Source organism: Coleofasciculus sp. (assembly GCF_046565525.1).
Taxonomy (GTDB): domain Bacteria; phylum Cyanobacteriota; class Cyanobacteriia; order Cyanobacteriales; family Coleofasciculaceae; genus Coleofasciculus.
Map to the genome: position 1 here is coordinate 1 of NZ_JBKHUP010000031.1, position 57,671 is coordinate 57,671.

Annotated in this window: 43 protein-coding genes (1 of these 43 running past the window's edge); 31 read left to right on the forward strand and 12 right to left on the reverse strand. The window is 45.9% G+C overall.

Going from position 1 to position 57,671, the window contains the following annotated elements:
* The 3 genes from ACLGGO_RS13095 to ACLGGO_RS13105 all read left to right on the forward strand — a co-directional run.
* The coding region (locus ACLGGO_RS13095; protein WP_446419639.1) for an IS630 family transposase at positions 1–762 on the forward strand (762 nt) is incomplete at its 5' end.
* A gap of 4 nt (positions 763–766) precedes the next feature.
* The gene (locus ACLGGO_RS13100) at positions 767–2,506 is read left to right on the forward strand and encodes a thioesterase domain-containing protein (RefSeq protein WP_446419640.1); all 1,740 of its coding nucleotides are present in this window, start codon (positions 767–769) and stop codon (positions 2,504–2,506) included.
* Between the two features lie 133 nt (positions 2,507–2,639).
* Positions 2,640–3,839 carry an ABC transporter transmembrane domain-containing protein gene (locus tag ACLGGO_RS13105; RefSeq protein ID WP_446419641.1) on the forward strand — a complete coding sequence of 400 codons (1,200 nt, stop codon included), beginning with the start codon at positions 2,640–2,642 and terminating at the stop codon, positions 3,837–3,839.
* Between the two features lie 218 nt (positions 3,840–4,057).
* On the opposite strand, the gene ACLGGO_RS13110 is transcribed toward ACLGGO_RS13105, so the two are convergent.
* On the reverse strand, positions 4,058–7,606 hold the full coding sequence (locus ACLGGO_RS13110; RefSeq protein WP_446419642.1) for a DUF3987 domain-containing protein: 3,549 nt from the start codon (positions 7,604–7,606) through the stop codon (positions 4,058–4,060).
* Between the two features lie 27 nt (positions 7,607–7,633).
* On the opposite strand from ACLGGO_RS13110, the gene ACLGGO_RS13115 reads away from it, so the two are divergent.
* The 4 genes from ACLGGO_RS13115 to ACLGGO_RS13130 all read left to right on the forward strand — a co-directional run bounded on the left by ACLGGO_RS13115 (position 7,634) and on the right by ACLGGO_RS13130 (position 10,780).
* Positions 7,634–7,780, forward strand: a complete 147-nt coding sequence (locus ACLGGO_RS13115; protein ID WP_446419643.1) for a hypothetical protein — start codon at positions 7,634–7,636, stop codon at positions 7,778–7,780.
* A 396-nt stretch (positions 7,781–8,176) separates the two neighbouring features.
* A complete protein-coding gene (locus ACLGGO_RS13120) occupies positions 8,177–9,007 on the forward strand; it encodes an RNA-guided endonuclease InsQ/TnpB family protein (protein ID WP_446419644.1) in 831 nt (276 codons plus the stop codon).
* Entirely contained in the window at positions 9,004–9,177 is a 174-nt protein-coding gene (locus ACLGGO_RS13125; RefSeq protein WP_446419645.1) for a zinc ribbon domain-containing protein, read from the forward strand. Before ACLGGO_RS13120 ends, ACLGGO_RS13125 begins: the two co-directional genes overlap by 4 nt.
* A 598-nt stretch (positions 9,178–9,775) precedes the next feature.
* The gene (locus ACLGGO_RS13130; protein ID WP_446419646.1) at positions 9,776–10,780 is read left to right on the forward strand and encodes a group II intron reverse transcriptase; all 1,005 of its coding nucleotides are present in this window, start codon (positions 9,776–9,778) and stop codon (positions 10,778–10,780) included.
* Positions 10,781–11,090: 310 nt separating this feature from the next.
* Here ACLGGO_RS13130 and ACLGGO_RS13135 read toward each other — a convergent pair whose 3' ends face one another.
* The gene (locus tag ACLGGO_RS13135; RefSeq protein ID WP_446419647.1) at positions 11,091–12,689 is read right to left on the reverse strand and encodes a helix-turn-helix domain-containing protein; all 1,599 of its coding nucleotides are present in this window, start codon (positions 12,687–12,689) and stop codon (positions 11,091–11,093) included.
* Positions 12,690–12,695: 6 nt separating this feature from the next.
* The gene (locus ACLGGO_RS13140) at positions 12,696–13,763 is read right to left on the reverse strand and encodes a ParB/RepB/Spo0J family partition protein (protein ID WP_446419648.1); all 1,068 of its coding nucleotides are present in this window, start codon (positions 13,761–13,763) and stop codon (positions 12,696–12,698) included.
* A gap of 141 nt (positions 13,764–13,904) precedes the next feature.
* Here ACLGGO_RS13140 and ACLGGO_RS13145 point away from each other — a divergent pair, with 141 nt between their 5' ends.
* Entirely contained in the window at positions 13,905–14,249 is a 345-nt protein-coding gene (locus tag ACLGGO_RS13145) for a helix-turn-helix domain-containing protein (protein ID WP_446419649.1), read from the forward strand.
* Positions 14,250–14,546: 297 nt separating this feature from the next.
* Here ACLGGO_RS13145 and ACLGGO_RS13150 read toward each other — a convergent pair whose 3' ends face one another.
* The gene (locus tag ACLGGO_RS13150; protein ID WP_446419650.1) at positions 14,547–15,488 is read right to left on the reverse strand and encodes an endonuclease/exonuclease/phosphatase family protein; all 942 of its coding nucleotides are present in this window, start codon (positions 15,486–15,488) and stop codon (positions 14,547–14,549) included.
* A gap of 251 nt (positions 15,489–15,739) precedes the next feature.
* Complete coding sequence (locus ACLGGO_RS13155) at positions 15,740–21,661, reverse strand: hypothetical protein (protein WP_446419651.1); 5,922 nt, start codon at positions 21,659–21,661, stop codon at positions 15,740–15,742.
* 178 nt (positions 21,662–21,839) lie between these two features.
* Between ACLGGO_RS13155 and ACLGGO_RS13160 the strand changes: the two genes are divergently transcribed.
* From ACLGGO_RS13160 to ACLGGO_RS13250, 19 genes are all read left to right on the forward strand, one after another.
* Positions 21,840–22,202, forward strand: a complete 363-nt coding sequence (locus tag ACLGGO_RS13160) for a phosphoribosyl-ATP pyrophosphatase (RefSeq protein WP_446419652.1) — start codon at positions 21,840–21,842, stop codon at positions 22,200–22,202.
* Between the two features lie 183 nt (positions 22,203–22,385).
* A complete protein-coding gene (locus ACLGGO_RS13165) occupies positions 22,386–23,480 on the forward strand; it encodes a ParB/RepB/Spo0J family partition protein (protein ID WP_446419653.1) in 1,095 nt (364 codons plus the stop codon).
* 75 nt (positions 23,481–23,555) lie between these two features.
* Positions 23,556–24,212: an IS607 family transposase gene (locus ACLGGO_RS13170; protein ID WP_446419654.1), complete on the forward strand. Its 657-nt coding sequence runs from the start codon at positions 23,556–23,558 to the stop codon at positions 24,210–24,212.
* Entirely contained in the window at positions 24,196–24,777 is a 582-nt protein-coding gene (locus tag ACLGGO_RS13175) for a helix-turn-helix domain-containing protein (RefSeq protein WP_446419655.1), read from the forward strand. The genes ACLGGO_RS13170 and ACLGGO_RS13175 overlap by 17 nt, the downstream gene beginning before the upstream one ends.
* Before the next feature lie 4 nt (positions 24,778–24,781).
* Positions 24,782–24,991, forward strand: a complete 210-nt coding sequence (locus ACLGGO_RS13180; RefSeq protein WP_446419656.1) for a hypothetical protein — start codon at positions 24,782–24,784, stop codon at positions 24,989–24,991.
* A 228-nt stretch (positions 24,992–25,219) separates the two neighbouring features.
* The gene (locus ACLGGO_RS13185; RefSeq protein WP_446419657.1) at positions 25,220–25,858 is read left to right on the forward strand and encodes a hypothetical protein; all 639 of its coding nucleotides are present in this window, start codon (positions 25,220–25,222) and stop codon (positions 25,856–25,858) included.
* 9 nt (positions 25,859–25,867) lie between these two features.
* Positions 25,868–26,185, forward strand: coding sequence for a hypothetical protein (locus tag ACLGGO_RS13190; RefSeq protein WP_446365176.1), 318 nt, complete (start codon positions 25,868–25,870; stop codon positions 26,183–26,185).
* Positions 26,185–29,004 carry a hypothetical protein gene (locus tag ACLGGO_RS13195; RefSeq protein ID WP_446419658.1) on the forward strand — a complete coding sequence of 940 codons (2,820 nt, stop codon included), beginning with the start codon at positions 26,185–26,187 and terminating at the stop codon, positions 29,002–29,004. Before ACLGGO_RS13190 ends, ACLGGO_RS13195 begins: the two co-directional genes overlap by 1 nt.
* Before the next feature lie 10 nt (positions 29,005–29,014).
* Positions 29,015–29,800 (forward strand): hypothetical protein, encoded by a 786-nt coding sequence (locus tag ACLGGO_RS13200; protein WP_446419659.1) that lies wholly within the window; start codon positions 29,015–29,017, stop codon positions 29,798–29,800.
* 8 nt (positions 29,801–29,808) lie between these two features.
* A complete protein-coding gene (locus ACLGGO_RS13205) occupies positions 29,809–30,930 on the forward strand; it encodes a hypothetical protein (protein ID WP_446415870.1) in 1,122 nt (373 codons plus the stop codon).
* Positions 30,931–31,002: 72 nt separating this feature from the next.
* Complete coding sequence (locus ACLGGO_RS13210; protein ID WP_446419660.1) at positions 31,003–31,812, forward strand: hypothetical protein; 810 nt, start codon at positions 31,003–31,005, stop codon at positions 31,810–31,812.
* A complete protein-coding gene (locus ACLGGO_RS13215; RefSeq protein WP_446415871.1) occupies positions 31,809–33,374 on the forward strand; it encodes a TrbI/VirB10 family protein in 1,566 nt (521 codons plus the stop codon). The genes ACLGGO_RS13210 and ACLGGO_RS13215 overlap by 4 nt, the downstream gene beginning before the upstream one ends.
* A gap of 14 nt (positions 33,375–33,388) precedes the next feature.
* Positions 33,389–34,129, forward strand: coding sequence for a hypothetical protein (locus ACLGGO_RS13220; protein ID WP_446419661.1), 741 nt, complete (start codon positions 33,389–33,391; stop codon positions 34,127–34,129).
* 284 nt (positions 34,130–34,413) lie between these two features.
* Positions 34,414–36,342: a hypothetical protein gene (locus ACLGGO_RS13225; protein WP_446419662.1), complete on the forward strand. Its 1,929-nt coding sequence runs from the start codon at positions 34,414–34,416 to the stop codon at positions 36,340–36,342.
* A gap of 152 nt (positions 36,343–36,494) precedes the next feature.
* Complete coding sequence (locus ACLGGO_RS13230; RefSeq protein WP_446419663.1) at positions 36,495–37,064, forward strand: hypothetical protein; 570 nt, start codon at positions 36,495–36,497, stop codon at positions 37,062–37,064.
* Positions 37,061–38,839 (forward strand): type IV secretory system conjugative DNA transfer family protein, encoded by a 1,779-nt coding sequence (locus ACLGGO_RS13235; RefSeq protein ID WP_446419664.1) that lies wholly within the window; start codon positions 37,061–37,063, stop codon positions 38,837–38,839. Before ACLGGO_RS13230 ends, ACLGGO_RS13235 begins: the two co-directional genes overlap by 4 nt.
* Positions 38,840–38,866: 27 nt before the next feature.
* Positions 38,867–40,282 carry a hypothetical protein gene (locus ACLGGO_RS13240; RefSeq protein WP_446419665.1) on the forward strand — a complete coding sequence of 472 codons (1,416 nt, stop codon included), beginning with the start codon at positions 38,867–38,869 and terminating at the stop codon, positions 40,280–40,282.
* Positions 40,283–40,321: 39 nt separating this feature from the next.
* The gene (topA, locus tag ACLGGO_RS13245) at positions 40,322–42,565 is read left to right on the forward strand and encodes a type I DNA topoisomerase (RefSeq protein ID WP_446419666.1); all 2,244 of its coding nucleotides are present in this window, start codon (positions 40,322–40,324) and stop codon (positions 42,563–42,565) included.
* Between the two features lie 69 nt (positions 42,566–42,634).
* The gene (locus ACLGGO_RS13250; RefSeq protein WP_446419667.1) at positions 42,635–44,305 is read left to right on the forward strand and encodes an AAA family ATPase; all 1,671 of its coding nucleotides are present in this window, start codon (positions 42,635–42,637) and stop codon (positions 44,303–44,305) included.
* A 184-nt stretch (positions 44,306–44,489) separates the two neighbouring features.
* Here the strand turns inward: ACLGGO_RS13250 and ACLGGO_RS13255 are convergent, their stop codons facing one another.
* Positions 44,490–45,641 carry an Rpn family recombination-promoting nuclease/putative transposase gene (locus ACLGGO_RS13255; RefSeq protein ID WP_446419668.1) on the reverse strand — a complete coding sequence of 384 codons (1,152 nt, stop codon included), beginning with the start codon at positions 45,639–45,641 and terminating at the stop codon, positions 44,490–44,492.
* A 118-nt stretch (positions 45,642–45,759) separates the two neighbouring features.
* Between ACLGGO_RS13255 and ACLGGO_RS13260 the strand changes: the two genes are divergently transcribed.
* The 4 genes from ACLGGO_RS13260 to ACLGGO_RS13275 all read left to right on the forward strand — a co-directional run bounded on the left by ACLGGO_RS13260 (position 45,760) and on the right by ACLGGO_RS13275 (position 50,774).
* The gene (locus ACLGGO_RS13260; RefSeq protein ID WP_446419669.1) at positions 45,760–48,741 is read left to right on the forward strand and encodes a CHAT domain-containing protein; all 2,982 of its coding nucleotides are present in this window, start codon (positions 45,760–45,762) and stop codon (positions 48,739–48,741) included.
* Positions 48,742–48,822: 81 nt separating this feature from the next.
* Positions 48,823–49,452, forward strand: a complete 630-nt coding sequence (locus ACLGGO_RS13265; protein ID WP_446419670.1) for a hypothetical protein — start codon at positions 48,823–48,825, stop codon at positions 49,450–49,452.
* 76 nt (positions 49,453–49,528) lie between these two features.
* Positions 49,529–50,113: a hypothetical protein gene (locus tag ACLGGO_RS13270; RefSeq protein WP_446419671.1), complete on the forward strand. Its 585-nt coding sequence runs from the start codon at positions 49,529–49,531 to the stop codon at positions 50,111–50,113.
* Positions 50,114–50,195: 82 nt separating this feature from the next.
* Positions 50,196–50,774 (forward strand): hypothetical protein, encoded by a 579-nt coding sequence (locus ACLGGO_RS13275; RefSeq protein ID WP_446419672.1) that lies wholly within the window; start codon positions 50,196–50,198, stop codon positions 50,772–50,774.
* Between the two features lie 5 nt (positions 50,775–50,779).
* Here ACLGGO_RS13275 and ACLGGO_RS13280 read toward each other — a convergent pair whose 3' ends face one another.
* From ACLGGO_RS13280 to ACLGGO_RS13305, 6 genes are all read right to left on the reverse strand, one after another.
* Positions 50,780–51,577, reverse strand: coding sequence for a DUF928 domain-containing protein (locus ACLGGO_RS13280; protein WP_446419673.1), 798 nt, complete (start codon positions 51,575–51,577; stop codon positions 50,780–50,782).
* Complete coding sequence (locus tag ACLGGO_RS13285; RefSeq protein WP_446419674.1) at positions 51,574–53,001, reverse strand: CHASE2 domain-containing protein; 1,428 nt, start codon at positions 52,999–53,001, stop codon at positions 51,574–51,576. The genes ACLGGO_RS13280 and ACLGGO_RS13285 overlap by 4 nt, the downstream gene beginning before the upstream one ends.
* A 142-nt stretch (positions 53,002–53,143) precedes the next feature.
* Entirely contained in the window at positions 53,144–54,676 is a 1,533-nt protein-coding gene (locus tag ACLGGO_RS13290; protein WP_446419675.1) for a hypothetical protein, read from the reverse strand.
* Between the two features lie 71 nt (positions 54,677–54,747).
* Positions 54,748–55,866, reverse strand: a complete 1,119-nt coding sequence (locus ACLGGO_RS13295; protein WP_446419676.1) for a VWA domain-containing protein — start codon at positions 55,864–55,866, stop codon at positions 54,748–54,750.
* Entirely contained in the window at positions 55,859–56,818 is a 960-nt protein-coding gene (locus tag ACLGGO_RS13300) for an AAA family ATPase (protein WP_446419677.1), read from the reverse strand. Before ACLGGO_RS13300 ends, ACLGGO_RS13295 begins: the two co-directional genes overlap by 8 nt.
* Positions 56,811–57,671: the 3' portion of a hypothetical protein gene (locus ACLGGO_RS13305; RefSeq protein WP_446419678.1), read on the reverse strand. The gene runs 270 nt beyond the window's last position; only the last 861 of its 1,131 coding nucleotides appear in the window; its start codon lies beyond the right edge, outside the window; it ends in the stop codon at positions 56,811–56,813. Before ACLGGO_RS13305 ends, ACLGGO_RS13300 begins: the two co-directional genes overlap by 8 nt.

The following is a 57,671-nucleotide window of genomic DNA, read 5'->3' on the forward strand; positions in this document are numbered from 1 at the left end:
TATTTAGAAGAAAAAACAGGAATTCAGTTAAGTGGCTCACAGGTTCGGAGGATATTAGAGAGAAAAAAGTACGCTTACCTTTGGACAAAGTATAGCTTGGAAGCGAAGAGAAACTCTCAAAAAAGAGAAGCATTTAAAGAAAAGATAGAGGCATATATAAAAATAGAGAAAGAGAGTCCAGAGCGTCTTCAGGTATGGTTTTGGGATGAAAGTGGATTTAGTTTAAGGGTAATTAGAAGAAAAGATTGGTGTAAAAAAGGAAAGCGAAAACGAGTTAGAGGAGACCGAAGAAAGGGAAGAGTCAATGTCATGGGGTGTATGCGTCATTCAGATAAGAAGAGATTTGTCGAATTTCTAGATACAAGCAATTCAGACAACTTTTACAAGGTCTTAAAAAGCTTCTATGAAGAGGCAATTAATGAATGGATAGAAGCGGGAAACAAAAGAGAAGACTTTGCCGAAAAGGGAGCCAAAATCGTTATTATATTAGACAACGCCAGCTTTCACAAAAAAGAAGAGTATATTAATAAAATTGAAGCTGAAATGCCAAATATTTATCTTGAATATTTACCTGAATATAGTCCAGATTATAACTTAATTGAATTAGTCTGGCATTCGGCTAAAGAATATATTGCTAATCGGCTGTTTGAATCCATTGAAGAGTTAGAATCTTTGTTAAATCAACTTTTAAATGAAGACAAGCTAGTTATTAACTGGGGGCGCAAACTGAAAAATAAGGGTAATGCTCTTATCACAGTTTAAATGCATGACAGCTTACTCACCACCTTGGCAAACGCTAGTCGCAATTCAACCCAACGGTGTCAAACAGCCTTTCTTCGGTGTCCATACCAATGATGGCAGCGTTCTCTTCTACCGCCATTTAATACCTCATCTGAATCCAGAGCAGCCTTTTTACGGACTACAAGCCCCAGTACAGGATGGAAAACAAATTCCATTCACTCAGATTGAAAACACGGCGGCTCACTACATTAAAGAGATTAAGACTCTCCAACCCTCTGGTCCTTATTTGCTGGGAGGTTTCTGCATTGGCGGTGTAATTGCCTTTGAGATGGCTCAACAACTCGTCGCCCAAGGAGAACAGGTGGCTCTGCTTGCCTTATTTGATTCCTTTGCTCCCTTCCCCTTATCACTCCGTTCTCGGATTTCTCTTCACTTTGGCTACTTTTTACGCCTCGAACCTCAAGAAAAACTGACCTACCTGCTGACGCGACTGGGGCGACGGATGAAACGGCTTGCCAAAACTATCCAGAAATTCTACCCAAGTATCAATAGTCAGAAAGCAAGTCCCTACACACCACAAGTCTACCCAGGTCGAGTTACCCTCTTCCGAGCCAGCAAGCAGTTACCCATAACGTACCATCTACCTGACTTAGGCTGGGGCAAACTAGCTCGTGAAGGGGTAGAGGTTCATAATATTCCTGGCGCTCACACAGATATAGTCCTCAAAGAACCATCTGTAAGCATCTTGGCTGAGGAATTGCAGGCTTGCATCGATAAAGCTACTACCGAAAACAAGTCAGAAAGCCATAGTTTAGAACCCAAAAATTCAACGACGAAGATTTCTCGTCAAGCCAGTCTTCTGAAACAAGAAGAATGGTCTCCATCTTGGTCTTCATTGGTACCGATTCAACCCAGTGGTTCTAAACCACCTTTGTTCTGGTGTCATGCAGGTGGTGGAGGTGTCCTCCACTACCGCGAATTGGCACATCATTTTGGTTGGGAGCAACCTGTTTATGGATTACAAGCACAAGGGTTGGATGGAAAACAAACCCCTCTCACCCGAATTGAAGATATGGTAGCTCATTACATCAAAGAGATACAAACCCTCCAGCCTTCTGGTCCCTATTTTCTGGGAGGCTTTTGCTTTGGGGGTATTTTAGCGTTTGAAATGGCTCAGCAGCTCATCGCGCAAGGTCAGCCAGTGGCTCTGCTTGCCTTAATTGAAACTCCCTGTCGTCAACTCCAGTCCCCACCAATTGGCTTAAGAATCAAGCTTCATCTCAAAAATTTTATCGACTCTGAACCGAGACAGAAACTGTCCTACATTCAACAGCAGGTGAAAGGGAAAAGCAAGTGGCTGGGGAACAGGTTCAAGAAGTGGAAAAATAGAACTTGGCTCAGGAGTATTTCTACTTTTTACCGCAGCTGGGGACATTCACTGCCTTATAACCTCCGTACTGAGGTTTTAGAAGAAGCCAACAAACAGGCGATGAAAGGCTATATACCACAAGTCTATCCTGGTAAAATTACCCTCTTTTTGTCCGAGAAGGTTGCTTCAAACCTTTCCCATAAGTCTAGATTAGGCTGGGACTCCCTGGCTGCGGGTGGACTGGAAATCCACCAAGTTCCTGGTCAGCATAGTACTATCGGCGCTGAAAGTATGGTACAAGAACCTCATGTAAGGACTCTAGCCGAAAAATTAAAGACTTGTATTGATAAGGCTATTGCGGAGGTCGTGCAGGAACAAACCGATTTGGGAAGTTGACCAGCACTCAGGAGTACTCATATCACTACCATCGTTCTGGCATTGTAGCAACAGTAGACTTGCCAGAATCCTAGCGGTAAGTCTGCGGTTCAGAGTAAACATGGAACTTTGATACACCCCGACGATTTTTGCTATGCACTCACCAGTTGGCTATGTTGGGCAGAAATTAAGAATCAAAAATCAGCTTGTCTGGCAACTGGGACGCGCCTTGCATCTAGTCTGGCAAAGCGGACCCGGTTGGACTATCGCCAGCGCGACGCTCATTGTAGTGCAGGGTATGCTGCCATTACTGTCGCTCTATCTGATGAAGCTAGTGATAGATGCGGTAACCATTGGCTCTCAAGCCACCGACAAAACAGTAGCCTTCTTCCAGGTAGCGTTTCTGATTAGCCTTTCAGGAGCAGTGGCACTAGGAAGTACCTTGTGCCGTTCAATAGCAAGGCTTGTCAACGAAACTCAGACTCAGGTGGTAACTGACTATATCTACGATATTCTACATGCTAAGTCCATAGAAGTCGATCTGGACTATTACGAAAATTCCCAGTATTACGATACGCTGCACCGCGCCCAAGAACAAGCCTTCTTCCGACCCACCTACATTATCAGTGGTTTAGTGCAGGTCGCTCAAAGCGCAATCTCCCTGCTAGCAATTGCCGCCCTGCTGTTAAAGCTTCATTGGGGCATTGTTATCATTCTGTTGGTCACAGCCCTTCCTAGAGTCGGAGTACGTTTAAAATATGCTGAAAAGATGTATCGTTGGCAGCGTCAACGCACGTTAGCAGAACGGCAAGCCAAATACTTCAACTGGATACTCACCGGGGACACACATGCCAAAGAAATACGCTTGTTTGATTTAGGTTCTCTCTTCAGGCAGCGGTTTCACAATGTGCGCCAGCAACTTCGCCGCGAAAGGTTGGCAATTGCCACCAGGCGTTCCATTTCCGAGTTAGCCACTCACTCTAGCGCCACCCTGGCTCTGTTTTGTTCGTTTGCCTTCATCGCTTACCAGACGGTACAAGGTAAGCTCACACTGGGCGAACTGGTGATGTATTACCAGGCATTTCTGCGCGACTCACAGCTTATCGTCCTAGACGAACCCACCAGTGCTATGGACCCTCTGGCTGAATACGAGGTTTTCCAAAAATTCCGCCAACTGCTCAAAAATCAGGCTGCCATCCTAATCAGCCATCGGTTATCAACCGCCAAAATGGCTGACTGCATTTACGTGTTGGAGAATGGGAGAATAGTCGAAAGCGGCACCCACGAAGCGCTGATTCAGCTAAACGGCATCTATGCACATTTGTTTGAAACTCAAGCCCAAAATTACCGTTGAAAAACAACAATCAAGAATCAAGAATCAAGACCTAATCGGGATAGAGGATAGCGATCGCTCTTTCCTAAAACCCCAAACGTTGCGCCGCCTGCCGCTTCGCTGCAGGCGAAGCGGCAGTCATACTTCTCACTGGACTTTAGACTAAATTTAGGGGTTTTCAAGAAACCTCTTCAAAAGCAATGAGGACTTGAAACCCAGAAGCCAAGCAAAACTTTTTGTCAAAGTTTTAACAGTTCGCACAGTGGAACTAAGTCCTTGATAATGTCAAGTTTAACAAAACCGTCTCCATGGATTTCTGTGACAATAAAAGGACTCATGTTCTCAAGGTATCCTGGACATTCGAGCCACTGCACTTGATCACCCACCTGGATCTGACCTGGCTGAATCCCTTGAAATTCACTCAGAAACTGAGCTGGAGAAACCCTTTCCCCATTGCTTTGGATCATTGGTTCACTCTGAAGAATGATTTTCCTGATTTGTTTGCGCTCAGATGCCGTGAGCATTTTGTAGGCAAGTTGTACATTCTGTGTCTCATGGTTAGCCTTGCACTCTTGCAACTGGGTCACAGTTTGACAAGCGAGTAGCAGTGATTTCAGGCTAGCCAAGGTTGACGAGTTTTCAGCTTCTATCGTTATGTCCTCGGTTTCGGGATTAACCCCTACGGCGGTGGGAACGCTTGTCTCCCACTCACCCTTTGAGCCAGGAACCTGTTCAACGGCTGGTGAGGGAGTTGATACGTTAACAGCACTCAGAACCTCTAACTCTTCTAGGGTTGAGGAAAAACTGTTGCTGTGCTGTTGCTGCTGTTGAGAGGGAGAACAATCTTCTCTAGATTCCATTTCCCCACTGCCTTTCTCATCAACACCGACAGCACTACCAACTGTCAATAGCAGTGATTGACTATCCGTCGTACTTTCAGCCAATTTATCACCACCAGCTCCATTACCAACAGCTTCCGCTCCATCATCAACAGTTTCGGTTAAAACCAATTTCAGTCGGTTCCCTTTCCCCACCAGCTTGCCATAACCTAGCCGAGCCAGTTCAATTAAATCTTGGCGAATTTTCCCAGGGCTAGTTTTACGCAACCAATTGAAGGACGCTTGAAGTTTGCGAGCCGTCAGTTCCCCAAATTGATAAAGTTTGCTCAATATGGCACTCAAGCGTGGGGTTAATTCCCCTTCGCTGGCAGCGGCACCTTCTGAGTGGATGAGGATAACTTGAGATAAATAAAACTCAACAAGCTGACAGGCAGCAACAACTCGCTCTAAAGGAATATATAAGCTCGGTTGCGTTTTTCCCGCCTCTAATTCCCACAGAATATGCAGGTTTAGAGCCAGTCGAGCTGCGTAACCTTCCATTTTCGCGATCGCGGCTCGCATTCCTGGTTTTGGATGGGCAATGCGACGTTTCTCCAGGCTAAAGTGATACTTGCGGAAGTAAGCTTGAGCATTCGCGGCGAAGCGATACTGTGCCGGGGCAATAGTACGCGCTTTGCAGTAAAGGTTTTCCAGGAAGGCTAAGTGAAATTCAGTATCGTTTTCTGGTAATTCTAGGGCTTTGAGGGGAATAAGACACCACAAAAACCGCCCCCATTCTCCTTGATCATCATCAAAGTTACCCATAAGCTTTTGCAGCTTTACGTTTTGAATGGCGCCCAAAATGCTCATCGAGTCGTATTTCAGGAAAATTCGTTCACCATTTTTCAGATTTTTCTTAAGTCCGCGTCCGTTCCAACCGGAGAGTACCGACTCTTTATCTTCCCCTCGTCCATGCTTGTACGCTCCGTAGGAGGCAAACAAGCCGCTGAGTTCATCCTTGAACCAGAGTAAAGCAGTATCGGGTTGTTGTGCTTTAACCGCGTCAACGGCTTCGATGGTAGTTTTATCTAAGTAAAATTCCTTTAGGGGTGAGGGGGGAGTGGGTTCAGCGTCTTTCCACTCTGCCTCAGACATAGAACCTTTTTTTCCTAGCCACTTCTCCTGTGTTTGTTTGTACTTGGCTGTTTCCGTTTTTGCGCGTTGGTCTTCCTGGTATTGGAGTTCCTTAAGGGCATCTAATAGGGCATTAAGTAACGGTGACTTACGCTGTCCTGATTCAGTCGCTAGTCCCGCATAGATAATGGGGGGTTCGACAAATTTCAGTCGTTGGCTGACAATAATCCGAGTCGCTGGGTGTAGGCAAGACGCAAAAATTGGCAGGAATGCGGTGAGAACTGCCGCTGTAGGCGCTTCCATCTCCTGAGCAATCTGAGTCATCGGCTTGGCGTAGGAGAGGGGTAGGTACTTGGAAAGCGTCAGGGTGCGAGACTTGAAACCCTCCAGTTCCTTGATCTGTTCCATCCGTTCACTGCGGCTGGTTTCTTTGTCTAGATCCGTTTCAAGTTGAGCAGCTAACTCCCGAATAGATGACAAGGGCCATTCATAGGCATTCGAGAGTTCACCCAATGCTTCCAGTAACTCTGAGGGGGGTAAGTCTAGCTTGAGAATTTCATGAATTTGGTGGCGTAGGGTGAATGGCGCCAGTGATGGTTCACCGCTGTCCTCTTTTTGTTTGGTCAGAGAATCATTCGACGGATTTTGCTGGCGATTATCACTACCCTTGCGATTTCCTTGGCGAGTGCCATTGTCCCACTCGGCTTGAATGGCATCCTTGATATGAGCCGGACACTTAGCCAAGAAAGTGGCTTTATCGAGTCGAGCAATTTTTTTCCAGCAACTTTCATCGTTCCCCATGTACAGAGCAGCCGGATGGCATTGATATGGGTCTATAGTCTTGAGTATTCGTTCAATCCGGTTATTATCAATACCTAAGTGTCCTCCCGCATAATGAGCTAACTCTTCCGTATTGCCGCTAATAGAAATACCATTTTGATGCGCCCAATTTTGCCAACCATACCATTCTTTGATGCATAATGTCAGTGCTTCTGAGCGATCGCCTGTGGGATTAGCACCGCTGAGAATGTCCCTACTGGTACGGTTTCCTAAGCTTTCTAAGGGAATGCTGCCGGGACTAACGGGGAAGGGTATGGGGTTTAAGGTTGGGGGTTGTGCTTTGGCACAGCGTTTGGTGGACGTGGGGTAGATACCAATACTGTCGAGACTCTCGACTAACATCGGCTGTCCCCGGTTGATGCATTGGTAAGGTTTGCCTGATGGACCAATGGTGGGCGCTAGCACTGTAAAACGCCCTTCACTGATGGCTTCGCCAACGTGTGAACCCCCAGGCGTAAGGGCAAAGTTGGTAAAGTTGGGTTTTTGTTTAACCTGGAGGGCGATGCGCCACCCCCCTGAGTGGGTGCGCTCAATCAATGTTTGCTGTAAAGAGTGACGCTCGATCAGCCCTGAAACCGCAGTGTCGCATTCCGATGGGCTGGAAAATTGTTTAACGTCAAAGTCAAGCCAGACTGTGTTATTCCAGCCGCCTAATGTGCCAATCCCATTGGCGGGATTAGTAAACCATAACTCATAGTCCCGGTCGTGGGGGAGTCGTTTTTGATACTGTCGATGGTTGACAAGGTGAGGGGAGTCATTTTTGTCTAAATAGGAGGGATTTTTCCCTGTGAACAGGGGTATGGGTTCTAAATTGGTTGTCAGGGGACAGTGAGACCACACGCCCTTTTCCGGCTTTTCTTTAATCACTCTGGGATACTTTCTGCCGTCTTGTACCGGAGCAACGGGTAGGACTGGGTAGTTTTGAGCTTTAAGCCAGTTAATCGCTTCCAGGCGTTCTGAGCTGCTGGGGGCTGGGTTGGGTTCTGTTTGATGCATTCCGATTTTCCTGCTATTCAATCGCCATTGCCAAACACCACTGCGTTTGCCCTAGGGGGCTGTGTCAGTCGTGTGGACGTTTTTTGTCACCTAAGTGACTTTAGCAGCCGCCAAAAACGGGGATTTGAACAACAGCCGGATCAGAATGATCCGAAGGATCAGATTAATCACTAAAAATCAAACCCTTGCTGTGACTGGGTTTGAGACGACAAAAAATTTTTTTTGGTCAAGGTGCGGGATATTTTTGGTCAAGGTGCGGGATATTTTTGTCAAGGTGCGGGATATTTTTGATTAATCAGCTCCAACTCAGTGGACGTAAGGCTTTGAGAGATTTAGGTATAGAAAGTGGAATTTTTTATTAATTTTTGATTAATCAGCTCCAACTCAGTGGACGTAAGGCTTTGAGGATAAAAAGCGGAATGGTGAATTCTAACGACCTGTGATTAATCACCGTTACTCACCCTATGGTTTAGCTGACCCGGCGATTCATCCCACGCTCTAATCTTTGATTGAGCGTGGGATGAATCGCCAGTATTAGAAATTTATTTCTATCTGATTATTTGGTTTGCAATGGTTATAATTGAACTTAAGGAGGTGATGGAATTGAAGCGAAGCAAAGACAGGTTTAAACTGAATTACCAGTATCGAATTGTACCGGAAAAACAACAGGTTTATCAGCTAAACAACTGGCTGTATAAACTATGCCGCATACATAATCTGATGCTAGAGGAACGGTTTAACTGGTGGGAGTGTAATCGACACCCAGTCAATGCTTGCCCAGTTTTTGTCACCCATCTGCCAGAACTTAAAGATCAGCCAACCTATTACTCACAGAAACGGGCTACCCATTGGTCAAGAGAAGCTTGTAAGCACCTGTACGATGGAGTTCATTCCCAGGTAATACAGGAGGCGACTAAGCGGGTAGAGGACACATTTAACCGCTTTGTCGCAGGTGATTCAAACGGGAAGCGAAGCGGAAAACCTCGGTTTAAGTCGGTGCGGCGATACCGAACATTTTCGATTCCCCAATTAAAACCAGATTGTCTCACCGTTACTCCTAATCCTCATCGGCGCAAAAATGGTGGCACACGGCGCGACATTGCCTATATCAACCTACCCAAAATCGGTCAGGTAAAACTCATTTACCACCGCCCAATCCCAGAAGGGTTCACCATTAAAGCGGCACTGGTGTCACGTCGCGCCGATGGCTGGTATATTTGCTTAACCTTAGAGGATAAAACCGTTCCGATGCTGAAACCACCAAAGATAGAAGTAACCCAAGAGAATTCCCTTGGGTTAGATGTAGGACTAGAGAAGTTCTGGACGGCATCAGATGGTGAAGTAGAGCCAATTCAGCAACACTACCGTAAGTCTGAGTTAAAGCTGGTAAGTCAGTGGTGAAAGTTAAACCCCATGATACGAGCCAGATATGCTCTTGTTGCAATCGCTTTGATGAAAAGGATTTATCTGTCCGAATCCATGAATGTCTATGCGGATTGGTCTTGGATCGGGAGTGCGATTCGTTCAGTCTAAACCTGGCAACAAGGGGACGACTGGCTTCTGTTGAGTAACCTTAAGGGTAGAGTTCGCACTTTAATCCTCAACAGATGACAACTTAATAGCCATGTAGGTGAGGGGAAGTATCCTAGAACCTCCAAGTCCTACTCCCAAGGTGCATGGGTAAAAGCATACCCCCTGCGGTAGCGATTGGTCATCAATCCGTAAAGCGGGGATAAAAGGTCAAAAGCACACCTAATCTCAAGGTCAAGGCAGACTGAGCAAGTCCGTATGGATAGCGAAAGCGAAGGTACATCTGAACCGTCTTCACCAGGGACTAGCGAAAGGAGATTGATACGCTAGGAGAACCAAAATGGTCAAATACTAAGGGAATCAACGGGATTCTCGCCTAGTTGATAAGCACTTCCTGAACACAGGCGGAAAGTACCATCCTAATCGAACAAATCAATGGCTATTAGGAACGAAGTAACCTAGATATTTACTCTTAAGGAGGTCGATGCCTTAAGTAGTCAACCAAGACGCAAACTCTGAGCAATCAGGTGATATCTGGGAGAGATTGAGTCAGAAGCAAACGCCTTGTTGTAATCACAATGGATAGGCTGACGGACTCACTTCGGAACGGAAGATAAGGCTGTAAGTAGTAGTAAAGTCATGAACAGGGCAAAATACCTTCTCCGATATGCTGACGATTTCGTTATTTTACACGAATCCGAAGAAGCTATACACCAGTGTCAACAGGTCATAGCTGAATGGCTAAAAGAGATGGGTCTAGAATTAAAATCAAGTAAAACCCGAATAGCCCACAGTCTTAACCCGTATCAGGGAGAGGAGAAAGGCTTTAACTTCCTGGGATTCCGTATTGACCAATATAAAGCAGGTAAATGTCGGTCAGGGAAAGACACTAAAGGAAATCGGCTTGGATTCAAAACCCAAATCTCACCATCTAAGGAATCAATCAAGAGGCACTACGCCAAGATAGCTGAAGTAATAGAAAAATACAGAGGGCAATCACAAGCTTTACTAATAAAGAAGCTGAACCCTATCATCATCGGATGGTGCAATTACTTTAAAACCTATCAATGCAGTAAAGCCTTCTCGAAAATCAATTCCTTAGTTTTCTGGAAGCTCTGGAAATGGGGGAAACATAGACACCGGAATAAAGGGGACAAATGGCTTCGACAGAAGTATTGGCATACCCTAGGTGGTGACAAATGGGTATTCTCGACAAGAGAAAACAATAATCCTCTCCATCTCGTCAAGCATACCGCGATATCATCCAATTTAGGATATATCAAAGTAAAAGGCGATGCCTCCCCCTTTGATGGAAATCTAACCTATTGGAGTACCCGTATGGGTAAACATCCCGAAATGCCCAAGAGATTAGCTAGGCTACTCAAAAGGCAAAAAGGGAAATGCAATCATTGTGGACTACAATTTCTGGATGGGGGAATCATCGAAGTAGACCATATCATCCCGAAGTCAAACGGCGGAAAGGATGAATACAAAAATTGGCAACTACTCCATCGACATTGCCACGATAGTAAGACTGCCTCTGATGGCAGTTCTGGCGACCAATCGGGTTGTAATAGTATCCAGCCCAAACCACTATCATTGAACCACTATCAGTGGATAAACGATATGTTGGTGGTGACGTAGATATGACAAATCCCGTCCCGATGAGGAGCGGTATGAAGGGAAACTTTCACGTACCGTTTTGGAGAGCAGTGGAGGGGGCAACCTCTTCACTGACTTTAATTTGGAATGCAGCGATTAACATCAAGAGAGTGGGGCTGGGCATGTTCCCCACTATAAAACGCCGGAAGCGTAGTCGTAAGACTGCGACAAAGGAAGCCTACACTGTACCCTACGGGTACAGTGTAGGAGGATGTCACTCCGTGCATCGACAAAAAAAATCGCGGTAGCACCGCGATGAACCAAAAACCTGAACTTGCCGATATGCAGCCTCTTAAGTTAGCCCGAACACCTTTTTCAGTTTCACTTCAAAAGCCGGACTGATTGGTTGACCTCCCCTATCCACACCTTTTTCAATCAAAACAACCATGGATTGACTAATTCCTGCTGAGGCAGCTAACTTGCGGGTACTCCATCCTTTAGCTGTTCTGAACTCTCTAACCTGTTTTCCTGTAAGGGTTGAAGTCTTCTTTGCCGGAGCGGGTTTAGTTGTCGATTTCTTGAGTGCCTTTTTCCGGATTGGCTGGCTTCGACGCTCAATTTGTTCCAGTTTCTCAGCAATTTCTGGGGGGAGGTGTACCAAAAGTCTGGCATTCAGAAGCTGTTCAAAACTATTGCGCGATCGCTTAGTAATATCCGACAGATGGGTTCCTTTACCAAAGAGGGCATCTTTAGCCCAGAAGGATGCTGCGGCTTCGGGATCATTGGGGATTTGTGAAAGTGGGTTTTCCTCCTGCAAGAAGGGCCAGTACTGTGGGGGGTAAGTTTCCGGGTCAGGTATAAGCCCCCATTCTTTCTTTCTGAGAATCTTCAGTACGGTTTCCCAGCGCCTGACTAGCTTTTTGCGGTCTTTGGCAGTACCTTTGGCTTGTTCTACTAATGAAGTCCCAAAGGCAATTTTCATCAGCAATTCCACGGTCAGTGAGCTGTTGTGATTGACCCTAAGTTTGAACAACAGCCAGGTCATTAATCGTACTCCCCCCTCGTGGTGATGCCAGAGGCTCATCAGGTCATGCAAAAATCCCTGAGAGAGGAGTCCGTACTCATAGTAGCCCGATTTGTGCAAGCGTTTTTCTGAGTTGAGGAAGTATTGCGCCCAGTGTCCACAGCGGATGTTGAGGGTGAATCCCACGAGAGTCTCTTCCCCAATCGGTTGTCCTTGGTCATCGCGCAGACAATTTTGGAAGTGTAGTATTGGCTCAGCAATTTCCCACAGCCATGTGCGGCTGACACCAAATGACCCAACCGCGCCCTTCTCTGGCCAAGAAATATAGACCAGCAGATGGCACGGCTGTTTAGCTAACTCTAGCATCAGCGTTAACTTCTGCTGTTTGTTGAGCTTGTGGTTTTTATCCAGTCCCAGGTAGCGCTCTAGTTGGGTATTGCTTAAAACAAACGACTGTTCCCAAGGACGTTCCAACTGGGTGGCGTGGGCGGCATAAATCAGGTGTAGGCAGGCAGCACGGATGTCAAATTCCTCGATTAATGCTAGGGCGACTTCTCCTTCCAGCACGGTGGGATTTGGAGTATGTAAGTCATTGGTTAGCCAAAAGGTTACATACCCTTTGCCTTTCTCGATAGGGCTTTTGTAGTACAGTGATCCTTGTTCCGAATCAGCCCAATTAAGATTCTGTCCTTGCGTCAGGATGTTGCTCCCCTCCCAGATGAGTCGGTTTGATGCCATCTGCTCAGTTTTACCACTGGCGAACAAGTCAGGACTGGTTGGCGGTCTAGTAAAGGTGCGGTAGCGCCCTTTGCGACTCTGTTGATTTTTAACCGGAGTCTTTGATAGTTCTAGCCCGCTAATTTCAAGCTGGGTTGCCCCTGGTAGATTTTGGCTTGTCCCTTGATTATGACTTCTGTTCCCTTGCATTATCCTCTATGTACTCCTGCTTGGGCTGATAAGATTGGTTACACAGGCGGCTAACAGTAGTTGGTGGTTTGCCCAGTCCACTACACTCATTCCGGCGTGGCGTGCGGCGTCCTCAAAGAGTGGTCGCAATTGCGGATCGAATGAAAGCGTCAGAATGTAGTTTTTGGGTTGAGGATTTTGATTTTCTTTGCCTTGGGTCGGATTCCAGCGATCCGACCACAATTTACACTCTGTTCCTCGCGTGTTCGCATCTTTGGTCAGTAAGCTCAGAGTTCCTAAGCGATTGCACCAGAAGCTGTGGTTTTCAATTGATTCCCCTCGATGTTGGCAATTCCAACAACTCCGTTGAATCGAAGCGGTATCGCTGCCATTGTGACTGGTATTTGACGGTATAGTGAGTGAAGCAAGGAGCTGATGAGCCGCATGGATGCTTTTGGAGTTCAATGCTTGGCGGAGTGTTGCTGCTGCTTCTAAGTTGCCTTGACTGGTTTGGTGGTCTATCGCTTTGACCACTTTGGCGGCTTTTTCGTAAGTGCGCCCCGATCCTAGACCTACCCGCTCAGCTAACCGATCAACGGTGCGTCCTTTTCCTTGAGACGCTGTGCGAAAATTTTCGCACAGCGTCTGGTCTGTGTTTCTTCCCAGTTTTTGATTGGTCAACCGTGCCGCCTGTTGCTGTCTCTCTCTGGCTTTTTGCGTTTCAATCTCTTTCCAGGCTTGTGCTTCCCGGACTTTCTGTTCGACCGTTTTTACACGGTTGGCATTCTCTAGGAGCAGCGCTTCTAACTCAGCCGTTTTGTCCATAAACTCCCGATATTCCACGGGGATGGCTTCCCACTGTAGCAGGCGAACCGCTTTCCAACGTCGGTGACCGCTGATGATGACATGGTTGGTCGTTACAACCAGTGGCTTAACCCATCCCGATTGGCGAATCAGTTCCACTAGGTCGCTCACGGCCTCATCCCCATAAATCTCGGCATTACACGGATGTGGAGAAAGGGTACTAGGAGCAACTTGACTGACTATTGGTTGCATTGATTGATGGCTATAAATTTCACTATGATTTATACTCATTTCAAATATAGGCAAATTTGATGGTTTGCACAATCAATTTGCTTATTGAAGCAATCAATTCCACTTTTCCATTGGCTGAATCAGTGCTAATCTGTTAATAGATGTGATTTCTTGTTTAGAAGAGCTATACTTGGGCAAGTTATGGACTCTAAGGCTAAAAGGCTGGCTGCTTTAGTTTTGGAACTGCGAGGTGGTTTGAGTCAGCGGCAGTTTGCGAAGAAGCTTGGAGTGTCATTTTCGGCTGTCCAATCTTGGGAAGTTGGCACGTCATGGCCTGGAACGCAAAATCTTACTCGCATTGCTCAGTTGAAAGGTTGGAGCTTTGACGAGCTGCAACACTATCTGGAGGGAGAAACACTGTCACCACGCTTAAGTGTTAACCAGCTACTGGCTGAAGTTCGTTCTCTTCCCTTTGAATCGGCGGTTCAAGTAGCCAGGGTAGCGTTGGAAACGATGGCGATAAAGGGAGAAGCGAAAGCGAGTTAATTTTAGCGGGTAAAGGTATATTTGGTGGTGAGAGTGTCAAATCAAGAAAATCCAAGTTGCTTTTTTGGGCTATTCCGCGTTTAAGATCAGTAGCCAACCGATAAAATTGATCTGTTATTCTTACCCAAAAAAACCAACCCAGTCGAGTAAGACTGGGTTTATTGTCAGCCGAAGTGTTCTCCGTGACGTCCTCCTACACCGACTCTACGGGTACGGTTGTCGGCTTCCTTTGTCGCCGTTTTAGAACGACGCTTCCGGCGGATCTAAAGGAAATAAGGCGAATAAGAGTGTGAACTTTTAACTTCTTTCTTCCACCAACGTTTTAAGCTTCAATAGTTCACGCTCAATCTGTTCAATTTGTTTCAGTAATACCTGTTGTTGATTGGGTGGAGTTGGTTGTACAGATTCTCCTAGCTCAAACGTTGCCAATATTGGACGATGATCACTGGTGGTTTGATCATCGGGACAATAGGCATCTGACGGGTCGCCATAGAGGATGACAGAAGATGCAGACCAGTTTTTTGCTTCACCTGCCACAAAGACGAAATCGAGAACACTGTCATATCGATTGGAACATATGGTTGCTACCAACTTCTCAGGCTTAACCCAGGTGAAAACGTCATCGGCTGTAATTAAGTCCCAGCCTTCATCGTGGACGCCAGATACCACATCCCAATCGAAATTGTAGTCCCCGGCAGCAATAATCGGTAGTTGTTGAGAACGTCCCCACTCATTGAGAAGTTGTGCTTGTTGATGACGAGAAGTTTCTGAAGTTCGGTAAAGGTGATTGACCACAAATAGAAACTCTTCGCCCGCAGGCTTAAATCGAAATTGAGCGACCAGGGGCGCTCTCACTCGACCTCCTATATTGATATCATCGAGTTCATAATGCTTGACTTCTTCTAACAGATTGCTGTTGTAGGCAATAGCCAAGCGATCGCCTCCGCCTGTACTGCCGAGAATGGTTTTAAAATCAGCATTTTCTCCTTCTTCTGTCCCCTGTTCGAGATCCGGAAGCCAGCTTGCGTTCTGAACTTCAGAGAATCCCCAGATGTCAATGTCTTCCAAGGGTGCGATGTGTTTACGAGCAATAACTGATGGCACAGCATCCCCTGATTCGACATTGAATGAAGCCACCTTTAACTCACTGGCATTGGCACAGAGATTGCCTCCCAACAGAAAAATACTGCTAGCCAAAAAGATGGTCAAGAAAATTTTGACCGAAGTAAGCTGTTTCATGAAACCTCCAGCATTCGTCTTTAGGTGAGATCGTTAAAGCAATCTATTAATATTCACACCAAAACAGTTTACTCCGTAGAAAACACTCAAAATAATAAAGGTTTCCTTGTTCGATCTAGCGATCAGGTGGATAATGAGACTCAGAGTTCAGTAGTCAGACAAAAGTTAACTTTTATCTGACTACTTATCATCACGTTTAAGTGTTACCCAACTCATTAACTTGCTAATCAGTACATTTGACCATTAAAACGTCAGTCTAGACCGACCTGTTTACCCTGGGCGTGTCGTTCCAAATGCTGAATTTGAGGAATAATCGATTGAAAGAACTCAACATCACAATGACGTAACCGACAGGCTTGAGTAGCTTGCCAGTTGCCAAGAGAGAGCTTGGCGACCATTACCGGAGTAGTATCCTTAACAGGTGTTAAAGTCAGAGTTTGTTGAGTGGGGTTCCACTCAGCGGTGTATTTGCTACCGTTGTGGTGGTGAGTGCCAGCTAAATCTAAGGTTTTGGCGACAACAGCGGCAACCAATTCCGTGCGCTGCTGTTGAATGGCTTGGGCGATTGAGGCGTTTGGCTGTGTCGGCTGAGTTTGAGTTGCCACCTCGGGAAAGGGGACAATCTTGCCATCGACATAATCTCCCAGCGGCTCCATATATAGCCCCCAGACACCCTCTTTTCCCTTAAAACTATCCAACTCTTTTACGCTGTGCTTCTCAAAGGATGCCCATTGCTCCCGGTACTGGGGGTCAGCTATCATCTGTTGAGTAATGGGGTACTGCTTACCGACTCGGAACGCCACTTGTTTTTTCCCAGCTACAGCCAGCGCAATATCCCCCTGCTTGAATCCGTAGGCGGCATAAGGAGAGTAAGTGCGAGTCGTGTGACAGCGTCCGTAACCCCGCATGGCATCGATAGTCGTGCTGACGGGTAACGGGTTGGCTTCCCCATGCAGCTTGAGAGGATAGACCATTTTCACGGGTTTGCCAGAGAGTTGTACAGGTTGAGAACCATTCCCAGACTCAGAGGAATGCTCTGGTGAAACCGTTTGAGTCCGCTCTGGCGAACCTTTGAGGTAATTATCCGCTGTCGATTCCAGCTTGTACCCGCGCTCTTTTAAGTAACTCTGTACCAACTGGTCAGTGCCTTTGGCATTACCGACAACAAAGGAACTACCCGCCGCGATCGCTTGCTCCAACAGGGGCTTATAGTAAGTAGTAAAGGTGGCTTCAATCTGTTGATTGGTAACACCCCGCCACGGTCCGGAACCACTGACCATAATGATATCGCTTTGGCAATAGACGCCCGTGTTTGCCCGTTCTCCCCAAGCTCGCTCGTAGTTACGAGTAGACGATGGGACTTCTGGTGGCGCCGCCGACTTGCCGATAAACTGAGTCGCCACCGCAGCCATTGCCACGTCTTTTTTTGTATGAGCAGCAACGGCTGGGTTGATGGGTTGGAGGTCAGCCAGAGGATTTGCTGACATAGGGGTAGAGGTATCTGGATGCAGGAGTGAATCGGGCGGAAACTCTCTCTCCGGCTCCCCTACTCTCCCATTCCCCTGCATAGAAGCTTCGCCTTTGTCCCTCTGTGCGTCAGTTATCTCAGGCAAACCCTGCTCGATTTGTTCGAGGCGCTGATAGTAGGAACCCTTAAGAGAATCGGCATCCAGAGGTTCCCCAAACTTAGCCGTTAGTCCCTGCTGAACCGCTTCTGGCAGGTTCCCCTCAACCATCCTGACTACCTCATAACCCAATTGAGCCTCCGCTTCAATATCTAAGGGGTCAGTGGCTGGGGCAAACTCCACTCCATTATGATCAAGCCATGCTTTCACCTGAGCTATTTTGCTGGAATCGACGGATAATCTGAGTGTTGGCTTTTCCTCAAACTGTCCTGGAGCTATTTCCCATTCATAATTTTCCCGGGCAAGCAGCGTCGGGAGTTGCCGCTGATACCCCCCATTAATACCTCTTCCCTTCTGCCTTTTATCCTCTGCCCTCTGCCGTTCTTGGTCAAGTTTTTCTGGAGGTAATTTGGCAATTTGCTCTAGACGCTGGTGGTAGGGACTGACGTCCAGCATACTGGTAAAGTATGCAAAAAGAACTTCCCCACATTGCTGTTCCATGACCTGACGAACCTGGGGAGGTACGTCACCCTCGACCATCCGAAAGACAGCATAGCCTCGCTCGGTTTCCGGCTCAATACTCGGGTCATTCAGATTAACTCTACTATGAGGTACGCCTTGAGTATCTAGCCATTTGGCAGTCGAATCAGCTACATTTTGGTCAACCGCCAGCCCCAAAGTAGGCAGCAGCTTAATTTCACCACTCGGCATCTCCCATTCCCAATCAAGCTTGTGGAGGATGCTGGGTTGTCTTTTCAGGTTAGCAATCAGGGAAGAAGCCGTTTGGTATTGGACACTCTTCTGGTTGTCTTGGTACTGTTGGGTAGCGCGGCGCTGCTTGATCCACTCACCCCTACCGGGGTATTCTAAAGTATCCGGCTGAATTTTGACTGAAGCAATAGTGACATTGCTGGTAATCTGTGCCTCAAACCTTGTTCCGGATTGGAAAAGACCAGCCCTTGTCAAGGCTTCTTTAGATTCTTTTTGGTTGGGGGTAAATAGTCCCGCCACTTTCTGTTCGCCGTTAATATCAATCTTAACTGCCATGCCGGGTTTGGCTTGCTTGAATCCAATGGTAATAGTGGCTTGTTCCTCGTTGAAGCGGTGGTCTTTAAAAGCACCATTTTGAACTTGGCGATTAGCGCGGATGGTATTGCCATGAGGGGTCGTGGCTAGGGTGTGTGTACCATTATTGCGCCCGTAGGTATTCAGGGTGACATCCAGCGTTTGTCCTTCCCGCAGTCGATTGGCATGTTTGAGCATTTCCACTGACCCAGCATCTAATTCGCCAATAACTTTGCCATCCAGTTTGAGAACGGGTACTGGTGGGGGTTGGTACTGTTCTAAAGTGACGTGATAGGTTTCCCCATTGAACGGATGGGAAGCCAATTCGCAATCGTTAACTTTACCAAACTTTATCGGTTGAGTAATTTGGGGGTGATTAATGTGCAAATTAGCCGTAGCCACCAAGTCAGCACGAATAGTGGCTTTGGCTTGAGTATCAATAGGCAACTGTCCACCTTTGGTGTCAATGATACCAAATTCCTTGTACTCCCCCTGTTCTGGGTCAAGGACAAAAAACAACCGTTTGTTGTAGCGAGGGTCGTCTGGTGGTAGGTCGTCTCGCACTTTAATTTCTATACTGACATCCTGTCCTCTTTTCCAGACTTCATCTCTGAGTTGATTGCTTTCTCGGTTAATACCCGTCGCTGTCAGTTCAGTAAATTGTAGGGTATCGAGTTGTCCGATGATTTCTTCAGAGAAAGCGGCAAAAGCAAAGTTCGAGATTTTATAGTTTAACGTTTGGTTGGGGTTGGGTTTTATCGTTTTACCCCGCGCATCTCTTTCGAGACTTTCTGGCGAGGTACAAATATGCCAAGTGGCAGCCGCCACGGCAAACCTCTGGTCTTCTGGAATGCTGTCCCTAAAAGACTGGGCGTAATCCTTGGCTTTTTGAAATAGCAACTTGCATTGCTTTTGGGTCATCGGAGCTGCCAGTTTGACTTGGGCATTGTTGGTGCTGATTCCTGCCTTTAATCCGAGTTCGGTTCTGGATACTTCGCAAACAGTTCCCAGTCGTTTGTAGATAGGCTTTCCGTTTTCACCCACCTCGCCTTGGACTTGAGCGAGGGCAATGAGTTTATGCGGTATCCTAGAGCTGGGGCGTTCGTTCTCCACTAGCTTTAGGTTCATCGTGTCTGTTTTCCCTAAATCAGGATGGTCTAATTTGATGACATTGGTAATTTCCAGCTCTGCACCTTTTTGAGTGGTTACTTTGAGAACGGGTCCTTGCTCAATTTTGCGTTTCTTGTCCTGTTTAGTGGCTTCGTTAAATAATTGGTCAAATTGGGCTTTTGCAAACGTGGCTTGGTTTTTTTGTCCCGGTGTGAACGCTTCGGGAAATAAATCGCGAAACTGTTCAGTCGGGCGCGATTCCAACTGGGATTGTTCAAAGAAGGTGTTGGCTTGTCGCACCATGAGTTCTACCGGAGAGTACCCCTCGGCTTTGATTCCTGATTTTATGTAAACACTAGGGGATTTCTTGTCCCTAATATAGTCGGGTACTCGGTGCAGCAGTCTTTGGTTTTCTTTAATAACCGATATATCCGGCGCTCTATTGCTTTTGAAAATATCTACGGCTAACTGGTTTTGATATCCCGCCTCCCCAATCATGTCGTGGTAGATACTGCGATTAATTTTAAGCGCTTGGTCTAGGTTTTCAGTTGTTAGAGGAGCTTGGGCAATTTGAGCCACTTGAATAATTCTATCTCTATACTCGGATTTGATGGATTGGGGTTTTATCGGGTCAGTTTCTTGTTGGACTAAGTTTTGGTAGTGACTTCCGACTTGCCGAACATAATCAGCTTTTTGCTGTGGGGTTCCATTGGTTGTGAGTAGGTCAATTTCTGACTCTAATGCTTCTAAGGCTGTGGCATGATTATTGATGATACCTACAGAAATGCCATCTGACATGAATAGGGCAATTTCCTCAAAAGGGGGTTGGCTACCATCGGGTCTGTGGAAGGAGGCTTTCTTTTCTTTTTTAACAGGAGCATAGGCGTTTTCGGGTTGGTTTCTTCTGTGAGCTTCGGCAGTGAATGTAGGGTATTTACTGGCTAATTCTACGCCAATGCAGTCACCGTCGTAGTCTCTGCCTTGCCGTTCGGATTCGGTTTCTAGGGGAACGACTTCTGTAGGTTCTACGCCCTGTGCTTTCAGGGCATCAATTCTCGCTTGGATGCGTTTCTGGTCTTCATCATTGACCACAATTACGCCTTTGAGTGGTTTGCCATTGGGAGCGTAAGCATCCTCGACTATTTTATTGGTTGAGATGCACATTCCATTGGAATTGAGCAGGGGAGAGCGGAAGTTGAGAATTTCTTCTCCTTCAGGAAAATAGGTCACACAGATTTCTTTGTGCTTTAAGTCTTTAGAGGGAATAATCATTCCCCGCTCAAACTCAATTGTTTTTCCTATGGCAATATTCCGCCATTCTTTTTGTACGAATCTTTTGAGTTCATCTGTGACTTTTTGAGTTTCCAGTAATTGACCATCGCCTTCTAAGTCAGTTTTAATGAGGCGATACATCATCTGGTCTTTGGCAGAATCGGTTTCAATTTCTCCGGATTCTATTTGCTCCTCTTCTAGTTCTGAGGGTTGGTTTTCGAGTAGTGCTTTACGTTTTTCGTATTTGGAGCAGTAATATTCAGCGAGTTTTCGGGGGTCGTCTTGGATGTCTCTTAGCTTTTCGGCTTGGTCTTCTAAGATGGTTAGGAAATCCCGAATGCCTTCTGGAAAGGAAGCGTGAACTTGGGAAGCGGCGATAGTTCCTTGTTGCGATCGCTCTTTTTCTCCAATCCAAACCGTTACCGTATGCAATCCTGGCTGGATGGGATTGTTGTCCTTGTCTCCTCCCTTGAAGCTGGAGGTAGGCAGAATTAGGTCGATGGGAGGCGTGTTAACCTTTTGGTAAGGCAGTTGAGTTAGGTCTTTGGGGGCTAGCGTTCCTTTGGCAAATCGATACTCTGAGGGGATGGCTAACCTGTGCTGAATAACGTGTTCGACAGTTGAACTCAACTGTTGGGAGAGTTCGGGAGAAATCTTGCCATGACAGTCCCCGACCTGTCGCCATGCAACGGCGTCAGGCAGTATTTCTCCATTTTCCCCTGTCTCGTCATTCACCACCAAAATATTCAGTTCTTTGGTGAGAGCATTTTTGCAGCTACCCAGGAAAATGCTGCCATAAGCTCCCCGGTCTTTGCGGTCAGGACAGAGCTGGTCTATGGTTTCCAAGCACTCAGCAGGTCCATATAGCAGACGGCTTTTTGAACTCAGGAGTAATACATGACCGTCTGGATGGTTGTAGAGGTCTTCAGTTTTAGATTTCTCGTCGATGTGACCAAAACTAAATTCTACTCCTGGAAAGTAGGTTTCCAGGAGGGTGTTGTCTAGGGTTTCGGTGAGGATGCTGTCTGGGTTGTCTAGGTTGCCATCCGTGTGAATCCATTGATTAAGGCGGGTATCAAAGTGTTTGAAGGTAAGAGACATCACGATTGAATCGAAAACTCTGTCTCGACCCTAAAACAAAACCGAAAATTTAAAATCAACTGATCAGCTATTTTAGCTTAGCTAGTTGGTTGATGTTTGACCCTTGGGTCATCGTCTAGAATGGAAATTTACAGAATGGGTATTGAGCCGAATAATTAGTCGCGTATCAAGTAGAAAAATGGCAAGAGCTTACGATTTTTGGGATTCTTTTGACCGGGAAAACTTTAACCCCGATGGCACGATAACGGAGTCGTATAGAGCGAGATTGATGTCTAGAGGTAAAGCTCTGGAAGATACTTGGGCAATGGAAGCTCGAAAAATGGCGGAAGTTAAGGAATTTGAGGAGAGGGAGCAAAGATTCCTACAGCGTTATGGTATGACCTGGTCGGAATGGTCGCAGTCGGGACAGGAACAGCTCACCTTACAGGAGCAGAGTGGCAGACAACAGGCAGCGCTCCAGGAGGGGGCAGAACTATCTGAGCTACCCTATGACATAGAGCCAGAGGACTATTACGATTATCATGCTGGATATCCAGGGTAAGGAACTTAGCCCAAGCCACTTGCTCAATTTTCTAGATGTTTGAGCAATTTAGAGTGGTCAAAGACCGTCTTCAAGGCGGTTTAGGAAGCAACCTGTCAAAATTGTAGAGTAGACAGTCCTGCTGATTGCGATCGCGATTAGTAGGGTAGACTTCCAAGATAGAGGTAGCAAAGGTAGGTTGATTTGAATCAACGAGGGCAAGGGAAGCGTCGGCTTCAGAAACAGATAGCTACAGGAGTTGCTCAGAGTAGCTCCGCTTCAGTAGCGGCAATGTCTCTAGTGGAACCTCCTGGGGATTTGGGGGAGGAATCAGTTACGCGGTGGGTTTCCATCGACGCAATCAGTTTACCACCCCAACAGCCCCGGCGATACTTTGACTCCAAGAAGCTGGAAATGCTGTCGCTCTCGATTAAAGAACACGGAATTTTAGAACCTTTATTGGTGCGACCCCAGCCAGAGGAGTCAGAGCAATACGAACTGATAGCCGGGGAGAGACGCTGGCACGCCGCCAAAAAAGCGGGATTAGAGCAAGTTCCCGTCGTGATTAAAGACCTGAGTGACGAAGATTCCCTGGTTTTGGCACTGATTGAAAATTTGCAGCGGGAAGACCTCAATCCCTTTGAAGAAACCGAAGGCGTGTTGCAGTTATTGGCATTGAAGCTGTCTCGCAGTCAGTCGGAGGTGATTTCCTTGCTGCAAAGGATGCATAAGACCAAAATGGTTCAGGTTAAGCAAAAGCAACAGCCGGGAAATTCCCCGGCTCAATCTGAAGCCGCCGAGTCTGACTCGATTTGGGCGAATATCTTATTTGAGGAAATCGAAAAAACGTTTCAAGTTCTCGGTACGGTTGGGTGGCAGTCGTTTGTCACAGCGAGATTACCGTTATTAAATCTTCCCGAAGAGATAAGACAAGCGATTCAGTCGGGGAAAATTGAGTATAGTAAGGCAAGGTTGATCGGTTCGATCAAAGACCCCAAGGTGCGCGTTGCCCTGCTAGAAGAGGCAATTGAGTTAGGACTATCTCAAGCCCAGATTAGAAAACGCAAGCGTTCCTTAGAACAGGAAGACAACCCACTCCCCCATACTCAGGCATTGAAGTCTCGCGTTAAGGGGATTTATCGCTCTTTATCTTCTCCAGATTCAGCCGCCGTTTGGCAGCGTTTAGACCAAGACCCTTCATTGCTCAAACGCCTGGATCAGTTAGTGACTGACTTAGAAGCATTACTGCTATATAAAACTAATACAATTCCCGACAAACGCGGACGTAACACTAAGTAACTTGCATCACTCATCAAAGCGCTCATCTTAGCTTAAGTATGCTATCGTCAATTTGATAGATTTAAGCGGTTGTCGATGAGTTATGTCACACCCAAACAAGCCGCCAAAGTCCTCGGAGTCCATGTATCCAGTCTCAGACGGTGGGAATCACAAGGGAAACTTAAAACCATCAGAACCCCTGGTGGACAAAGGCGCTATGACCTCGAAGAGGTCGAGAAAGCAGCTTGTCTTCCAAAACCAGTTGTCACTGTTTGCTATGCGCGAGTCAGTACTCATTCCCAGCGCGATGATCTTGAGCGACAAACTGAATTCCTTCGTTCAAAATTTCCGGATGCGGAACTTTTATCAGACATTGGCTCCGGGCTTAATTTTAGGCGGCGAAAATTCCTTGCCATTTTGGACAGAATTCTCACAGGCGATGTCCAACGCCTTGTGGTTGCCCACCCCGAGCGACTTGTTCGATTCGGATTTGAGCTGGTTAAGTGGTTGTGTGAACGCGCCGGATGCGAACTCGTGGTTCTCAATGAACGTAAGCTCAGCCCAGAACAAGAACTGGTTGCAGATATGCTGTCCATCGTCCACTGTTTCAGTAGCAGGCTTTACGGACTGCGAAAATACAAAAAGCAAGTCACCGAAGCGTTACAAGAAGACTGTCCGACACGCTCACGCCAAAAAATCGACCAAGCAACCACCGAACAGTGTACTCAAAATCAGGGTGTATCCAACTCCTGAACTACACAAAGTTTGGAAGCAGTGGTTGGCGGCTTACCGTTGGGTGTTTAACTGGGCAATTGCCAAGCTAAAAAATGGGTTTGAGGGGGATTTGCAAAAAACCTATCGAGCATCCTCTGATATCCCAGAATGGGTGAGAACTCTTCCAGGACATCAAGCTCAGGAAGCCTGCGACGAAGCGTTTGACACTCACCGTCAAGCCAGACGTAACAATGGTGAGGCAAGATTCAAATCTTGTCGAGCTAGGTCGCAAACAATTCAGTTCAAACCGGGTAACTACAAGGGAGGTACTTGGTATCCCAGAACTACCAAGGGACTTACATTCAAAGCATCTGTCCCTATGCCAACTGAATGTATATATGGTACTGAGTTGGTGTACCAACGGGGGAAGTGGTTTGCTTGCATTCCAGTACGAGTTGAGGAAATTTCTACATCAAACAGTGGTGTAATTGCGCTAGATCCAGGAAATCGTGCCTTTTTAACAGGTTACGACGGCGAAAACGTTTTAGAGATTGGACAGGGAGACATCGGACGCATTAATCGCTTGTGGAAAGCACCTGGATAATCTCTTGAGCCGTGCTGCTCTATCCCCATCAAAGCGTCAACGCCACAAGATGAGGAAAGCTGCCAACCGCATCAGAGAGCGGATTAGCTGCTTGGTCAAAGATTTGCACAACAAGGTTATGAACGGCGCTCGAAACATCATGTTGAGAGCTTTGCAGGCAACTGCCTTCATCATTACTGGTGATGCTGTACTTACTCTAAATGCTGCTGTTTAAGCGCAAAGCGTGAGGTTAAATGTTGCACATTGATAGTTTACTTACTGCTTCAACCAGGGCTGTCGGCAGTGAACTACTTGACGCCAAGATTAGAGCGTGGGACTTCTCGCCGGATTAGTTAAAATCGATTTTAACCACTGGGTTAACCCAACTTTAACCCAGTGGTGGAACCGAGGTTCGCTCCTTTCTCGATAGCTTAGGAGAGTTCACGAGAAAACGAGTCAACCGATGATAGTTAAGGATTCTCAGGTTTCCCCACTCCCCGCTCATTTAGGTCAAGCCAGTCGCTTCAATACGAGCGATCGCTACTTCAAAAGTTCTGTGAGAGGATGCGGTGGGTTGAAAGCAACGACAGACCGCCTCAGTGTCCCCCTGCTGTTTATTGGGGGGTCGGCGTTGCTACTGTTGGAAATGTCTCTGCACCGACTGCTACTCACTTCTTTCGTTTATGGAGTCGCCCTATTATGTAGCGCTCCCCAATTTTTTGGCGGTGCGTTGACAAACATTGAACGGTGGCAGCGGCAATACAAGCTAAATTTATCAGCACTAACATTCCTGTTTCTATCAACAGTATTTGCCTTTGACCTGATGGCGACTCCAGCAAACGCTCAGTTCTTCAATGGCGCTCAGGAATTTATGACCCAAGCCTTTGGTAATGCTGGAGGTACCGACATCACACCCGTAATTGAAATTATTTTCAACGTCCTGCGGGGTTTGATGTTAATTTATTTAGGCGTTTCACTCATCCGGGTGGTACAAGCCGCTCGGAACGATGAAGACTGGCAGACCTTAGCCAGGACACCCATGATCATTATGGTAGCCGTAGTGGTCGCTGATATTCTAACGGGTTTCATCGTCGGGGTTTAAACAACAGATATGTCTGGCAAACGGGACTTTCGTACCGTTAATCAAATTCTGGGAACCCAGCCCCGCTTAGGTCCCTTTCCCGCTGACCAAGTAGTGCCTTGGAGTCTAATTGGGCTTTTGGGCTACATCCTCAAACAACTCTTGGGTTGGAACTTACTATGGACGGGATTGTTTGTGGCTTGGGGTTGGGCAACCTGGTGGACACTGACAGGTGCCAAAGGGTGGATGTTTTTATCCAAGTTTATTGGCGTGCCGCGAATTGTCCGAGGGTATAAGCGGTTTCAGCCACTCCTTTCCCATCCATCCAGTCGGTACAGGAGGAAATAATGTCGAAAACAACAGCATCAACCCTACCAAAAAAAAAACGGGTGGTAGCTCCACAATCCCAAACCAAAGTCGGGAAGAAGGCATTAAACTATGTCCCGCCTAAAGCCAAAAAACAAGTTACCCCCTTTGAAGACTTTGTTCATTTCGCCGGGATGGTTCGATTTAAGTTGCGCGGTTTGGATATTGGAGCCTACTGCCTCAAAAAAAAGGATACCATTCAGTTAAAATTTGGCTTTGATTGTACAGGAGTTCATCCTTCATTGCCCTGCATCCAAGTGCCGACTATTTTCGAGGCTATCGAGTCGGGATTGAAGGATTTACCTGACAACGAGACATTAACCATTCACGCCACTTCATTCACGACAGATTGGCAGCGACAAGCACAGCTCAAAGCCGTTCAAGACCATTGCGATTCCGCCCAACTCCAACTGTTGGTCGGTAGCGATCGCTTAAGAGTCAGAGAACTCACCGAGGCAGGGATTCGTAAACCCAAAACACTACGACTCTACTGCACCTACACCGTAGATGGCGATGCCGAAGGCACTTCCCAAGACGCTCTGGGCAAAATTTTACTGCTTTTAGCTCAAGGCTGGAAGGCATTCACCGGACAAATCCACGAACACAAGCGCCAACAGTTAGAGACCATTTTTCTCAATAGTTTTACCGATGGCTTCCAACTTTGGGAACAACTCTTGGCAACCAAGATGGGTCTTTCCATTCAACCCATGACCGCCCAGCACCTTTGGTCTGATCTGTGGACGCAATTTAATTTCTCAGACCCGCCGCCCATTCCCCATATTCTCACCTTGGACGACCGTAGTTTAACCGAAAAAAGCCAGAGCGATTTCCACATCTGCCATCATTTACTAGAGCGAGAATCCTCTGTACCCTTCTTTGACCGGGCTTGGGTGAGGCTCAAAAATCGCTATATCGGTGTCCTCTCCTTCACCGATAAACCCGCCGGGTGGCGAGATGAATATGCCCAGCTCAGGTATCTGTGGCAGGTACTGAGCCGAGAGCGGGTGTACGATACTCAAATCATTGCCCAATTCTCCCGAGCCAACGAAGCCCTCGCCAAGACAGCCGTGCAGCGCATCACCAAGCAATCCATTGTGGGTAGCGAACTCGCCATTAGCAACGCTTCTGTGGATGTGGGCGCTCAACTCAAAGCCGAAAAAGCGATCGCGGCTCAAGCTGAAATGATTGAAGGCGCCGTACCAATTAACACCGCCGTAGTTTTCCTCGTTCACCGTCGAGATACTCGGTCACTGGCAGAAGCTTGTCGGTATTTGAGTAGCTGCTTCCGTCGCCCCGCCGTGGTCGTGCGAGAGAAAGAATATGCCTGGAAACTATGGCTACAATGCCTACCTATTGTCTTAGAAAAGCTGCTGGCTAAACCATTCGACCGTCGCCTAACTTACTTTAGTTCAGAAGCCCCCGGATTGATGCCCCTGGTAACCACAGCAGCGGTGGATGAGTCAGGGTTTGAACTGATTGCAGATGAGGGGGGGACTCCCCTTCATCTAGATTTATACCAAAAGCACAAGAACCTGGGCGTTTTTGCCACGACTCGTGCGGGCAAATCCGTGTTAGTGTCGGGCATTCTCACCCAAGCCCTGGCACAGGGTATGCCCGTCGTCGCTCTGGATTACCCCAAGCCAGATGGCACCAGTACATTCACTGACTACACCCAATTCTTCGGCTCAGAAGGCGGAGCTTATTTCGATATTGGCTCACAGAGTTCCAACCTCTTTGAAATTCCCGATACCCGTGCCTTACCAGACATCAAGACGCGCAAAGAACGCATGGCGGACTACAAAGATTTTCTGGCAACAGCCCTGTTCGCGATGGTTTTGGGTACTAATCTGGATGGAGTCAATCCCCTTTTAGTAGACAGCACGCGGGCGGTAATCGGCTTGGCTTTAGAAACCTTCTTCAATGATGCCGATATCAAACTGCGCTACCAGCAAGCCAGAGAACGTGGTTTTGGCACTCCTGAATGGGAAAATATCCCTACTTTACAGGATTTCTCCCAATTCTGCGCTCCCGGCTTTTTGGATTTGGATGCTTTGGGCAAGAGTAATAGCGGTATCGATGCCCTGACAGCCCTCGACCAAATCCAAATCAAACTCCGATTCTGGTTAACCAGCAGCCGAGTGGGAAAAGCCATCAGCCGCCCCTCGACCTTCCGTTCTGATGCCAGATTACTGGTGTTTGCCCTAAGAAACTTGAGCAACGATGCCGATGCTGCCATCCTCTCACTGTCCGCCTATTCAGCCGCCCTGCGGCGGGCACTGGCAAGTCCAGCCAGCATCTTTTTCATCGATGAAAGCCCCATTCTGTTTAATTATCCCTCAATTGCCGAGTTGGTCGGGAGACTGTGTGCCAATGGTGCTAAATCTGGGGTGCGAGTTATCTTGAGCGCTCAAGACCCAGAAACTATCTCCAATAGCGCCGCTGCTTCTAAAATTTTTGCTAACATGACCACCCGTTTAATTGGAGTGATTCAACCTTCAGCGGTAAAAAGTTTCGTGGATATTTTTCAGTATCCGGTTGAGATTATTTCCCGCAACTCGACTGACGCTTTTTTTCCCAAGAAAGAAGGGCTTTACAGTCAGTGGCTTTTGGATAACAACGGCAAATTAACCAGTTGTCGGTATTACCCAGCCTATTGCCAGCTAGCAGCCGTTGCCAACAATCCAGACGAACAAGAATGGCGAAGCGCTTACTTGCAGAACTACAAACACAATCCTCTGGAAGGAATGGTGCGCTTTAGTGAAGCCTATGTTAACAGAATTCGCGGTCAATCTTTTGAATAGGAAAACAACAATGAAATCTCTACTTCTCCCTTTAACCCTTCCCAAAAAGCTGATTGTTTTAGGATTAACTCTGTCTGTCACACTAATGCCAACTCCAGCCCAAGCCAATCCTTGGGAAGACGTGATTAGCGACGTATCATCCAAGTTCAACGAGATTATTGAGCAGTTTGAGGGATATTTTTCCTCCCTTGATGCCTATCTCGACCAAGTGGTGGAAGAGGTCTTTGGTGCAGTGGCAACTGATATTAATGTTGCCCTTGAAGCCGCCACAGGACAAATGGAAATTCCCGATCCCATTACCGCGAGAAAGGTGTTAACGGAGTCATTAGGACAAGGTGAAACCACTGTTTTCATGGAAAATCCAGTCACAGGAACCCAGCGTGCTGCCAACACATTAGACCGGGAAATGACCCGCGCCAGTATCGCTTCGGTGTTAGGGGAAGCAGGGCAAGAGCGTGTGGTATCAGAAATTGAAAGCACAAAAGAAGCCGTTTCCCAAGCCTCTACTCTAGCTCAGCAGGCTCAGAACTTAGATGCGTCGCAAAAAGTCCTCAAAGCGATCGCGGCTCAAAATGGTCAGATTGCTGAAGTCTTGGGACAGCAGCGCCTCGACGCCCTGCAAGCAAGGCAAGACGCCCAATACGCCAATTTGAACCTCTCCAACATTTCCGAAACCCTAGACGCTGAGGCGAAAGAGCGGCGGTTGACGCTAATGGGAGAAGCCGCTTACGAATTAAGCGCGATCGCGGGCAATAGTTTGTTGGACACAACACCGACTCAGGGAGAGGAGGATTGATGGGGAGGATGACAATCAACGGACTTGTGCCACCCCTGTTAGCCGAAGCAACAACGTTACTCGAACAGGCGCACTCAACTTCAGAAGCCATATCCGCCGGGTTCAACGAATTGTGGACTGAAGTTCTCAATGGGGGATTGTATGAAGCACTCTGCGACGTGGGCGTCTTGTTTGCCGTCGCCACTTTAGTTTTGTTCATGGTGCGCTGGACAAAAGCCATGCTCAATGATGAATCCTCCGAAGCCTTTTCCGAACTGATTTGGCCGTTGATTGTCGGCATATTTCTGTTTAATAATGGCGCACTCCTCGCCCAAAGCACCCTAGTGATGCGGGACTATATCAATTCCGTCAATAATTACGTCCTCGAATATACTGCCGCCACCACGGGCATCCGAGAAGCCTACGAAGAAGCCAATCAATGGGGATTAGCCGAGACGCTCATGGGTTCCATGCTGCGAGACTGCACCAGCGGGGACAAAACCCAACAGGAAACCCTAGCTTGCTTGCAAGAGGTGCAAGCCAACCTGGAAGAGGTTCGGGACGAACTCCGAGAATTTCGGGGTAACGATGGCAGTTGGTGGGCGCAGGCATCAGAAAGAATTGGATTAGCGATTCAAGCGGTTCAAGAAGGGGGTGGCAATTGGACAGATGTGTTGCTCTCTGGGTTTAGCTCCACCATTGGGGCAACATTACAAACCGGGATTCGGATTTTGCTCATTGCCTTAAACCAAGCCTACCAGTGGGGCATCGAATTATCAATGATTCTAACCGCCCTGGTTGGTCCAATGGCAATGGGAGGCACGTTACTACCGACAGGAGCCAAGCCATTACTCTCCTGGCTCAGCGGATTTTTTGCCTTGGGAATGGCTAAATTATCCCTCAATATTCTCATGGGATTAGCCGGATTGCTAATCGTAACTGCCGATGCCAATCAGCCCATGTTTTTCCTGGTTTTCATTGGTGTAACCGCTCCATTTCTTTCAGCCGGAATTGCCGCAGCTGGTGGTATGGCTGCCTTTGCGGGTTTGGCGAGGGGAGCTACGTTTATGGGCGGGATGACAGTGGGGACAACGGTGGGCGTGGCTCGGATAGTTGCTGCTCGCCAAGCTGTAGCTAGAAGTAAAAAGTAAAAACTATGCCCTTCTAGATTCCAATCCACAATCAACAATCAACAATGAACGGGTGGTTAAAAGGAGGAAATTGTGACTCAACCAATCAACAGATTAAAGAAACCGAGTGACTACAGATTTTTAAGTTTTGGAAATTCAGTCCCCAGCAGTGTGGCGGCGATGTCTATTGCTTCGGTGGCGATTAGCAGTCTAAGCTTATTACTGTTAATTGCTAATTATGGAGCCACTCACCGAGTTGCCCAAAAAGAAGTGCCAACCTTGGTGCAACTGGCAGATGGCAGCACCATAACTGTTGCGCCTTTGGGTAAAAATGATCGCACTCCGGAGGTAATTAAAAAATTTGTTTCTGATACTTTTGTTCTGCTCTTTAATTGGGACGGCGTATTACCCTCTAGCTTAAGCGAGTCCAACTCAGATCAAGCGACTCCCGCTCTCGATTCAGGAGTAGTCATTAAGGGAGGTAATAAGTCACATCAAAGCGGACGAGTCACAACAGGAGCATGGCACGCGGCATTTTCCATTACTGACGAAGGAAATTTTCGCCAAGAATTCCTGCGGGAATTGGCTCAATTAACGCCCGAAGGGGTATTCAAAAACGGGCAGGTGCGCGTTGCCCTAATTCCCCGCCATGTCTCAGAACCGCAAAAGATTGGAGAGGGGCGTTGGCAAGTTGATTTAGTCGCGACATTAGTAACCTTTGAGCGGGGTGACAACAGCGGTAAAGGAGTCCCATTTAACAAAACGATATTTTTACGAGCCGTTGATACGCCTCAAATGCCACCCCCCGAAGCCACAGAATTGGCTCGCACCATTTACCGAATGCGAAGCTCTGGTTTGGAAATCACAGGAATTGTTGATTTGGAAAGGAAAGACTTGAAATGATATCAGATAAACAACAAAGAGACGTTGAACAAACAGAAACGCCAACAGTAGCCCAATTGTTAGGCATGTCCGAACTCGATTCTGAGCCGGAAACCGTTGTTGAGGAGAATGAAAACATCTTCGAGGATGGAGAAGATGACCCAGCCGCTATTGCCACCCAACATTCCATCGCCGATATGGCTGGTAGTCGGATTGCTTTAGTTGGGGGAGCGATTGGTATTTTGGTATTTGGAGCGGGTGGGTTGTGGACTCTGATTAACAACTCAACTCGGGTAGTCGAAAACCCTGCGGCACCAGTCGAAGAGAACGTCATAGAAGCCGAAGCACCACCACAACCCGATGGCGCTTTGAAAACCGAAATAGCCCTGGCACAACAAAGAGAAGAGTTAGCCGCCTTGGGAGAACTACAGCCTCAACAGCCAGCCAATTTACCAACTCAACCCTTACCCCAACCTGAAGAAACGCCGATAGAGCCTGAACCCGTACAAACGCCTGTAGCTGTATCGATTCCCCAACGAGAGCGACCTAGACAACTTGTTTCTCAACCTCGTCCTCAACCTCGTCCTCAACCTCAACCTCGGCAAATAGCACAGCCGTTGCCAACTCCCCAACCCAAACCCGCGAGTAACCCAGGGGTTCAACCCGCCAAAAGAGCTGGGGGTGAAGAAATAGACCCTTATGAAAAATGGCTGATGCTGGCTTCAGCCGGGAGTTACGGGCAAATTCCCTATTCAGAAGCTAAGACCCCCACAACTCCTATAGCCAATGTCGAGACTACAGAGAACCAAACCATCCAAAGCGTTCCTTCCTGGGAGCCGCGTTTGCCAACCGCCCCCGTCTCAACAACGGTTTCAGCCTCAGGCTACGACTTAGAAGCCGAAGCCAGGATTCTATCAGGGACAACTGCCAACTATTTAGTCGCGGGCGAGGGGGCTAGCGCCGTGCTGGAAACCCCAATTATGTGGGCATCCTCCCAAGCAGACTCCCCGGATACTTTAATCTTCACCGCTCAGCTTCAAGAACCCTTACTCGATAATCAGGGGCAAATAGCCATCCCCGCAGGTTCCCGACTGCTGTTACAAAGGCAGAGTACTTCTGGGGAGTTGGTGCAGCTAGCCGTTAAGGCGATTGCTATAGATGGCACAGAGTATGCGGTTCCGGACGGAGCGATGAGTGTGCGCGGTCAACAGGGTCGTCCGTTAGTCGCCTCCAAGCACGAAGACATTGGAGACGAACTGTTAGGCTATGACGTGACCTTAGGTCTTGTGGGCGGTTTGGCACGAGTCGGGGAGGAACTGACCCGCCCCGAAAGCGAGGAGACCCTCGAAGACGAACGTCCCAATGGTACCATCCGAATTCGTAAGACTACAACAAAGAGCGATCGCAATTTACCTGGTGCCTTTGTTGAAGGAGCGTTCGGGGTGTTACAGGAAAGCATTGAGCAAAGAACTCAACAAGCAACCGCTGAGGCAATGGAGCGGATTAATGATAATCCCCTGTGGGTCGTCGAGCGGGGAACGGAACTTTATGTCGTGGTTGATAGTAGTTTTCAAGTGAATTAAGGGTGTGGTTCAACATGATAAAAATTAGCAGGAAACCCAGTTGGAAACAAGTCTTAAGTGCTGGACTATTGGCAACTGCTCTTACCACAGTTAGTGGTGGTTTAAGCTCTTCAGGTTTAGCGCTGGCTACTCGGCAAATCAGCAGTGATACTCAGCGGACAATAGACCTGAAAATCTGGGAAGCTCATGGAGTCAATCTTAGCTTTATAACTGTGGGAGAAACCATAAGGAAAGTGTGGTTGGATGACCCAGCGCAATTTGTGTTGAATGTAGATGGCTGTCTGGAAAATTTATCAGCGGATTCTTGTGCCGAACCGGGAGCCAGTGTGTTGCACATTCGCCGCATTAAACCAATCAATTTCCCCGGTTTACCTCGAACCCCTTCTGGAAGTGGCGCTCACTTGACGGTGATTACAGAAGCAGTCAATGGACAGCGAAAAATTTATAGTTTCCGACTATTAACTGGTACTGGACAGCCGGAATACAGCACAATTGAGATTACTCCCGCACCTTTGTCAGTTAGGAACCAAATTCTGATTGCTAGTATTCGCCAGGGACTTGAAGTAGCCCAGAAGAATCAGCAAATTTCTCCCAATGACCCTTTATGGAATCGCATAGAAACATTTTTTGGGTTGCTGAACAATGGTCAAACCGTGGAACAAGCCGCTGCTCAAGCGCAAATTTCTCTAGCCTTGGTGCGGCGATTAAATTCTCTGGGCAGTCGAGGCTCAACGATACCTGATTTTTCTATTTAGTTGGTTGAATTGATTGGATAAAATTCAGCGCTGAAAATAGCGCTGTTTTTTTGTGTCAATACTAATGGTCGTTTTTAGCTAATTCGTTTAATTGAGTTTATTTCTTTTACCTCTTTGGGTCAAAGAATAAACTATCCAGATGGTCAATGTGGATTATAAATAAACACTCTACGATTGAAATCAGATATAAATGACTGTAGAAACTGATGCTCCTGACGCGGTGATAGGGAAACAAGAAGTTTCTAACACTATCTATTGCCAATGAAACCGGGAATAGCTTAACCATGACATCCAACCCATCTAACTTGCAATTAAAAACCGTAGAATCTCCGGATTCTAATTCCAAAAGGGAGCGAGAGACTAATTTAGCCTTTCAGTGGCAGTTCTTTTTGTTCCTGGGATTAATGATTGGCTTAGTGCTGCACGGTTTTTCTACCTTCCACCCCTGGCAATATTTGAATTTAACCGGGAAAATAATAGAGGCAGCTAGCGCTAACACCCAGACCCCACAGCAGAATCCCCAAATTCCTGTATCCAACTTTAATGGCGCTCCCGTTCCGAATTGGAGCCAAATTACCTTTAGCAATCTACCCGGCATTAGCAGCAGTGGAGTGATTGAATTACCTGACGGGAAAGTACGACAATGGAGTGAAGGGCAACTTCCCAGCGAGTATTTAGAGTTGGGGGATTTTGAAGAAGCTTTCAAATTGCAGCGATTTAATCTGGCGACTATCGAGCAGTTATCCGGCATTTCCTTGGGTTCCTATTCCTTAGCCGATTTGGTACTAATGGAGTGGCAAACTGTGGCAGATTTGACAGAAGCGATTCCGAGTTTGCTGCCCTTAAACGTGGAACAAGTGCCACCTCTCTATGACTTATTCGCTCAATTTTTACCGACAGGATTTAACCCCAACATGACCGTTGCCGAAGTCTTGCAACAGTTTCCCCAAGCTGAGTTTTTGAGTATGGGAGAGCTAAATTTAGCCAACTACAACCTGTTGGATATCCCTGGAATCGACTTGGCGACGTTAGAAAACTTTCATAACTGGCAAGACACCTTAATTGGCAACGTCCCTGGATTAGACCGAGTGCCATTTGACCAGTTTCCCGTATCAGCGGCGCCTTTTGGAAGTGCAGTAGGTAAGGTGGATCTGGTACTCCAACAACCGGAAGGCGATCGCTATCGCTCAATTAGTGGTGGTGATCAAGTCGGATTCAACGTTCCTTGCGATACCGACTGCGCCCATATTGAACTAGAAGGAACCGATAAGATTCAAGGTACCCACTGGATTAGTGGCAAATTCCAGGACGTCGAGGGGGGATTTGGAGTTCTCAAAGCCCTCAACAACGGGAAGGAACCCACGGGACGCCATCCTTTTGGCAAAGCGTTCAAAGTGGTGGTTTGGGAAACCGATGCCGCCTCTGGTATTATGCAGCAGGCGATGTTTTTCCGCATCTGTAAGCGAGGAATTCCTGACCTGGGTTGTTCACCCTATTTTATCGGTCCAGTACCTTTTCTCACCTACAGGGAAATGGACTCCATCTTTTTAGGGTTTCCGCTGAATCCTCCCGGTGGCGATGGTGGTTCTCGTGCGGCTTTATCGGGTGCAGCCAGAAGTGTAACTGAAAATTCAACTCAAGCTACGTCGGCTACCCCCCCAACTTCACCCACCTTATCTAATTCGACGGCTAGTTCGGTTGAGTTGAGTGCCGTCGCTCAGGCTTTGGTCGCCGTTGATGGCATATCCGGTCAAGCTACTGGGGATTATGGGGCGGTGACGCAAACCGTTTGCGCCTCTAATTATTGCACCTCCGCCTTGGGACGGTATGGGTTATCGAGTCAGCAGCCGGAGGTTCGTGCTGCTATCCAGCAAGCGGAAGGAGGTACAGGGGTACTCTCACGCCTGGATGCTGGGGAAATAGTAAGTGAGCCAGAATTGCTGGCGGTATTCCCCCAAGCTACTCAAGATCAGGTTTTTCACGCTCAACTGCAAACCCTATTAGAGATTACCAAGGGACAAACTGATCCTACAACCGGGAGACCCTTTACAGGCGATCGCGTAATCGAACGCATGGCACAGATTTATTGGGGTGGGATAGCTGTACCGCCTGATGCTGCTATTGGTACAGCCTCATCTCTGACAGTTCAAGGTTATGGCTCTCAAGTGTTAACTCGTTACCAGCGCTATCGGGGTAGAAAGCGTCTGGAGTAACCAACGTTAGCGGTGACAAGAAGGTAGAAGGCTCCAAGGGAAGGAGCAAGATACAAGGAAATAATAACTGTTGAGGCGAACCTGATGTCAACCCTTAATTCAAACTTCACGCCTTCAATTGGAATACTTTGAATTGGTAGCGAAGCAAAATAATGATATATTCCCCATCTAAGAAGCCTAAACGACGACTTTTCTTAACAGGGTTTTTTGCCTTGAGTACCGTAATCGGTGGTGCGCTTGTTTTCCCCAGGATACTTGATAGCCATCAGCAGCAGAAGTGGCAAAGTGCCTCCCAACTTGATGCCGCCTTGCTGCAACAGGTAGTGCAGGAAAATCACTGGGAATCGGCAGAAACTGACCCGTTTTCTCAGATGGCATTTCTGACAATTCAACCATCAGGACAATCCTCACCCCTATTCGTCTTTGATTTTAATGAACCCAAGCTTTGCGGTAAAGGCGGTTGTTTGTTTGCTGTCTATCTCAGGGATTTAGATACCGGAGCTTATCAAAAAGTGCTGCGGGTACTGCTCCCTAAACCTTTTGATATCCCCCCTCGCATTTCTCTCATCGAAAGCCGAAAACACCAAGGCGTTAACTGTTTAAATATTTCCCTGGGAGTTCGGGAAAAAACCAATCCCTTTAAGAACTTGTCCTATTGCTACAACGGCAATACTTTTGTGCAAGTGAATCAAGAATTTGAGAAAAGTAAGGAGAAATCGTGAATCACTACCACAGTATGGCTCAAATCCCGACTTCAACCCCAGCGAGTTCGACTAAGTTTGAGCCTAACCATTATGTTGAACAATTGGAGCAACAACTCTTTACACCCCAAGGGGGGATGCTGGTTGCCTGTGTGCTGGGGATAGGATTGATGAATCTGCTCTCTGGGCACCAAAAGAAAGGTAAACTAGCTACCAGTTATTTTGGGGGGAGAAAGGAGTGCAATAAAGCCAAGAAAAAAGCGATCGCGCAAATAGAAAATCCCAAGTGCGATAGCGCTTCCCTCTATATTGGTCGTCCGAAACAGCCTAAAAATAAACCCAATAAACCGTATCGTTCTTCAGTCAAACCCACCCCGAAAGACAAGGGTTTATTTTACGTTCCTGACGTTCAGCGAGGGACATTGGTGTTAGGAGCGCCGGGTTCAGGGAAAACTGCTTCAGCCATTGATCCCATGCTCTATTCAGCCGTGGATCAAGGGTTTCCTATCATTATGTACGATTTCAAATATCCCTCCCAATCCAAAATGGCTGTATTTGCCAAGCGACAGGGTTACGATGTCCATGTTTTTGCACCTGGGTTGCCCGAATCAGAGGTATGTAACCCGTTAGATTTTTTAAGAGATGAGACAGACGGAGAAAGCGCCAGACAAATTGGTACAGTCATTAACAAGAACTTCAAACAGATTTCTCAAGGACAAGAAGACCCCTTCTTTGGTCCAGCCGGTGACCAATTAGTAGAAGCTATTCTCATGCTCACCAAAAGCACTCAATATCCTGACATCATGATGGCGGCTCAAATCCTCAGTTCAGAAAAGATGGTGTCGCGATTAATTGCTGCCAACATGAATCCGTGGATACGATTATCCTTTGGTCAGTTATTTTCCAGCGCCGATTCTGAGAAAACCGTTGCCGGAATTGCGGGTTCTGCCAGCCTTATGTTTACCCGGTTTATGAAAAAGAATACCCTGGGATGTTTTGTCGGAGAAACGACCCTACCCTTGGATCTCAAAGGCAAGCAAATAGTAATTTTTGGCATGGATAGAGAGCGAGAAGCGGTTAGCGCTCCCTTACTCTGTAGCGTGATGCACATGCTAATTGCCCGAAATATTGCCAAGCGCCGCCAAGACCCTTTAATCGTCTGTCTGGATGAATTTCCCACTCTCTACCTACCTCACATTGCGAAATGGCTGAACGAATCGAGAAGTGAGGGGTTTTGTGGAATACTAGGAGCGCAGGGGTTATCACAAATTGAGAAAAATTACGGCAAAGAAAACGCTAAGACGATAATCACGGGGACGAATACCAAATTTTTATTTAATTTAGGAGAATACGAGTCAGCGCATAGTTTTAGCAATTTCTTAGGAGATGAAGAGATTTCCTATAAGCAAAAATCCCGAAGTGTCAGCCAAGGGAAAACTACGCGCTCGACATCAGACCAGGATAAAACCCGTAAACTGATGGAACCCGCTCAGTTTAATAAACTCCCGCCAGGTGCTGGTGTTATTATCAGTCCCGCTTATGGGAATAACACTGAATCTTATGTACCAATCAAGCAGCAATTTAAGCTCTCAAAAGACCTAGAAGCGATTAAAGCTGATAACGAAAGGAATTGGCAAAACTTGGTCGATTGGCTGATTAAAAAAAGCACCCAGATTGTACCAACCGAACAAGATACAGAGGAGCGGAAAGCAGAAGTCGAACGACTATTTCCCATTCCTCAGTCTACCGATGACCCAGCCGCCAGTCCTGTGGGGGCGTATAGTGGGTTATTTTAGAGAACTTTTAATTTTGAATTGTTGATCATGTCAAACCATCAGCAAATAGCCGAAGATTATGCTAAACTGGCTCAACAGTTGCTAGCTGTATCACAGAGTTTATCCCAACTCGGAATTGGCGCAACGGCTGGGTTTTTTGAGTCAGCTTTGAGCCGGGATTCTCAGGAGTCCGAGGTAAAAGAGAACGATAGATTTTCACCTCGCCAGCCAGAATTCGGTTTGGGGAGGGATAGTGAAAAGCCAGAAAGCCAACTGAATTTTGTGGATAAGCTGGTCGCTGGGACTAAGGCGAAATTCACATCAATGGACGATAGAAAAGTGGCGTTAGTCGCCGCCACCCTCTTGGACAATCAGGGTCAGATGGAAATTAATCCCCTCACCCAACAGCCTGAGAAGGTGTATCGGGGAGATGGCTATGCTATTCGTCAGATTGGTGATGTCTATTCCATTAGCGATGCGACGGATAGAAGTCAGACCAAAATGAATTTCTATCTGACTGAGAATGGTCCAGCCATTTGGGGAGAAAACAAGCTTTCTTCCCCGGAAAAAGCTGAATTCTTGAGCGTCTACCGCAACCTGAAGGCGGGAAGCCAACTCGAAGGTGCTGATGTGGGAGATTTGGCTAGAAAAGTAGCGACGTTGGGAGCATTATCTCCTCAAGGTTCCCATAAAGTCTTGAGCGATTTGAAGGGGATGAAGGCGTTTGGACTAATCAACCATACCATTAACCAAATGGGTGTTGAACCCAATGAAGCCAACGTTCAGGTGATTGTTGGCGGTTATACCCTGACGCGGGAAAGGGGGGAAGATGGAACCAAAGTATCGATGCATTCAAACGATGGTCGCGGGGAATTATTATCCTATACAGCACAGCGAGGGGATAGGGGTATATCGGTGCAGCTGGATACCCTGAAACTCAATCAAGGAGATATGGCGTCGTTGAAAGAAATTGCCCAGCATTCTCAATATCTTGCGGCTGAGTTACCCTCAAGAACGGCTGTGGCTGCACCTGTGCCTTTTATGACATCACGACCCTTAGATATTCAGCCCGATTTGTTTAAGGCGTTACAGCATTTGAAAAACCTGGATGTTAAGCGTGAAAATGAGGAAGATTACCCTGGGAAAAGACTAACTGTACTCAATAATGACCCAACAGGCAGATTTTTGCTCAACCGTATCCGTTCCCATCAAGGAAAACTGTCCGAAGCCGAGCAAATGGTGGCGTATGAATTTTGTTTGGGTTATCAGAAACAGTTGCAGCAAGCTGAGATTGATTTGCCAACCTCCTCAAGTTTGAGCCAATTTCTGACTCAGAAGAAGACTGAGTTAATTCGTCAGGATGCTAACCCCGAAGCCATCATTTCTGCGGCTAAAGTCCCAGCGTCGTCAGTTGCGCCCAAAAATGTTTATCCGTCTCCCCCAAACTCTGCAAGGGAATTGTAAACACGTTCACATTCACCCCTAAGTAAACTCAAGAGAGTCATGGCGAATCTATTAATTATTGAATCAGGCGGTAAGGTCAAAAAACTCAAATCCATTCTCGGTGCTGGCTGGACAGTCAAAGCCAGTATGGGTCATGTTCGGGAATTAGCCGATGATGGTGAAGATTCTCTAGGATTTGACTTGGACGGTTCCCATATTCACTGTCGTTACATTCCTCGCAGTTCACAAGCCAAGAAAATCCTGTCTGAATTGCGTCAAGCCGTCCGCCAAGCCGACCGAATTTACTTGGGGACTGACCCAGACCGAGAAGGGGAAACCATTGGCTGGCATTTGACCCAAGCGTTACACTTGAACAATCCCCTACGGGTTACCTATACTGAGATTACCAAAACCGCCGTAGAACGCGCGATTGCAAATCCCAAAACCCTTGACTCAAACCTTATCGCCGCCGGACGCGCCAGGGATTGTCTGGATAAATTAGTCGGATATAAGGGTAGCCAGTTAGTCTGGCGCTTGAATAACGGCTGCAAGTCCATGGGACGGGTACAGAGTGCGACGTTGCATCTTCTGGTGAAGCGAGAACAAGAGATTTTGGCATTTAAACCCCAGGATTATTGGGTCGTCTGGGTTGAGTATCAGCAGGGATTTAAAGCCCTTTACGCGGGTCGAACTCAGCCGCAAACGACGCAACGGGAGCATTCTCGGGATAAAACCAGGAATCAGCCAGATGATACGGGAGAAGAGCATCCAGTCGCTGAAGGGAAACGGGTACTCTCTCAGGAAGAAGCTGACCAATTAGTCGCCATTGCCCGTTCTCATTCCCATCATGTTATCAGTGTAGAGGGCAAGAGAGTCAACCAATCTCCCCCAGCCGCATTCACCACCTCCACCCTACAGCAAACCGCTGGTGCTAAACTCAAGCTGAATCCAGAGGTGACGATGAAAATTGCCCAAAACCTCTATGAAGCTGGGCATATTACCTATATGCGAACCGATTCAGTCGCCCTCTCTCCAGAATTTTGTACCGCCGCCAAGCAGTGGCTTTTGCACCATGACCCGGATAATGTACCCGCTAAAGTAACCGCCCATCGCTCCAAATCCGGGGCGCAAGAAGCCCACGAAGCCATCCGTCCCACCCATGTTGAACGCACACCAGAACAATTATCGGCTCAACTCACCGGGGACGAGGCGAAGCTGTATGATTTAATTTGGCATCGCGCGATCGCAACCCAATGCTGTCCAGCTCAACTGTCTAAAACTCGCATTGTCACCCAATCGGGGGACGTATTCTGGGAAGCCAGGGGACAGGTGTTAATCATACCCGGTTATACCCGCTATTGGAATAACATCGCCGCCGATTCCCAATTACCCGCACTACAGCAAGGACAATCGCTGACACTCGATAACGCGGGTGCAGATAAGAAACAAACCCAGCCACCTCCCCGTTACAGTGAACCCAAACTGGTGCAGGTGATGGAACGGTCTGGGATTGGTCGTCCCAGCACTTATGCGCCGACAATTAAGACCCTGAAAGCGCGTGATTACGTTCAGTTAAGCAAAGGGAAACTACAGCCAACCCAACTCGGGATGGAACTGGATACATTTTTAGCCCAGGTATTACCCGACCTGATTCAGCCCGAATTCACCGCCCAGATGGAATCCGATTTAGATGCAATAGCATCGGGGAAATTGGACTGGGAGCATTACTTAACAGATTGGAATCGGGATTACTTTGCCCCGGCGCTTAACTCGGCTGTTTCACAACTGAAAACTATCCTACCCCAGTCTCAACGTATCCCCAATAGTCAACGTCAAAACCGTCCTCCAACTGAACCAACCGATTATCCCTGTCCCCAATGTCAGCATCTGATGACCAAAGTATTTTCTAAGTCTCAGAAGCTCAAAGCCGACCATTTCCTCAGTTGCGATAACCGCCAAGGGGGATGTGGAACGGTAATGTTTTGGAATCCTCAAGCCGGGAATTATGAGTTACCCCATTCCCCTCGTTCTGTACCGAAACCTGACCCCTCTAAATTAACCGAGTATTCTTGTCCAAGTTGTGGGAAACCGTTGGAACTGTATGAATACCAGAAAGAGGGTCAGCCTAAAAAAATGCTACGGTGTGCCAATCCCGCTTCTCGCCACCATAAATGTAAGGATGTCGCTTATTTTTGGACAAAAAAAGGGACATTCTGGAGTCCGAAGTTTGGCGAAGTCAAAAATATACCCTTGAGCCAAGCGAAGGGTCAAAAAGCAAAAGCTACAAGAAAAGCGAACAGATAAACCCAGAATGGGAAAATGCCGAGCTAATTCCCAAGATTGAGCCTCTAGAATTCAAGCCAAGCGAAGATTATGCCGAATTTAAACGACCTCCCGGATTTATTAGTATCCGGCGAACCCGTTATTGCCTGCGAATCCCCCCACCAGGAAAAAGTAAAGTTTCTCACGTATGTTCTCCAACACTGTGCTAATCCTATGGGGGTCGATTGCTATCTTTGGAATTTGGGTCAGAGGGTATTAACTCGCGTGACTGAACGTGCAGAGACTAAATCTCTAATTTACACTCCAGTAACCGACTACCATCCCCCCGATGTTTCCACTGAGGAGATAGCCGAACAATTTCAGATTTTACAGTTCTTACAAGACTTCCCCCAAAGTGGGATTTTTATTGTAGAGAATTTGTTACCGTGGCTGAGTGGCAAACCAGCGACTTTTTCCGGCGACTCGAAGTATTTATGGTTGAGCGACTATCTCAGTTCTCAGATTTTGAACTTAGCCACCTCCTTACGAGAGTTTTCTCAAAGCACGGGTCAGGTAAAACGCTTACTCCTCCTGGGCGCAGCGGCTACGCTTTCCCCGGAACTTGAAGAGGCGATTCCGGTTGTGGTTACTCCCCTCCCTTCCGTCTTAGAAATTGGCAATCACCTGGAAAGATTTCTCCCCCGTTTAGCCTCTGACCGGGGAATTGCTATTAGTCTGAATCAGCAAGAACGAGATAGATTAAGTCGGGCGGCGGCGGGGTTAACTTTATCGGAAATTGAGTCTGGCTTAAGACTGATTGCTACTCAACAAGGCAGCTTGACTCGTCACAGTTCCACTTTGATGAGGGATTACAAAATCGCTAAATTAAAGCGATTCAACATTCAGTTTGTGGCTGAACCCGATGTCGAGTTAGGGGGATTAGATTTACTCCAAGAAGAGTTTACTAAATTTGCCCGACTCTTAGAACCCGAAGCCCAAAAGTATAACCTGTCAATTCCCAAAGGAGTGATAATGGTGGGACCTCCCGGTACAGGAAAAAGCTATGGGGCGAGGCGTTGCGCTTCACGGATGGGTGTGCCTTTAATTTTGGCAGATTGGGGGGCGTTGATTGGTATTACGCCGGCTGAAAGTGAAGCCAATCTCAGGCGGTTACTAATGCTGGCTGAAAGCTGCGCTCCGGTAGTGTTGTACTTTGATGATATGGATAAAGGGTTAGCGGGGTTTGACTCGAATGCGGATGGGGGTGTGGCTCGTCGATTAACTGGAAAGTTGTTAACGTGGATGAATGATAGAACGGCGCCTGTATTGGTTTTGGCGAGTGTTAATAGGTTAAACTATTTACCACCTGAGTTGACGAGAGCCGGACGGTTTGATTATTTGTATTTTGTGGATTTGCCCAATGCTGGAGAGCGGAAAGATGTATTTGTCAAGCATTTAGCTAAATATGATTCCCGGTTTGTCGCCGGAGATGCTTATAGTTTTGAGCAGTGGATGAGTGTTTTGAAACGAACCCACAAATGCTCGAATTCTGAAGTTGCCACTATTGTTTCCAAGGCAGCAACTAAGGCATATTGTGAGGGTCATCCTGGTCGGATTGATGTAGCAGATTTGTTATCCGAGCGGTCTACAATTAACCCATTGGCGTTACGGGATGCGGAGCGGATTACGGCGATGCGTCGCAACGCGCAACGGGTATCGTTACCTGCGTCTTCGCCGGATAGCTCGGTCTATGCTCAACCTCAGGTGGATGATATTTATTAGTGACAATGATTGGCATTATTGACCTTTTTTGAATTCAAAATTCAAAATTCAAAGTTCAAAATGAAGAAAATTAAGCAGAATTTAACCATTTTTAATTCTGGGTACAAGCCCCCATTAATTGCAATGAGTGAATGCGTGAATTCCGCGTAGCGGTACTAGAGTTTCAGTTTGGAGTTAGTAACTTTCATGAACCCGAGTTGGATGATTGAGAATCCTTTGAGGAAGCACTTTGCTGAATGGCATTGAGGAGAGCTTGTTTGTTCAGTTCATAGTTGGGAGTTTTGACGTTGGCTTCTTTGCTACCAGGTGCTTTTTTCTCTGAATTATCGGGCAGAAGTTCCAATTGCGCCTCTTCAAGTTCAGGGTGTTGTTCACACCAACTTGAAATTGCGGCTGATAGCTCTTCAATATCATCTGGCACAGGAGCCAATAGCTGTTCTAATTCAGCCAAGTATCCTGATGAAAATAGCGAATATTGCTCGGTCAATAATTCGATAAAAGCATCGATATTTTGCTCAGGGAATGACAAAAAGCCTCGCCTAAATTTATTTACTGTTTTTTGGACAATTTCCAGAGGTAAATCTAGGGCGTGGGCAATTTGCTCTAAATCCAACCCCATTGGCAGCAGTCTGGGGATAGTTTCTAATTTCATTTCTAGGAGAGTGTCCTGATAAAATCGGGTTTGTTTAATTTCGCTTAATCCCAACATAGCGGCTATCTCCTCGCGGCTTTTTTTCGGTAGTTTGTAGACAATAATGGTTTCAATCAGATTGATGAGTTCACGTTGAAGCGTTTCATCGGTTAGCTGTTGCTGTGCTTGTTCGATTAACTGTCTTGCCAGTTGTCCGGCTGTCTCTTCCGGCTCAATTACAAGCTTAACAACTTCTACCCCTAATGAGCGTTCTGTGGCTTCCTCTAACTCATCCAGGTAAATCCATCTCACCCAGTTGAGGGCTAAGAGTTCATTAAACTGGGAAGTTGACTCTCGTTCAATGCTGCGGTTGGGATAGATGACGACAACTTGCCAAGGATGGGGTGGCTGGTATTGTCTTAAAAAGATGAAGAGTTCGGAAAATATGTGGTAGTATAAGGAATTATCTGGCTGGAACTGAACTTCAACGAGGTAGAAAGGTTTGTCGGGTTCGCTGGTTTTGGGTAAGAATAAACCGTCTAGGCGAAAGGCTAATTGTTTGACTTCGCGGGAGGTAAATTCATAGCTAGCGGCTTCTTCTGGAGGACGGTTAATAAGCTCAAATAAGATACTGGGGAATGTCCGAAATAGGTTATAAAAGATACTATCAGTTTTCACTAACTCTTTTTCATCGCCTAATAGCATTAATAAATGGTTCGTGGCTTATTTTATAAGGGTTTTTGTTTTACATCTCAAATGAAAATGTTATATGAGTTAAAGTGCCAAGACTACTCTTCTTTTACCAGTGATTTAGAACGGCTATATGGCTAAACAAATTTTCAAGCTAAAGCGCTTACTTTTAGACTATGCTTCTCGCTGTATAGCGCTTTTTACTATCGTTTTGTACTTATTTAGTCAAGTTGCGAATGCTCAGCCGCCAACTACCAATTTCTCTTCCAAGCTAGAAAAATTATCAGTAAGTTCTCAAGATCAAATTCTTACAGATTATCAAGAGATTATCAAAATTGCTCAATCTAAAAATGACCTAAGAACGGAAGTTGATGCCCTCTATAATGTAAGCAATATCTATAAAAACTTAGGCGAATACTCGAAAGCCATCGATTTTTATAATCAAACCATCAAGTTAGTTCGCTTCAATAAAGAAGATTCTGAAAGATTGAATAGTGGAACTCAACAATGTGAGACATTTACACGAGAAAGTGAAACTATTAACTATTGCCCTCAGATAGAACCAATAGAAAAGTATTTAATTGAAATTAATATACTCCTAAATTTAAGTGACACTTATCGCGTTCTTGGAGAATATCAACAAGCCCTCACCTTAAATCATCAAGGATTATCTTTAATAAAGACTATTGAAGTTCAGAGCAAGGACAATTCTAACCAAGGAAATTTAGTTTTATTGAAAGCTATTACAACTCTGTATAAAAGCCTTATATATTTCGATTTAGGAGAAAAAGAAATAGCCCAAGACTGCGTTAATGAAGCACAAAATATTATGAATAATTTACTAAAAGAATTTTGGGAAGAAGAAAACTCAGAATCAGAAGAAGATTATGTTTCACAAAAAGTGTCAAGTCTTTTTAGTACCTCAAGTCTCTTTAGTCGTTTTTTGACTCTCATTGTCAATCCTGATGATAAACAACTATTAACCAGTCTGGTAGATCAGTGGTGGCAAATCTTACAAACTATCGAAAAACCGCAGTTTGATGATAGTCCAGCACAATTTCAGCAGATAGAAAATGTTTTCTTTGAGATGATATTTAACTTAAACTTATATATTATTGGCAACAATTATAATCAATTGGGTGAGAAACAGAAGGCACTTGAAATTTACCATAAAGTATTAAAAACATTGAAATCCCTCAAAATATCTGAAATTGAACCTGAGTTAGAAGAGCAAGTTAAAGATATTAATGAGATTAAGGAGATGTTGAACATATTCACTAGCCAGATAAAAATTCTAGTTTTGAAGGATATGGGTGAAATATTTGCTGAATTTGGTAAAAAACAAGAAGCCCTGGATGCTTATAAACAAGCTTTAAAATTACTAAAAATTACAGGAGAAAGAAGTACCCAGGCTTTTATCTTTGATGCCATGGGTAAAGTTTATCATAGTCTTGAGAAATATAAATTAGCTTTGGATAGTTATAATCAAGCGCTAAAGATATGGGCTGAACTAGGCAATCAGTTAGCCGAAGCAAATACTCGTTTGGAAATAGCAATTGTTGAGCGCGATCGCAACCATCTTGATCGAGCAAAAACTCAAATTGAAACTGCGATTGAGTTGATTGAGCGTGAACCTCCTCCCAGAGATACTGACTTTTCTCAAGCCTCTGGGGATGAACAGCGCAAATTCCAATACTACATCAGTCTTGCTTCTTACTTTTCTGCCAAACAGCATTACTACGAATTTTATGTGGATTTGCTGATGCGATTGCACGAGCAATTTCCGTCAGATGGGTATATGGTGCAAGCATTTCAAGCCAATGAACAATCAAAAAATCGCAGCTTGTTAGCAATTCTGAATCGACGCGATCGCTACGTTTCAAACGCTAGAATTCCTAGCTCCTCCGATATCCGATACACAGAACTAGCGCGTGTTCCTCGTTTGTCCACCATTCAACAACAAGTACTGGATGATGAAAGTGTGCTATTGGAGTACGCCCTCGGTGAAGAACACAGCTACTTGTGGGTAGTGAGCAAGACCGAAATTTATAGCTACGAACTTCCTAAACGTGCAGAAATTGAAGCGACTGCTCGGAAGTTTTATGACTTTATGACTGTACCCAGTTTGAGAATTAGGACGAACAAAGCAGGAAAAGCAGGTAAAGAACTAAGCCAAATGCTCTTGGGACAGGTTGCTAGTCAATTGGGTAACAAGCGTTTGCTGATTGTAGGGGATGGAATTTTGCAGTATATACCTTTCGCTGCTCTCCCAGGTTTCAATTCCGACTCCACCGAACCACTGTTAGTCAGTCATGAGATCGTAACGCTTCCCTCAGCCTCGACTTTTGCCGTACTCAGGAATGACAGCAAAAATAGCCCATCACCCACCCAAACACTTGCTATTTTGGCAGATCCAGTTTTTGGTCACGAAGATGAACGGCTCAGAGGTATGCCTACTCAACCAAGTTCGCAGCTCAAACAACGTCCATTAGTCGGTGATCATCAACCTTCAGCATCTCAGTTTGCAGAACAGCTTTTTCCAAGGTTGCCTAGCACTCGGAACGAGGCTGACCAGATAGCATCTCTTGTACCCCCAGCCAACCAAATTCAAAAATTTGGTTTTGCAGCTAGTCGGCAAGCTGTGCTTGACTTGGAGTTGAGCCAGTACAGCATGATTCATTTTGCAACTCATGGCATTCTGGATGCTGAGAAACCAGAACGCTCAGGTATGCTTCTATCAGTTGTCAATGAGCAAGATGAACTCCAAAGAAGTTTGCTATCGACACCTGATGTCTTCAACTTACAGTTATCCGCCGATCTTGTAGTCTTAAGTGGCTGTCGTACAGGTTTAGGTAAGCAGATTAAAGGAGAGGGACTCATTGGTTTAACGGGTGGTTTGATGTATGCAGGAGCAGAACGAGTCGTTGTTAGTCTATGGAGTGTAGATGATCAAGCGACAGCAGCGTTCATGAGCCAGTTTTATCAAGGTGTCTTAAAACAGAATCTCCCACCCGCAAAAGCATTACGAGAGGCTCAACTCGCGATTTTGAAACAACCACGTTGGCAAAATCCTTACTACTGGGCCGCCTTCACACTTCAAGGTGAGTGGCAGTAGGAAATTGGAAAGATTAAAACAGGGAGGCTAGTTAGCCATTATTACAATCAAGTTCAGCACTAGCTTAAAAGAGTGGAATTCATGGCACGACAAAAAATAATTCGGTCTAACTTAACTGTAAAATTATTGATCATCGGTGCATCAATTATTATAATGTTTATTATTTTTTTTGCTGAAACAAAACAAATTTTAGCTAATGATTATTTTTATGAAGTGTTGGTAAGAGAAGATAATATTTCAACATCTACTGAAGAAATATCAGGTGAGCAATTTAGCATCAATGATAGTGACTTGCTGGCAAATATACACAATGAGCGGTTAAATATTGATGGGTTAGATATTGATGTTAGTAGGTACGTTTATCTTGAAATTAGTGAGCGAGGTTGCGATGTTGCATCTGGCTTAGCCATCTCTGCTGGTAGTGCCTTTTATATCGGTTCCTTTTATTCTGTCTCCCTCCCCAATACTCCAGCCAACACTATTACAATTTCCGTAAACACACCAACTCGTGGAAGACAAACTGTGAAGCTGGAAAGTGAAGAAGGTGCAACGCCAGAATCACAAAAAACTTGTGATAAAGTGATTAATAGCACAATAGAAATACATAATAAGCTAAATATTACTATCCTAAAAGTACATCAACCCGTACAAGAGTCAGAGCTTGAGCTAACTATTCAAAATACATGGAATACGTTTAATCAGCAATATTAAACTAGAAAAATAATTCAGTGATATTTTGTAAATATAAAAAATAGCATTAAAATAGCAACAAGGTTTAGATAAAATTATGTATAAACTGTATAGACTGACAGGAAAAATATTTATTGGCACTGTGTTTTTTATTGTTACATTTACGGCTTTTCCTACAGCTATTAAACCCATTTCAGCTAATGATTTTTTTCCCAAAGTATTAGTAAGAGAAGATACTCCTTCAACGCCTACTGAAGAAATATCGGATGGGCAATTCAGCACCAATGCCAGTGACTTGGACTTGCTAGCCAATCCACATAATGAGCAGTCGAATATTGATTTTAGTAGGTACGTTAATATTGAAATTAGTGAGCGAGGTTGTGATGTAGTATTCTATGTTGCTCGTTATTCTGCTAGTTTTTATTATTCTAGCTTCTACCCTAATGCTCCGGCTTTTACTATGACAATGTTTGTAACTACACCAACTGGTGAAAGACAAACTGTCAAGCTGGAAAGTGCAGAAAGTGCAGTGCCAGAATCACAAAAAGTTTGTAATGAAACGATCAATGTAACAAGAAAAAGAGATAGTTGGCTGCATATACAGATACCTAAACCAGTACAACAATCAGAGCTTGAACTAACCATTCAAAACTCCTGGGATATTTTGAAACAACAAGATTAATCCCTAAAAATGATTCAGTGATAATTTGCCAATATCAACAAAAATATAACACTGAGATTGCAACAGCGTTAGATCCAAAATTATGTTTAAACTGAAAGTAAAAGTTTTTACTGCTCCTGTAAGTTTTGTGATTACATTGACTGCTTTTCCTACAGTTAGCAAACCCATTTCAGCCAATGATTCTTTTCCCAGAGTGTTAGTAAGAGAAGATACTCCTTCAACACCTCCTGAAGAAGTGTTTACTGGGCAATTCAGTACCAATGCCAGTGACTTGCTAGCTAATCCCCACAATGAGCGGTTAAATATTGAGTTTAGTAGGTACGTTAATATTGAAATTGGTGAGCGAAGTTGCGATGTAGTATCCTACTTGGCTAGTTCTTTTGATAGTTTTCGTTCTTCTAGTAGTGCATTTGATTCTGTATTCCTCCCCAATACTCCAGCCAGCACTATTACAATTTCCGTAACCACACCAACTCGTGGAAGACAAACTGTAAAGCTGGAAAGTGAAGAAAGTATAGATCCAGAATTCCAAAAACTTTGTTATGGAAGGATAAATATAGCAAGAGAAGTAGATAGTGAGCTACATATTCAGATACATAAACCCGTACAGCAATCAGAGCTTGAACTAACCATTCAAAACGCCTGGGATATGTTGAACTGACAAGATTAATCCATAACTGGCTCTGGAAGAAGGTAGATTGTCCACCCTTGTGAAGAAGTCTCAGGAAGTCCAAGAGTTTGTTGTAAGCTCATCCAATCGCTTTTAATGTCTTCATCTTGTGGGTTGTTTTTTCGTAAGGTAGCGATCGCTGCCAAAGCTTCATACCATAAACCCGCTTCAGCATAGATAGAAACCTGCTCCCTAGGGGGTGCTGCCATTAACTGGGTGTTTAACGTTGAACTTTCAGGAACTCGCTCAACCCAACCATTGACGGTTGCATCACCTGACCGATTTAAAGGATTGCAAATCACTGAAAAAACCCAGCGGTATTTTTTACCTTCCTTAAGCGGGGGAACTGTTGCTGGAAGTTGCAAACTCACGATACCTGCCTGTTGTGTAAGAGGAAACGTTGCAGAATACACGTCATCTTCGTTTTCATCAATGAGAACAAACTCTGCATTCCGGCGAGAGATAGGCAGGTAAGGAATGTAGAACCAAAATGTTGGTCGCTCAGAAATTGTCTGTTCAAAAAATGGGACTCCATCCACATCAAAAGGAACTAGCGCAGTCAGAGGGTCTGACACATTAGGGCAGCGATCGCGTCGAGATCCACCTCTTTGACGACCACTGGCAACTCCTCTAGGGCGCGTTCCCACAAAAAAGCGTCTAATCTTTGCGATCAAGCTAGATTGCTCTCTGGCATAGGCTTCAGGAAGTATTAACAAGGGAAAAGCACTAGCCAATATCACAACAGTGGTGCAACAGAAAAGGGCAATACCTGGGGTTAACTTGCTCCAGCTCATGATTTAGTCATTGGATCAGAAATTTTCCGATAGGGACGGTATATCATGTAAAGGACTGTTCCGCCTGTCAAAAACAGACTCATCGCTGACGGGACTAGAGGCACCCAAAGGCTCCCCCATGTTAGAAGACACAAGCAAGTTACGTATAAGACTAAGAAGGTAGCCCCTCCTGCAATTCCTATCATGCGCCAAGAGAAACGGAGATAGTAGGCAAGCCCAGCACCGACTAAAGACCAGCAACCAATCCACAAGAATTCGATACCCGGTAACCAAACCTTTAAAAGCAATCGCTCACCCTTCGCAAAACTCAAAATTTGACTGATCATGTGAGCTTGGACAAATACGCCTGACATCGTGCCATAGGGGGTGAACCAGTCATCGCTAATGGCAACCTTAGCCGTGATTCCAATCAGAACAATTTTGTCCCGGACATCTTGCTCAGAAAGACGGTCGTTGAGAACGTCTTCTAATGATACGTGTTTGGCGATCGCTTTAAGGTTTTCCCCCGTGGCGCGATAATTGAGTAGCACCTGATAACCAGAAGCATCGACATCCTGATAGCCCCCTGTGAAAGGTTGAAGCTGCTTAAAAATAGCATTACCAATCTGTAAATCTTTTTGTGATTCAAAGGGATCTTTATACTCATACTTGTTGCTCTGGCTGCCTTCTAGCTCTAAATAGCGCCGTGCTAGGGCTAGGCTAAACGACTGCCTTGTCGCACACTTAGCACCCTCAACATCCTCAGCACCCGACACCTTTTCCTGAGCCATAAGAAATCGGCGGACGACTTGATCGCTATCTGGGATAAAATCGCTAAAACCGAAACGTTCTTCTTGTACGACCTCATCTGGCGGATCAATTCCTGCCGCAACAACTCGCTCCCGATCATCCGTTTCAGGTACCTTACAGACTGCGAAAAAGCGTTCATTGCTAAAACGAGCTACCAAATTTGGTTCGTCAGCAGCAGTTTCAAAGTCACGATACAAATCCAACCCAATCAAGCGAGGTTGATGTTGCTCTAATTTCTTTAAAAGGCGGTTGAGCGAGGCATCTTTTAGAGTACCTTGTCCTTGCTCTTTCCGATCTAGATTCCACTTGGCAATAACATATTCAAGAAATTCTTTATCTTCTGCGGATAAATTGGGGTCAGTGTGGCTTAGGTATTCCAAAAATACAATTAATCCTAGCCTTTTCGGCTCACTTTCCGAATGCTTCACTGCAATATAAACCTCTGAAAGTTTAGCGCAAAGACTAACAACGAACTGGAAAGAAGTCGCATCTAAAGGAAGTAATGCAGAGTATTTTCCTAACCCACAGTTATTCAACACAGCACTACGGAGGTCGGCATCAGCCGTTCGGAGCAGCGTTCTATTGGTTAAAATTTGATAGAGTTGATCTTGTTTCTGTGAGTTAAGAAATTCCATAGTCAGTTATTCAGATCCCCATACTGATTGACTTTCAGATAGGTAGCGATCACAAGAGCGATTTACCTCACTCTCTGCTGCACTAGGCGGAGCATACATCAACATCAATCCCTTTTAAACCACCTGATTGACAACACAGCGCTCACATAACCAGATTTAGAGAAGAAAGGTCAGATGAACCAAAGTGGATGCTCGAAGCAATATTCCAGTTTTCTAAGGATTTGACTAACCAGGCTATGCTGTCTATAGTTACTGACTCGTAGTGATTAAACAAAATAGAAAATCGCTTTTCCAAGTCAGGTTTAACTTTACGACACAACAACACAATTTTGAGGAACAATACTGTTGTCATGGTTGCCCCTAAGTTCGTGATCAGATCGACGAAAATAAAGTGGTGAGGTCGCTGAGGACTTTCCACCACTAAGAAGTTCAACAACTGGCTACAAGTTCGTAAAATCAAGAATTCAGTGGGCTTTTGAGAATCGCTATGAGGTAGGGTATTTTTGAGATAAGCCTGCAATCGTTCATTAAACTTTTGTTTACCATAGCCTGAATCAATAGAAGCTGTCAGGTACTCATACAAATCTTCCTTAAATTCTTTGTAGGAAGATATCTGACTAGTGTGGGTGAGGAAGCTTTGGGCAACATCCTGATAGGTGTAAGAACCTTCTACTTTGCCAACGAACTGCTTGAGGGCAGCACCCAACTCATGATCACTCAACAGTGTGGGATTTTTTATCGGCTGGATTATTCTTTCCGGTGTTTCTTCCAACGGCGTATGCATCGCTTGAGCGCGTTGCACTTGAAATGTTATGTACTGAGATAAATCCTGTTCAAAGCGCTGCTGATTCCGCGCTTGAATTTGCAGAACAGTCTGCTGCTGCTTGTAACTGCTATCCTCACTCAGGAGGCAATGTTCGTAAAGGTAGGGATATCGATAAATCAAAGTCGATAACGGTTTGTCTATCATCATACTATCCCTTTCACTATAGAGAAGCTGTGCTAAGACTCGCGAACTATTGAGCAAAGATTTATATTCTCTTGGCTTATTGGTTCGCTCTAGTGGTTCCACTAATATTTCTAGTGCCGTAACAATTTGGATTTGTTCGGGTATATTGAGCAGGTAATTTTCTTCAGACAAACTTGACTTCAGCAAGTTTGTCAGATCCTCAACAACCTGATCGGGAGCCATGTAAGCTTGGGCAACCCACAATTGAATGCGAGTCAATTCTGAACGCTGTTCCCAGCCAGACTGATGAACCAGGTAAACCTGTAAAAATTTGGCTAATTCAAATGGGCGCTCAAAACCGCACTGATTTTCCAATTCCACCAGCAATACTTCTCGCACCGATGGCTCAACTTCAAACAAACCATCATCAATAGGGCGGCATAGGGATGAGAGGAGAAAATCAACTTCAGCGACCCAAGAAATTTGTTCCTCATCCAGAAAATTGACGTGGATTAAATTAAGGAGTTCTGGGGTCAGAATTAGCGGCAAAGCAGCATGACAAGCCAACAGCAAATGCTTAGAACCAAACCGTCGTTCAAACGCCAATAATTCTCGCACTGCTAACTCAGAAGAAAGCCATTGTTCCCGAACTAGACTAGGAATAGCAATGAGGGTTTCAATTTTATTAAAAATATTAGATTTAGAACTCAGAGTAGTATTTGTCATTATTAGAGTTAAACTTCCTCCATTATTTCTGTAGTCTATATTTTGTAAAAATCTAATGAAAATGTCTTGTATTACTCATCTAAATTGATTCTTGGAGGAAAGGGATGCCCCCGCAAAATATTCACTGCATCGTTCAACCCTTCTCGCTCTAAGGGAAACATCGGCACCATGCAGGCGATATCTTCTGCTGTTGTTGCTTTCCACCGATTTTGAGGCATGGGATTAAGCCAAGTGTAGAGGTAGGTGTAAGCGCTGAGGGTTTTGAGAAAGGCTTTGGTTTCTACCACTCGTATTCGATCATAGTAGCCACGAGCCGCCCCCGCATCGCTAATAATTAGCACACTATTGCCCTTGGCTTGCTCATCCAAAACGGCTTCCAGAGGCACGGCAGCAGTCAAGCTAGAGCGTTGATAGAGTAACCCTTCTGGGCAATCGTGAAAATAGTAAAGGCTGGTCTTACCGAGTAGTCCTCCTCGTAAAATACTCTCAAGTGCTGCTTCAATCAGTGGAGCAAAGGGAGCCATTGAACCCTGTTGGTCTACTAATACCACCAATCGGGCTTGGTTTCGACGGCGAGGCTGCAACAATGGACGTAGCAATAAGCCAGAGCGACATATACTGTTAATCGTGGCTTCTACATTTAACTCTTCTGGGACACCTACTCGTTGAGGACGGCGCAGTTGCCGCCATACCTCTGCCATATCTCGTGGACTAATTGGTAGACGTGGCGTTAATTGATAGTAATAGGGTTTCTCGGTTAGCTCAGTGTTCAACTCAAATGACTGACCCACAGACCTAGAAGGTAATGTTACCCTCACCTGTTGTGGTTCTAGCTCTTCCTCTGGCTCTGGTTCTGGTTGGGATTGAGGTTCAGGCTGATTAGGGGCTGACTGATGCCGAGCAGTTGAAGGTGTAGAAGGAGGCTTAGATGGAGGAGTGGGTTCAGGTGTGGAGATAGTTTGCAATTGGGGTTCTACCAACTCTGCAAAAGCCAGATCGAACAGCTCTTGGTCTTCCCGTGATTTTGCCCAGAGCAAGCGACACAATCCTTTGAAGCTGGCAGCATCTTCCAGCCCTACCCCCGCTTGAATTGTCTCAATTGCCTCAAGATAATCCGATACCCCTAGAGGCACACCCTGCCTGCGTAACCGCTCAAAGACTTGAAACAGTGATGAATCTAGCTCAGCCATTCTGCGTTCTTAGCTGGTTGAGGGCTTCGCGATCGCTCTGAGTTTTCACCAGAGTCTCCAGATGAGGCAGATTCACCGGATGGGTGCTTTCTAGTTCTTTCGCTGTCAGCTTTTTAGCCTGCTGCTCTCGTTCCAAAATCGCCACCCAATCCAAAAATTCACTGGTTCCGGGTATTTTACGCCAACTCTTCAATTCCCGGAGTTGCCAGAACTTTTTGAGAGCTGCTTCAAACAAGGGAGTAAGCTTGGGTTGAAAATGGCTTTTGAGAATCTGCTTCAGGGTTTCTTGATTGGGAAACTCAATATAGTAAAACAGGCAACGGCGCAGAAAGGGTTTCGGCAGTTCTTTCTCTCGATTACTGGTGACGATGATTAGAGGCAAAAATTCTCTTCGTTCCTGTCGTTTTTTGCCATTCAAGGCATCAAACTTCATCTCCGACACTTCTTTCACTTGGAATTGCAGCCGATCTAGTTCCAGCAGCAAGTCATTGGGAAAATCGATATCCGCTTTATCTATTTCATCAATCAGTACCACCGAGGGGATATCTTTTTGAGATTGCGCGATCGCATTCCCCAACTCTCCCAAAGTGACATACTCCTGGCGCGATCGAGCTTTAGTCGAATTATCCGCTACTTTTCCCTCTTGAATGTCATATAGACGCCCCAAGGCATCATAGTCATAGAGTAAATCCTGCGCCCGACTGGTAGAGCGAATGTAGCAGGTATGGAGCGGATAACCCAGTTCATAAGCCACTGCATAAGCCAGTCGAGTTTTACCACACCCAGGATCGCCTTCCAGCAATAAGGGACGACGTAGGTACAGAGCAGCGTTGACTGCATCAGTTAGGGATTTAGAGGCGATGTAAGGTTCTGGCTCTTGCCATGCATCGGGGAGTGGTTCATAGCGACACACTCCCTTGCCTGTGTACAATCGTTTTGCTAAGTCATCCATAGAGCCTAGTGCCTCCTTGTAGCTCCTGAACGATCTGGTTTATTTCTTGATAAGTCCCTATTAAGTCCCCGTTCCCACACTGTTTTTCCAGCCTGTCGAGATAAGATTCAATCAGATTTTCCTCAATTCCTTCCATTCTGAGCTGACTGCGAAACCAAGGCAATAAATCACACAGTTCAAACTTTTTGGGACTTGGCAAGGCAGTAAATCCAGTCAATCCAGTCAGAGGACGTTTGCCGACATTAGCCCAAACGATAACAAAACAACGGCTCTGATTTTTCAAGCAGGGTGAGACAGAAAAAGTTATATCTGCCCAAAATGCTTCAGCTAAGGATTTCATGATTTTCTCTGGAATATCGTAATTCCAGATAATCAGGACAATATCAGTGTTACATTGAGTATTAAATAAATCGGTGAAGTCCTCAAATTTGTATTTATTGAGAAATTCACGCTCTATGTCAGTTGAGGTTAAAATGCTTTTTCGGTAGAGTCGGATTTCCAACCGTTCATTCTGACGCTCTGTTTTTTGTCTCAACTCCCGCCGCAGCCGCTCGATGATATACTGCTCCAGAATTGTGTCATGACCTCCAACAGCAAAGACAAAGGCTCCCTCATATCCCACTTGTTGCCTGAATTTTGCCATCTGAGCTTCTAGGTCATAGTTGATTATTACACCTCTGTCTACTTTGGTGGGTTGTTGAACTGGAGCCACTGTGGGAGATTCTTTACGTCCTTGAGCCAGCAGGCTAGCGATTTGATTTCGTTGCGTTTTCTGAGGGCTAGAGGTTTGCTGTTGCTCCCATTTTGTAATAACGTGGTTGATAAAATTCTTCTCTTCTGAAGATGAAATTAT

Coding starts and splice junctions, on each gene's coding strand:
- ACLGGO_RS13250 (WP_446419667.1), top strand. CDS start 42,635: ATGCCGAATTTAAACGACCTCCCGGATTTATTAGTATCCGGCGAACCC.
- ACLGGO_RS13150 (WP_446419650.1), bottom strand. CDS start 15,488: ATGAAACAGCTTACTTCGGTCAAAATTTTCTTGACCATCTTTTTGGCT.
- ACLGGO_RS13170 (WP_446419654.1), top strand. CDS start 23,556: ATGAGTTATGTCACACCCAAACAAGCCGCCAAAGTCCTCGGAGTCCAT.
- ACLGGO_RS13275 (WP_446419672.1), top strand. CDS start 50,196: ATGTTTAAACTGAAAGTAAAAGTTTTTACTGCTCCTGTAAGTTTTGTG.
- ACLGGO_RS13185 (WP_446419657.1), top strand. CDS start 25,220: ATGATAGTTAAGGATTCTCAGGTTTCCCCACTCCCCGCTCATTTAGGT.
- ACLGGO_RS13140 (WP_446419648.1), bottom strand. CDS start 13,763: ATGAGTATAAATCATAGTGAAATTTATAGCCATCAATCAATGCAACCA.
- ACLGGO_RS13205 (WP_446415870.1), top strand. CDS start 29,809: ATGACAATCAACGGACTTGTGCCACCCCTGTTAGCCGAAGCAACAACG.
- ACLGGO_RS13220 (WP_446419661.1), top strand. CDS start 33,389: ATGATAAAAATTAGCAGGAAACCCAGTTGGAAACAAGTCTTAAGTGCT.
- ACLGGO_RS13260 (WP_446419669.1), top strand. CDS start 45,760: ATGGCTAAACAAATTTTCAAGCTAAAGCGCTTACTTTTAGACTATGCT.
- ACLGGO_RS13110 (WP_446419642.1), bottom strand. CDS start 7,606: ATGCATCAAACAGAACCCAACCCAGCCCCCAGCAGCTCAGAACGCCTG.
- ACLGGO_RS13290 (WP_446419675.1), bottom strand. CDS start 54,676: ATGACAAATACTACTCTGAGTTCTAAATCTAATATTTTTAATAAAATT.
- topA (WP_446419666.1), top strand. CDS start 40,322: ATGGCGAATCTATTAATTATTGAATCAGGCGGTAAGGTCAAAAAACTC.
- ACLGGO_RS13130 (WP_446419646.1), top strand. CDS start 9,776: ATGAACAGGGCAAAATACCTTCTCCGATATGCTGACGATTTCGTTATT.
- ACLGGO_RS13265 (WP_446419670.1), top strand. CDS start 48,823: ATGGCACGACAAAAAATAATTCGGTCTAACTTAACTGTAAAATTATTG.
- ACLGGO_RS13215 (WP_446415871.1), top strand. CDS start 31,809: ATGATATCAGATAAACAACAAAGAGACGTTGAACAAACAGAAACGCCA.
- ACLGGO_RS13145 (WP_446419649.1), top strand. CDS start 13,905: ATGGACTCTAAGGCTAAAAGGCTGGCTGCTTTAGTTTTGGAACTGCGA.
- ACLGGO_RS13190 (WP_446365176.1), top strand. CDS start 25,868: ATGTCTGGCAAACGGGACTTTCGTACCGTTAATCAAATTCTGGGAACC.
- ACLGGO_RS13225 (WP_446419662.1), top strand. CDS start 34,414: ATGACATCCAACCCATCTAACTTGCAATTAAAAACCGTAGAATCTCCG.
- ACLGGO_RS13200 (WP_446419659.1), top strand. CDS start 29,015: ATGAAATCTCTACTTCTCCCTTTAACCCTTCCCAAAAAGCTGATTGTT.
- ACLGGO_RS13100 (WP_446419640.1), top strand. CDS start 767: ATGACAGCTTACTCACCACCTTGGCAAACGCTAGTCGCAATTCAACCC.
- ACLGGO_RS13270 (WP_446419671.1), top strand. CDS start 49,529: ATGTATAAACTGTATAGACTGACAGGAAAAATATTTATTGGCACTGTG.
- ACLGGO_RS13255 (WP_446419668.1), bottom strand. CDS start 45,641: ATGCTATTAGGCGATGAAAAAGAGTTAGTGAAAACTGATAGTATCTTT.
- ACLGGO_RS13230 (WP_446419663.1), top strand. CDS start 36,495: ATGATATATTCCCCATCTAAGAAGCCTAAACGACGACTTTTCTTAACA.
- ACLGGO_RS13105 (WP_446419641.1), top strand. CDS start 2,640: ATGCACTCACCAGTTGGCTATGTTGGGCAGAAATTAAGAATCAAAAAT.
- ACLGGO_RS13295 (WP_446419676.1), bottom strand. CDS start 55,866: ATGGCTGAGCTAGATTCATCACTGTTTCAAGTCTTTGAGCGGTTACGC.
- ACLGGO_RS13300 (WP_446419677.1), bottom strand. CDS start 56,818: ATGGATGACTTAGCAAAACGATTGTACACAGGCAAGGGAGTGTGTCGC.
- ACLGGO_RS13135 (WP_446419647.1), bottom strand. CDS start 12,689: ATGCAAGGGAACAGAAGTCATAATCAAGGGACAAGCCAAAATCTACCA.
- ACLGGO_RS13160 (WP_446419652.1), top strand. CDS start 21,840: ATGGCAAGAGCTTACGATTTTTGGGATTCTTTTGACCGGGAAAACTTT.
- ACLGGO_RS13155 (WP_446419651.1), bottom strand. CDS start 21,661: ATGTCTCTTACCTTCAAACACTTTGATACCCGCCTTAATCAATGGATT.
- ACLGGO_RS13280 (WP_446419673.1), bottom strand. CDS start 51,577: ATGAGCTGGAGCAAGTTAACCCCAGGTATTGCCCTTTTCTGTTGCACC.
- ACLGGO_RS13195 (WP_446419658.1), top strand. CDS start 26,185: ATGTCGAAAACAACAGCATCAACCCTACCAAAAAAAAAACGGGTGGTA.
- ACLGGO_RS13285 (WP_446419674.1), bottom strand. CDS start 53,001: ATGGAATTTCTTAACTCACAGAAACAAGATCAACTCTATCAAATTTTA.
- ACLGGO_RS13120 (WP_446419644.1), top strand. CDS start 8,177: ATGGTTATAATTGAACTTAAGGAGGTGATGGAATTGAAGCGAAGCAAA.
- ACLGGO_RS13240 (WP_446419665.1), top strand. CDS start 38,867: ATGTCAAACCATCAGCAAATAGCCGAAGATTATGCTAAACTGGCTCAA.